Consider the following 57671-nt stretch of genomic DNA (forward strand, 5'->3'; position numbering starts at 1 on the left):
ATAAACTACTTAATTCCATCCAATTATCTAAACCGTGTTTATCTGTAAACTCTACATATTTAAATAGATTTCGATTCATAAAACGGCGACATAAATCGCTTAAAATTGGATCTTCTTCTTCCTGCCATACTTGGAAGTAGTAATACATAACGTTCTCGTCTAACTTTAAATAATCCTCTACTGTTACTTCTTCTTCAAATAAAGAATAGAAATGAACAGGATGATTTTTAAATGTATAATACTTCTCGTGCAGTGATTTCGCACGGTGTAAAATCTTCGTTAAAATAACTTCTGCACTTCGCGTTACCGGGTGGAAATATACTTGCCAATACATTTGATAACGACTCATAATGTAATGCTCAACAGCATGCATACCACTATTTTTAATGACTACTTGATTCCCATACGGACGCATTACACGCAGTATACGTTCCATATCGAAGTTTCCGTACTTTACGCCTGTAAAATAAGCATCTCTTAATAAATAATCCATACGATCCGCATCAATTTGACTCGAAATCATACTAATCGCTAATTTATTAGTAGACGTTTTTGCAATTACATCTGCTACCTTTTGTGGAAACTCCTTATCAACACGACTTAATACATCATTAATCTCCGTATCGCCAACGATAATCTTTTGCGTAAATTTCTCATGATCTAATGAAAATACTTTTTCAAACGAGTGAGAAAATGGGCCGTGGCCGACATCATGAAGTAATGCCGCACATAAACATAACAATCTATCTTCAGCATTCCAATTTGGTCTGCCATCAAACACATCATCAATCATACGACGAATAATTTCGTATACACCTAACGAATGAGTAAAGCGACTATGCTCTGCACCGTGAAATGTAAAAAATGTCGTTCCAAGCTGCTTAATACGGCGCAAGCGTTGAAATTCTTTCGTTCCGATTAAATCCCAAATAACACGATCACGCACGTGCACATATTTATGTACTGGGTCTTTAAACACTTTTGTTTCGCTGAGTTTGTCGTTTAAATATACCACTTTCCGACATCCCCCTTTCTTTACTACATTCTTACTTTATATTATAAACGAAATGAGAAACAGAAAGAAATGAAAGACTGTATTAATTCCCTTTATAAAAAGAAAAAATCACCTTTACCGAAGTAAAAGTGATTTCCTTTATACATTATTTACCTAAAACGAATTCAGCAACTTCGTCTAAGATCATATCTTTCCCAAGTGGGAAGTAACCTTTGTTTAAGTCTTCATTTTTAATTGTAAATACGTGGTTGTTTTTAACAGCGTTCATGTTTTTCCAAATTGATTCTTCTTGGAATTCTTTCAAGCGCTGAGAACCGTCACCAGTTGTAAACACGAATAAGTAATCTGGGTTGTAATCGATTAAAGCTTCTTTTTGTACTTGTACTAACGGTTTATCAGTTGGTGTACCTTTAACTGCTGGTAGTTTTAAATCATTAAAGATTACGCTACCGTAACCGTAGTCACCGTATACGCGGAAAGCATTTGGATATGCAGCCATTTTCATAAATGTTGCTTCACCAGTTTTAGCAACGATTTTGTCATGTAATTTGCTTGCTTTTTCATCATACTTTTTGAACCATTCTTTTGTTTCTTTTTCTTTACCGAAGATTTGACCTACTTCTTCAAATTTTGGACGCCATTGATCTAATGGAGTATTTAACATAACTGTTGGTGCAATTTTAGATAATTGATCATAAATCTTTTCTTGACGATTATTTACAAGAATTAAATCTGGTTTTGCAGCAGCTACTGCTTCGATGTTAATTTTATCGCCCCAAGCAGAACCAACTGGTTTAACGTCTTTTAGTTTCTTTTCAATATGTGCATCAATTTTTTCTTGAGATGTATTAGCAGTAATAACCGGTTTCATACCGAAAATTAATAATTCTTCTGTTGAACCACTAAGGTCAGCAATTTTCTTTGGGTTTGCAGGAATTTTAATTTCCCCTTTTGCATGTTTTACAGTGCGCTCTTCAGTCTTTGCATCTGCTTTCTTTTCTTCTTCTTTGTTAGAACAAGCTGCAAATAGTACAGAAGTCACAACTAGTACCATTGCTAATAGTGCCATTTTAAAATTCTTCATGTTCCCACTCCTTCTAGCTGTATTTATCTTATAAGTTACAACGAACTATAAGAAACAAAGATAACAATTAATTAATATATATTTATTAATTGTTGTTAATAACCCATTCTAACGGGCGTTCAACTTCCCATTCTTATATAAGAAGCTCAACGTCCATTAGAAGTCCCCCTCTTCACGAGGGGGTTCTACTTATGCTTTTTTACGCAATTGATTACTAATCATCGCTAAATCATATGTTAAACAAATTGGCTTACAGTTTACTGGACATGGAACGATTTGAGCTTCAATCTCAAATACGTTACGAAGTGTTTCACTTGTCATAACTTCATCTGGCGTTCCTTGTTTCATTAACTTACCTGCTTTTAATGCAATCATATGATCTGAGAAACGAGAAGCGTGATTTAAGTCATGGATAACCATAACAATCGTTCTACCTTCTTCTTCATTTAACTTTTTCAATAAGTTTAATACTTCTAATTGATGAGCCATATCTAAGTACGTCGTTGGTTCATCCAATACAAGTAATTCTGTTCCTTGTGCAAGAGCCATTGCAATCCAAACACGTTGACGTTGACCGCCTGATAGCGCTTCTGCTGGACGATTCGCAAATTCTTTCATTCCTGTCACTTCAAGTGCCCAGTTAATGTAGCGATAATCCTCTTCTTTCAACGTGCCAAACCCTTTTTGATGAGGGAATCTTCCATATGACACAAGCTCAAATACAGTAAGACCCGTTGGCACTTCTGCAGTTTGTGGTAAAATCGCCATTTTCTTTGCAATTTCTTTCGTTGGCTGTTTCTCAATTGCTTTTCCGTCAAGATAAACAGTACCTTGCTTTGCCTTCAAAATACGAGACGCCGTTTTTAATAATGTGGACTTCCCACAACCATTTGGTCCAATAATTGTTGTAATTTTCCCTTCCGGAATTTCAACTGTTAACCCATCAATAATTAAACCTTCATTATAGCCAACAGATACCGCATCCACCGCTAAAGTTGCCATACGAAAAGCCTCCCTTTATTTTGTCCTCATAAGTAAATAAATGAAATACGGTGCACCAATTACAGAAATAACAAGACCGACTGGTATTTCTGAAGTTGTTAGTACACTTCTTGAAATTACGTCTGCGAATAAAAGTAAAAACGTTCCTATTAGCGCAGCTGTGGGCAACATAATTTGATGTTTACCACCAACAAGGCGCCTTGCTAAATGCGGGGCCATTAAACCGATAAAGCCAATTCCGCCAGCAACAGATGCACCTGCTAAACAAACTGCAATAAATAATAATTTACGTCTTTCTTTTTCTACGTTTACACCAAGGCCAACTGCTGTAGAATCGCCTAGGTTCATTACATTTAATATGTGTGCTTTACTTATAGCAAGCGGTAAGAAAATAACCATCCATGGAAGTACACTTAATACGAATTTCCAATCTGTCCCCCATAGACTTCCCGCCAGCCAAATCGTAGCAAAACGAAAATCGTTAGATGTCATCTTCATAGAGAAAATTAAACTAACAGCTCCAAATCCAGCTGCAACGGCAATACCGACTAGTATTAATCGAGTCGATGAAACGCCGTCTTTCCATGCTAGTAAATAAATAATTACCGCTGCTAATATCGCTCCAACTAGTGCGAAGAATGGAAGAATGAATACAGATAAAAATGTACCAGTCCCTACTTTTCCGAAGAAGAAGTAGACGAATATAACAACTGTTAATCCCGCTCCAGCATTAATACCTATAATACCTGGATCAGCAAGCGGATTTCGTGATAAACCTTGCAAAATCGCGCCTGACATAGCTAAAGCAGATCCGACTAGTATAGCAATTACCATACGCGGCATACGGAATTCAAATAAAATAACAGACTGATCTTCAGCCCCTAGTCCAACCAATGACTTTAATACGTCCATTGGCGGGATTTTAAAAGTTCCTGTATTTAAACTAATAAGAAATATAGAAACGATTAGTCCTACTAAAATCGTTAATATAGAAATGTTCTTTTTTGTTAAGACACTCGTCCTCACATCTTTCCTCTCCCTTCATTACGTGCTAAGTAGAGGAAGAATGGAACCCCAATTAGCGCTGTAATTGCTCCAATTGGCGTTTCAAATGGCGGGTTAATAACGCGAGATAACATATCTGCACATTCAATTAACAGCCCACCTAAGACCGCAGAACATGGAATAACCCATCTATAGTCCGAGCCTACGAGGAAACGAGTCATATGCGGAATTACAAGACCAACAAATCCAACTGATCCTGCCATGGAAACTGCGGAACCCGTTAAAACAAGAACAAGTACTGTTCCGATAAATTTAATCAATGTCGTATTTTGACCAAGTCCAATTGCAATTTCTTCACCGAAGCTCAAAATTGTAATATATCTCGACATCATAATTGCGATAAAAAGACAAACAAGGCCAATTGGCACTAACATATTAATACTTTGCCATTTCACTCCAGCGACTCCGCCTGCATTCCACATACTCACCTCTTGGGCAAGATTGAAATACAATGCGATTCCAGATGAAATTGCCCCTAATAAAGCACTAATAGCTGCACCTGCTAAAGCTAATTTCACAGGTGTTAATCCACCTGGTGAAGAAGATCCAATTCCATATACAATGCTTGCACCAAACGCAGCTCCAATAAAAGATGCGATAACAAACATTAAATAAGGTGAATTAGGGAAAAATGCATACATAATTGCAATTCCAAATACAGCTCCATCTGTAATCCCCATTAACGATGGTGAAGCAAGTGGATTTCGCGTCATACCTTGCATAATTGCTCCTGATACCGCTAAAAAGGCACCTGCAACTACGCCCCCTATTGCTCTAGGCATGCGAAGCTCTTGAATTACGTTATGATGTGTAATAGATCCATCAAACTGAAATACAGCTTGCCATACAGTCTTTAAACTAATATCTGCAGCCCCAAAAGAAATAGAAACTGCCATGCTTAAAGCTAACAAAATTGTACCCGCTACTAAAATAATAGAAGCGATGAGCGGTCTGCTCTTAATCTCTTTAACATTCTCTTCTTGCTGTTCTATACTGCTTGCGCTCGCTTCCATCCCTCAACCATCCTAACCAACAACATATATTTATTGAAATGAAATTTATTCTCAAATAGTAATAAAAAAATTAGGTGAATTGCTATTTCCCTGATAATGATTCTCAGAATCAGACACTTCTATTCTACCTATCGCTTTAAAAGACTGTCAACCATTATTTTGAAATATAAATTTATATAAATTGGAATTTTAATACAAAAGTTATGTCCATCCTTTAGAAAACGTTCATCCACACAAGATTACTTTCGCAGAATAAACCATTCCTCTTATGGGCATAAAAAAAGAAGAGGAATCTTTTCACTCTTCTTTTTCTTACTTATTTAACTTTGCTTCAATTTTCACGATTAACTCATCTTCTGTTGGAGCCGCAACTGGACGGTTATTTACAAATGCGAATGATTTTTTACGACCAGGACCACAGTAAGACTGACATCCAACTTCAATCGTTGCACATGAATCTACTTTTTTTAGCTTCGGAACTAACGTTTTAACGTTCGTTGCCTGACAGTCATCGCACACGCGAAACTCGTTTCCCATTATATAACACTTCCTCTATTTTAAACTTTTCTCAAGTACATTTAAAAATAAACACTAAATGGTATTTTACCGCTCTTTGAAGCTCGTTGCAAGTTTCCCTACAAAGCCTATTCTCTACATATTGCTACATATTTATATGCTCTCCTACAGAAGCGCTCACCATTCATGGGAAAATTTTTACCTTTCATCGAAATCTACCATATTTTTAAAAGCTTTGTATAAAAGTTTATTTTTTTGCCCATTATAAAAATAGGAAGTTCATAAAAAGAAAGGGAGTTGAATCTATGAAAGTAAGACAAGACGCTTGGACAGATGAGGATGATTTATTACTTGCTGAAACGGTACTTCGTCATGTTAGAGAAGGAAGTACGCAATTAAATGCATTTGAGGAAGTAGGGGATCAGTTAAATCGTACATCTGCTGCTTGTGGTTTCCGCTGGAATGCTGTTGTTCGCTATAGCTATGAACAAGCTCTTCAACTAGCAAAAAAACATCGTAAAGATAAAATGCGTGCTGCAAGCGGTGAACAAGCGAAAAAACGTTTACTTTATACACCACCAGCTTCAGATTCGATAACTGATTATGAAGAATTAGTACAAGAAGAATCAATCGTACAATATAAAGAAGCTATTCCATATCAAGAATCTACTGCTCCTGCTGCAAGAAGCTCTATGACAATGCAAGATGTTATTTATTTTTTACAAACAGTCGGATCTTCAAATATAAAAGTGACAGCTCTTGAAAACGAGAATACGAGATTGAAACAAGAAATTAAAGCACAAATCCTTCGGAATGAGGAACTAGAAAAGAAACTAGAAAAATTAGAAAAGCAATCTCATACTGTACAAGAAGATTACGAAACACTTATGAACATTATGAACCGTGCTCGTAAATTGGCAGTCATGGATGACGAAGAACGTTCTCAAACATCTTTCCGAATGGACCGAAACGGTAATTTAGAAAAAATTGCAGAATAAGAAGGATGCATGTAATGCATCCTTTTTATTATTTCACCTCTAAGCTCCCCCTTTATATGTGAGAAAACTCCATTCTTCATTTTTTGCTATAATAGAGATTGTCATTTTAAAGATAAGGGGTTAGTTATATGAGCAATTCCCGTTCCATTTTATCTCAGCCAGAGTGGCGCATTGTAGATCAATCTAGTTTAGGACCAACATTCCATGCACTTCAGTCATTCGCAATGGATGACACATTATGCACAAGCATTGGAAATGGCAAGTCAGCCGCAACAATGCGTTCTTGGGTTCATCACAATACAATTGTCCTTGGCATTCAAGATTCACGCCTTCCGCATTTAGAAGAAGGTATTTCTTTTTTAAAACAAAACAACTTCAATGTCATTGTTCGTAATTCTGGCGGGCTTGCGGTCGGGCTTGATGAAGGTGTTTTAAATGTATCACTTTTATTTCAAGAAACAGAAAAAGGTATCGATATCGATCTTGGATACGATACAATGTGGCATTTGATTAAGGAGATGTTAAAGGATTACGACGTTACTATCGAGGCAAAAGAAATTGTTGGCTCTTACTGTCCTGGTAGTTATGACTTAAGTATTCGCGATCAAAAATTCGCTGGTATTTCACAACGTCGTATTCGCGGGGGTGTCGCTGTCCAAATTTACCTCTGTGCTACCGGAAGTGGCTCTGAGCGTGCCGCACTCGTTCGTGATTTCTACAACCTAGCAATTCAAGGGGAAGAAACACGCTTTACGTACCCTGAAATTGTACCAAGTACGATGGCCTCACTCTCAGAATTACTTGGCGAAACCATTACAGTACAAGATTTAATGATGCGTCTTTTAAAAACATTGCAGCAATTCGCTCCAAAGTTAACAACATCTCAATTAACAATAGACGAGATTCCTTTATATGAGACGAATTTACAACGTATTATTGATCGTAATAATAAAGCACTTGGCTTAGAAAAATAAAGACCGTCGCTATAATAGCGACGGTCTTTATTTCAATTCATTATAGAATTAAAGTGCTTGAGCTGCTGTAATTAAAGCTAACTTGTACACTTCTTCTTCGTTACATCCACGAGACAGATCATTTACAGGCATGTTTAAGCCTTGTAAGATTGGTCCTACTGCTTCGAAGTTACCTAAACGTTGAGCGATTTTGTAGCCGATATTGCCAGCTTCTAAGCTTGGGAATACGAATACGTTAGCATCACCTTTAATTGTAGAACCTGGAGCTTTTTTCTCAGCTACAGATGGTACGAATGCAGCATCGAATTGGAATTCTCCATCTAAAGTTAACTCAGGAGCCATTTCTTTTGCAATGCGAGTTGCTTCTACAACTTTTTCTGTTTCTGGAGATTTCGCAGAACCTTTTGTAGAGAAGCTTAACATAGCAACACGTGGATCAATGCCGAATAACTCAGCAGTTTTCGCACTTTCGATACCGATTTCAGCTAAATCTTGGCTGTTTGGTGCAATGTTAATTGCGCAATCAGCGAATACATATTTCTCTTCTTCACGTACCATGATGAATACGCCAGAAGTTTTTGTAACGCCTGGTTTTGTTTTAATAATTTGAAGTGCTGGACGAACTGTATCAGCTGTAGAGTGAGCTGCACCACTTACTAAACCGTGTGCTTTGCCCATGTATACAAGCATTGTACCGAAGTAGTTTTCGTCTTTAAGGATTTTGCGAGCGTCTTCTTCAGTCGCTTTACCTTTACGGCGTTCAACGAAAGATGCTACCATTGCATCCATTTCTTCGTATGTAGCTGGGTCGTAAATATCAACGCCTGCTAATGTTAAATTCATGCTAGCAGCTTTTGCGCTAATTTCTTCCTTATTACCAACTAAGATTGGTTTTACTAACTCTTCTTTTGCTAAACGCTCTGCAGCGCCTAAAATTCTTTCATCAGTTCCTTCAGGAAGTACGATAGAAATGCCTTTTCCTTGAACTTTTTCTTTTACTGTTGTAAATAAGTTGCTCACGAATAAACCCTCCTACATATGTTAAAAAAACTCTATCTTTAAGAATACTGCTTTTCTTCTATATTTTAAACTTATAGCTCCCAAAAAATAGATAAAATAAAAATGATTATATTTTCATAAAATTCAGCCGTTAAATTCACCTTGCTTAAACACTTAAATGTGACAATTTTATGCGCCAAGGTTTTATATAGATGATTTTAAAACTATATATGCTATAGTTAACGTGTAAAACTATCATTAACTGAGGTGAATAGAATGAGTGAAGCAACAACAACGTTAGATGGCTGGTATTGTTTACATGATTTACGTTCTATTGATTGGGCTGCATGGAAAACATTATCTAGCGACGAACGCGGACAAGCAGTGTCTGAATTTTTAAATGTCGTTGAAAAATGGAACGAAGTAGCTACTGCGAAAAAAGGTAGTCACGCAATGTATACAGTTGTTGGCCAAAAAGCTGATATTATGCTTATGATTTTACGTCCAACAATGGAAGAGTTAAATGAAATTGAGACAGAATTGAATAAAACAACTTTAGCTGAATATATGGTTCCTGCATATTCTTACGTATCTGTTGTTGAATTAAGCAACTACCTTCCAGCTGATGAGGATCCATACCAAAACCCGCAAATTTTAGCTCGTTTATATCCTGAATTACCGAAAGCAAATCATATTTGCTTCTATCCAATGGATAAGCGTCGCCAAGGTGATGACAACTGGTACATGCTTCCTATGGAAGAACGTAAAAAAATGATGTACAACCATAGTAAAATTGGTCGTCAATACGCAGGTAAAGTACGCCAAGTGATTTCAGGATCTGTTGGATTCGATGATTTCGAATGGGGCGTAACATTATTCGCTGACGATGTTCTTCAATTTAAGAAACTTATATACGAAATGCGCTTCGATGAAGTAAGTGCTCGTTATGGTGAATTTGGAACATTCTTCGTTGGAAACATTTTACAAGACGAAAAAGTAGAGAAATTTTTACACATATAAATGGTGAAAAGGAACGAAATTCGTTCCTTTTTTTATTCTTCTCTATATTTATCCTCAAAAATCTCCTTTTTTCTGCACTTTTGAAGAAAAACCAACATTTTTTCAAATTTCTTGTAAAATTGTAACCTTTTTATATGTAAAGATATGCTAAAATGATACGAGCTATATGCTAAATAACGATGCGAAGGTGATAATCTATATGAAAAAAATCTTGTCTATTTTACTATTGCTTGTATTGTCAATTTCTTCCTTAGGAGTAACAACATCCCATGCGGAAGAAAAAATACATATTGAGGCGGCGGCTGCACTTTTATTTGATGCAGATACAGGAAAAATACTTCACGAGCAAAATCCAGATGAATTGCTAGCTATTGCTAGTATGTCAAAATTAATTGTTGTTTACGCTGTTTTAGAAGAAATTAAAGAAGGAAAAATCACATGGGATACGAAAGTAAATATTTCTGATTACGCTTATGAAGTCTCTCGTAATAATGAATTCTCTAATGTACCGTTCGAAAAAGGACGTCAATATACTGTAAAAGAATTATATCATTCTATTGTTATATTCTCTGCAAATGGATCTAGTATTGCTTTAGCAGAACTTCTTGCAGGAAGTGAGAAAAACTTCTTAAATCTTGCAAATGAACATGCTAAAAAGCTAGGATTAAAGAAATATAAATTTGTAAACGCTACTGGCTTAAATAACGCTGACTTAAAAGGAAAACATCCTGAGGATACTGATCCAAATGCAGAAAACTCTATGTCAGCTCGTGATATGGGTATGCTTTCAAAAGCAATGATTACAAAGTATCCAGAAATGCTAGAGGATACAAAACAAAGATTTAGAAACTTCCCAGACAATCACCCAAAACCAATTCGTATGGAAAACTGGAATTGGATGTTACCAGGAGCTGCTTTCGCTTATGAAGGTACTGATGGTTTAAAAACCGGAAGTTCTGATACAGCTGGATACGGATTTACCATTACTGCTAAACGTGGTGATGTACGTCTTATCTCGGTTATTATTAAAACAAAATCAATGGATGAACGTTTCACGGAATCTCGTGAATTAATCGAATATGGATTTAATAACTTTGAAAAACAAAAACTAAAAGTTAATAAAAACAATACAATCTCTGTAGTAAAAGGGAAAGAAGACCAAGTAACTGTTGCACCCGAAAAAGAAATAACAGTAATTGCGAAAAAAGGTAGCAAAGAGCCTTATAAAATTGGAACTGAATTAGATAAATCTCTTTCTGAAGATGGACATTTAGTTGCTCCTATTAAGAAAGATACCAAAGTAGGCTCAATTACTTTAGAATCAACTGATAAATATGGTTTCTTAGACGGTAGTAAAAGTATGAAAGTTACTGCAAAAACGACAGAGGAAGTTGAAAAAGCAAATTGGTTTGTGTTAACAATGCGCTCTATTGGTGATTTCTTCTCAAACTTATGGTCTAAAGTTTTTTAATAAAAAAGCTGGCTCACGCTAGCTTTTTTTATTTTCCACTCTCAATGTAAAACTTCGTTTGGTTGTCATATCTGAGTCCTTTTCCTCATACGTATGAACTAGTAATTGTTACACACTTCATCTAGAGATAAAGTGAAACTTTAATCAGTGGGGGAATCACCCGCTGATTATTAGTTGAACTAATCGGGCGTTTACGGGCAGTTTGATCTCCCATCTAATTTCTTTACTTCAACCAAATTTTAGGGCAGGAGTCTCACTGCCCGTTAATGCGGGATAAACCTCTTTCCAAAAGGTATTACAAAAAGAGAGGTGACACATAATGGGCGTTATTGCTTATAACGAAGAAGATGTAAAGTTGTTGGCTAGACTGATGCGTGCTGAAGCCGAAGGAGAAGGGCAACAAGGAATGTTAATGGTCGGAAACGTTGGGGTAAATCGTGTCCGCGGAAATTGTTTAGACTTTAAAAGCATTCGTAATTTACGTCAAATGGTTTATCAAAACCCCGGCGGTTTTGAAGCAACGCAAAAAGGATATTTTTATCAACGGGCACGCGAACAAGATATTGCCCTAGCGAGACGGACCATTCAAGGGCAACGTTTTTGGCCTGCCAACTTTGCCTTATGGTTCTTTAGACCTGAAGGTGCATGTCCACCAACTTGGTATAACCAACAAAACTCTGGTCGCTTTAAAAAGCACTGCTTCTTCCAGCCATCTGCTGGAGACTGCCCTAGCGTATATTAAGGAATAAAAATGAGGAGGGATTTTTGAATGGCACAGCAACAAAATCCGTACTATGGAACAGGTTTTTATCAACCATCTGGAACTTATGTACAACCGCAACAAATGACTCAACAACAGCAGCAAGCGATGCAACAACAAACAGCTCAAGCTGCGCAAGCTCAATATGCAATTTCTCAAGGCATGTTACCTCTAGAGCAATCCTATATTGAAAATATCCTTCGTTTAAACAAAGGTAAGCAAGCTACGGTTGTAATGACCTATGAACGTGGCAGTTCCCTTGGCACACAATCTTATACAGGTATTATTGAAGCAGCTGGCCGTGACCATATCGTTATTAGTGAACCGCAATCAGGAAAACGCTATTTACTACTAATGATCTACTTAGATTACGTAGAATTTCCAGAAGAAATTACGTATTTACCTAGTCAACAAGCAACTTATACTCCAAGACCATAAAAAAAGCTGGCAAATGCCAGCTTTTGTTTTTTATAATCCTTTTACAACTGCAGTCCCTACTAGAATCCACGCCACAATAAACGCTACACCACCAAGAGGTGTAATTGGACCAAAGAACTTAATACCTGTCGTACTTAATGCATACAAACTACCTGAGAACATAATAATTCCAGCTACCATTAGCCAACCAGCAGTAGTTAAAAGTGATGATTGAACCTTATCCATCAATAAAGCAACTACGAATAGTCCACCTGCATGAAACATTTGATATGTAACGCCTGTTTTCCACACTTCTAACATTTTTGCAGAAATTTTATTTTCTAAACCGTGTGCTCCAAAGGCCCCTAATGCAACAGATAGCCCCGCTGCAATACAACCTAGTAAAAAGAAAATTTTCATCTTAATTCCCCTTTTTTACCTTTATCATAAGCAATTTTTGCATATAAGCCAAACGATTTATCTTCTAAAAATCAAATAAAGAATTACCGTTTGCATCACTTTCTTTTATATATACCGGCTCCCCAGAAACAGGTGCAATTGGTTGCATAGTTGTTACTGGTTGTGATCCAATTACTTGCGATGGAATTTGCGGTTCTCTATATGTAGATGTTTCAACTTGTTCATCTAATAATAAATCACATAAAGCACGCACAACTAATAAATGTTCTTTTGACTTTTGTCCTTCACTACTTTTTGCCTTCGCAATTTCATTCGCCATTTTATTTAAAATCTTGTCGCTAGATATTTGCATTCCTTCTCACCTCGTACTTTGTAATTCTTTCTCGAATTGCCCCAATTTCTCTACTGAACCAAATACTATTATCATATCACGTTCTTTCAATTTTTCCTGCCCTGCTGGATTATGTATAATATCCCCATTTCTTGAAATCGCTAATATTGTTACATCAAACTGATTCCTTACATTACTCTCTAGTAACGATTTACCAACTAATATTGAATCTTTTCCAACTAGAATTTCTTCAATGACAAATGACTGTTCTATTCCATACAACACTGTATCAATATAATGAACGGTTAATGGATTTGCAATACCTTTTGCGATATGAATACCCGCCATACTAGATGGATTAATAACCTTATTTGCACCGGCACGCCTTAATTTCTCTTCAGTTTCTGGCTTTTCAGATCTCGCCACAATTTTAATCGTATCGTTTAACCCTCTTGCTGTTAATGTAATAAATACATTTTCGGCATCATTTGCAACAATAGCAACTAAACCAGCTGCTTTTAAAATTCCGGCATTATGTAATACTTGATCTTCCGTTGCATCTCCATGTACAAATAAAAGCTTTTCCTGCTCCAATATACTTTCATCTTTATCAACAACGACAAATGGAATATTCTTTTCTTGCAATTCATGTACAACTTGAAGCCCCACTCTACCGCAACCACATACTATAATATGATTTTTCAACTGCGCTATTTGTTTATCCATCTTCTTCCTCCGTACTGCATGAAATAAATTCCCTTCAATAATCATAGCGGCCACTACCCCAATTGCATACGTAACAATACCTACGCCAACAGGAATAATAAGAAGCGCAAATACTTTCCCCGCTTGCGTTACAGGAACAGCATCTCCGTATCCAACAGTCAATACAGTAATCATTGTCATCCAAAATGCTTGAAACAAACTAATCTCTTCAATCGTCATAAATCCTATCGTTCCTAGAATTACAACAAAAGTCATACATATAACTGCTATCCATAATTGCTTACGTGCATTCATACCGTGTTTCAACTCTTTTCTCTATCTACAATCTTTGCCAGTGGAAATAAAATACGTATATACTAGATACGGAATCTATGAAAGAGGTTGATATAATGAAGACATTTCTTTCCGCCTTACAATGGGCACTATTTATTTTAGCTGGAAGCCTTATTGTACCAATTAGTGTCGCAACTAGTTATGGTCTTAATGGCGCTGAAGCTATCGCATTCGTACAAAGAACGTTATTTGTTCTAGGCTTTGCTGGTCTCTTGCAAGCTATATTTGGGCATAAACTTCCTATTCAAGAAGGTCCTGCTGGCCTTTGGTGGGGAATTTTCTCCCTTTACGCAAGTTTAGGCGTCGTATTATTTGGATCAAGCAATGAGACACTTAAAGTTCTTCAATATGCTTTCTTATTAAGCGGTATTATTTGTATTATTCTTAGCGTTTTTGGACTTATTGATAAACTCGTTCGCTATTTTACACCGACAGTCATTGGAACGTATTTATTTCTTCTTGTCGCGCAGCTTAGTGGCTCCTTCTTAAAGGGAATGTTTGGCCTTGATGGAAAACATACAGAAGTACAACCTAACGTATTTATTCTTTCACTCATTGTTATTTTACTATCCTTTTTCATCATGAAGCTACCTATTATTGGACAATATTCCGTTCTTTTCAGTATCGTATGCGGCTGGATATTATTCGCATGTTTCGGATTATCTAATCCAATAACACCAGTGACAGACATAATCCGTTTTCCATCCTTATTTGTTTTCGGAATGCCTCGTGTTGAATGGAACATGGTAATTACGGTCATTTTCGTTACACTCTTACTTCTAACAAATATGTTAGCAAGTATTCGCGTTGTACAAAAGGTTGTCTCTAAATATGAAGAAAACGCTGCATCAGATCGTTTTAAACAAGCTGGCATTATAACAGGAATCAACCAATTGCTAGGCGGCCTATTTTCAGCTATTGGGCCTGTCGCTATTTCTGGATCAGCAGGTTTTATTGCAACGACTAATATTTATAAACGTCTCCCGTTTATATTAGGGTCAAGCTTTATTATTGTCGTTAGTATATTTCCAAAGATTACTTCATTCTTTGCAGCAATCCCTGTTGCAGTTGGTTATGCCGCTATTTATCCTGTATTCGCAAGCATGATTGGTCTCGCCTTTCGAGAATACGAAACTGTCCAGGATAAAGAACGATTATTTAAAGTAGCTGGTCTTTCAATCTTTACAGGAGTCGGAGTTATGTTTGTTCCAGCAGGAGCATATTCCACACTTCCACCATTTCTAGCATCGTTTTTAAGTAATGGTCTCGTTCTTGGATCTGTAATGGCAATCTTGCTAGAAATACTATTTTCTCGTTCCGCTGCAAAACAAATATCTTAAATTGGAAAACTTCCATTATTGCACTCTACCTTTAGAGTTGTTACGATAAAATCAAACTTTAATCATTGGGGTTTTATTCTTCCCCAATGATTATTAACCAATATTATGAGCAACAACTCATAATAATTTATCTACTTCTTTTCAAAGAGGTTTGATGTCTTACTATTATTCCTCAACATCTTCATGAACATGTATTTTGATTTCAATTAAAGAAAGGAATTTTCTATATGACTTATAAAATGATTGTTTTAGATTTAGATGATACTTTATTACGTGATGACCATACTATTTCACCTCGTACGAAAGAAGCGTTAATGACTGCACAAGAGCAAGGTGTAAAGGTTGTACTTGCTTCTGGACGTCCAACGTTTGGTATGCGCAATGTAGCCAAAGAACTTCGTTTAGAAGAATACGGCAGTTTCATTCTATCTTTTAATGGTGCAAAAATTATTAACTGTAAAACAAACGAAGAAATCTTTAGTAGTACGCTATCTCCTGAAATCGTTCACAACCTATTTGAAATTAGTCAAACTGAAGATGTATGGATTCATACTTATATGGGCGATGATATCGTAACGGAAGAAAATAATCCTTATACTGAAATTGAGGGCGATATTACCGGTATGCCAATTGTTGTAGTAGATGACTTTAAAGCCGCAGTTAAAGAGCCTGTAGTAAAAGTATTAATGAATAAAGAGGCTGAACGCCTTGTTGAAGTTGAAAAGAAACTACAAAAACAACTAGAAGGCCAATTAAGCGTGATGCGTTCGAAACCATTCTTCTTAGAATTTACAGAAGCCGGTGTTACAAAAGGAACGAGCTTAAACAAACTGATTCAAAAGCTTGGCATTAAGCGTGAAGAAGTTATCGCAATGGGCGATAGCTATAACGACCAAGCAATGATTGAATTTGCTGGTCTTGGCGTTGCAATGGGAAATGCACCTGATGATATTAAAGAAATTGCAAACTACGTAACAGATACAAATATGAACGATGGTGTTGCAAAAGTTGTAGAGAAATTCGTTTTAAAAACGGATGTACTTGTTTAATATTTTCATTCACAAAACCTATTTGAAGTCAAATACTTCAAATAGGTTTTTATTTAAATTCTCATGCTTTTGTGACTATATTTTGAACTTTGCACTATTCTCGTAGTGTAAACTTTCTTTTTGTATATAATGAAACAAAATAGACTATTTTATTTTGAAAAAGAATACAAATTTACTATATACAAGCATACGTTAAAGGAGGCTACTTTATGTTATCTACACCAATCGGACGATTAAGAGCAATTGGACTAGTTGAAGGTATTTCTTTCCTATTACTATTATTTGTAGCAATGCCATTGAAATATTTCGCAGGATTTGCAACAGCTGTTAAAATTACAGGCATGGCTCATGGTGTTCTATTTATTCTATTCATCTTTGCAGTAATTCAAGTAACAATCGTACACCGTAAATCAATTTTATGGGCACTTGGAGCATTCGTTTCATCAGTTATCCCATTTGGTACTTTTGTACTAGATGCAAAATTAAAGAACGAGCAACAATGATAATAAAAAGGTAGTTAACAACTGTTAACTACCTTTTCTATTTATAAATTTGGAATTTCCCAATCAATTTCTCTTTCGCCCATATTAGCTAAAATCGTATTTATTTTAGAATATGGCTTACTACCAAAGAAACCACGTCTTGCCGATAATGGGCTTGGATGTACAGATTCGATAATATGATGATTCGGATTCGTAATTAATTTCTTCTTCGCCTGCGCATGGCGCCCCCACAATATGAAAATAACTGGCTTTTCACGTTCGTTCAACAGTTCAATTACACGATCTGTGAAGTGCTCCCATCCTTTTCCCTTATGAGAATTTGCTTCGCCTTGACGAACTGTTAATACGGTATTTAGTAATAATACTCCTTGTTCCGCCCATTTTACTAAATAACCGTTATTCGGGATTTCATAACCATATTCATCTCGAAGTTCTTTATACATATTTAACAATGACGGTGGTGTTTTAACACCAGGTTGCACAGAAAAGCTTAAACCATGCGCTTGATTCGGTCCATGATATGGATCTTGCCCTAAAATGACAACCTTTGTATTTTCATAACTTGTATACTGAAGAGCGTTAAAAATATCTTCTACCTTCGGATAAACAACATGCGTGCTGTATTCTTCTGTCAAAAAACTGGATAGAGTAAGATAATACTCTTTCTCGAATTCTGGTGCCAATAGTGGCTCCCAATCATTCTTTAAAACATTTTCCATACTGTCACTTCCTGTCTAATTAATTCACCATATCCTGTCTTGTAAATACTACGAACGAAATAACAAGAGAAACAACTGCCCAAACAGTTAAATTCATCAAAGAAAATCCCATCGATAAACCTTGTAATGCAGGTAATTTTCCTGATAAATAATCCGTTAATGATAAATTCACACTAAAAATATATTTGGCGCCTTCCCAAGATGTTGCGAACGAGCTTAAAATACCGCCTGCAATTAATGCAGCTAGCATAACGCCCATACCAGCTGGTGTATTACGAATTAAAACAGAGACCATAAATGATATAGTTCCGACAACGATAGCAACAAACCAGGCTAGTCCATACGCCATTAAGATGTATTGCCACTGCGGAATAAGATGTACAAAGTTCGTATTTAACGTTTCCTTATCAATGACGAATCCTGTTAAAACAGGTAAATTCCATCCCGAGTACCCAAATACAAGCCCTGATAATATGTAAGCAAACAAACCTACAAGAAACAGTATGAGCGAAATGAAAAATAACATCGTCACGTATTTACTAAGGAGTATTTTCCAGCGCCGAATCGGCCGCGTAAGTAACATCTTCATCGTCCCATCACTTCGTTCTCCTGAAACGATATCAATGGCGACAATCATTACGAGAAGCGGAATAAATAATGTAATTCCTTGTTCAATAAATGCTCTGACAAAAGTCGGTGCACCCGGTGCCATCGGATTAATATCATGATCTAAATAATATTGTTGTTGCTCAACTCTTACCTTTAACCAATCACGCCATTCTTCTGGCAACCTAGAATTGTTCAACCGGTTCTGAGAATCAACAATTTGCTGTTGCAATGAAACCTTCCAATCAGTTGTACCGAGTCTTTTTTGTGTCGTTTCTATTTCACGATACTGCGCATACACAAAAAGCGGGATCAAGATTGCTAAAATAAGCATGACAACAAAAATACGTTTCTTGCGGTAAATCTTTTCTGATTCATTTAAAACTAGATTCGCAAATTCACGCATGCTGCTCACCCCTTGTGAGTTCAATAAATAAATCTTCTAGCGTAAATACAAGCTCCTTAACGCTATGTACATCTATTTCATTTGCGACAAAGTGTTTATTCCAACTACTTATAGATGCAATATCCATGCGGCATAGTAATCGATCGCCTTCTACACTCACTTCCCTTACTTCTTCGGCCGCTTCTAGCATATCTTTCGCCTTAGAAATCGGTGTAACAATCCATTCTACACGATCACTTGCTGTTTTAATTAATTCTTCAACCTTGGCAACTGTTATCATCTTTCCTTTATGAATAATAGCAACGCGATCGCATATCATTTGCACTTCACTTAGCAAGTGGCTTGAAATAAACACGCTCATATTTTCTTCTTTTACAAGCTTATGTATAAATTCCCTAAGTTCTCTAATCCCTGCTGGATCTAAACCATTCGTTGGTTCATCTAATATGAGCAATTTCGGATTTCCAAGGAGCGCCTGCGCAATTCCAAGACGTTGTTTCATACCAAGTGAGTACGTTTTTACCTTGTCATGAATTCTTTCATCTAAATGAACCATTTCAGCAATTTCAATAATACGTTCATCTGATATATCACCTAACATACGAGCAAATTGCTTTAAATTTTCCCATCCCGTTAAATATGTATACAACTCTGGGTTTTCAACGATACTCCCAATTTGACGCATCGCTTCTCTGAAATTTTCCTTAATCGAATAACCACCGATAGAAATCGTACCTTCTGTCGCCTTAATCAATCCGACTAACATTCGAATGGTAGTCGTCTTTCCAGCACCATTTGGTCCTAAGAACCCGAACACTTCTCCTTGCTTTACATCAAAGGAAATATTCTCTACAAGAGTCTTCTTTCCAATTACCTTCTTCAAGTCTCGTACGGAAAGTATCGTCGTCATTTTACCCCTCCTTGTTCTAGTTTTAATTTACTTACAACATTTTGAACTAAACGTTCTGCCATATACGTATAACCTACTTCGTTCGGATGAAAATGATCAGAGTATAATAAATCTTTCCCGCGGTTTTGGAATAAATCAAATGTCGGTGTAATATACACATTTTTATCGTTTAGCGCTAATTTCTCTAAAGATGCATTCCAGTCCACAACAATGTTTGAAGACCCTTTTAAATCTTCTACATCTTCAAAAGGATTGTATAAACCAAGCCAAAAAATCGGACTATCTGTATTTAATTTACGAATTTCTTCTATAATTTTCTTTGCTTCATTTTGAAACGTCTCTGTGTCAGGACGATACGTCTCTAAATCTATTTTCCCAAGTGATTCCCAGCCTGGGAACAAATCATTTCCACCAATCGTTAACACAATTACATCTGCTTGCTTAATTGAATATTGAGCGCCATTACTTTCAATTTGTTTTAATAAATCGGGCATTTTTGCACCACTAACTGCTAAATTTGTTAATGCAATTTTTTGCTTATAATCTTTTTGTAAATCCTCTTTCATTCGCCCAACATAGCCAATTCCTTCTTTATCACCAACGCCACGCGTTAATGAATCACCTAAACTAACGATTTGTAACGTTCCCGTTTTCTTTTTCTCTTTTGCCACTACATCGGTCTTTTTAATTAAATTTGAAGCTTTCGGATTTAATACATCATTTACACCTGAAACAAAGCCATATGCAAATAAACAGAAAGATGCAATTGTAATGAGTAGAATTACTTTTACTACTTTTGATCTCATATCAAAACCCCTTTTAGCCCTCATAGATTGTCCATAATTATACCAAACGAAATTTTGAAAAGCGATTTTCACACCTTCTCAATTATGTCGTTTCTCTATCTATTAACTCTGGTAATAACTCTATATGCTTCACATCTAATTTCTCTTCATTAATCTTTTCATATAATAATTCAAACGCTTTTACTCCAACGTTTTTACTAGAATGCGAAATCGTCGTTATACCCAATATATCTGCCACCTCTTGATCATCACACCCGATAATCGTAATATCCTCTGGAATACGAATTCCTTGTTTTTTTGCTTCTGTAACCATCCCCGCTGCAATATGGTTACAAGATACAAGGAACGCTGTCGGTTTTACTGACATATGAGCCCATTCTCTAATTACATTGCGTCCATCTTCCACTGTAAAACAACCTTCAAATTTCCAGGTCTCTAACGGTGTTACGATACTCTGTTGAAGCGAATCTTCATACGCCTTCTTTCGTCTTTGGCTATTAACACTATTACTTCTTCCAATACAATATCCAATACGTGTATGACCGGCATCTATTAAGCTTTTCATCCCACGTGAAAATACTTTGTAGTAATCGATATGTACACTTGAAATGCATTTTGAATCTATTTCTTCACACATAACAATCGGGCCGAATTTCGTATATTCTTCAAGCTTCTCCTTACTATTTGTCCGAGAACAAATAATAACCCCATCAAGCTTTTTCATTTTTAACATATTCAAAATTTCCAGTTCTCTTTCTTCACTATAATTCGTCTGACAAAGCATCATATTATAATTATTCTTTGCTGTCTCTTTTGATATCCCCTCGATAATAGCGCTATAATATTGATCATTTACGTGTGGCAATAAAACGCCAATTACATTCGTTTTTCCTTTCACTAAATAAATTGCATTCACGTTTTGCGTGTAATTTAATTCTTCTATAATCGCTAAAATTTCTTTTCGTTTCTGTTCATTTACGTACGGATGATTATTTAGTACACGTGAAACAGTTGAAACAGATACTCCAGCAAGTTCAGCAATCTTTCTTATATTTGTCATCTCATTTTCCCCTTCTCACAAAAATTCTCCCTTGACCTGGTAAGCTTTCCACAATATATCCTTTCCTAGCAAATACATTTAGAAAGGATATACAACTATGCTTCGATTCAAATTAGAATATATATTTTTCATTGGCGGTTTACTCATTCTTGCCATCGGTATTAATATGATGACGACAATTACTTCCTTTGGACTTAGCCCTTATGATTCCTTCTTTATTGCACTATATCAAAATTTTGGGATAAGCATTGGTTTTTGGATTTTCATGATTAACTTTGCCTTTACACTTATCGTACTCTTTTGGAATAAAAAACAAATTACAATCGGTACAATTGTAACGATGGTTCTTATTTCTCTTTTTGTTGATTGGATTGGTTCCATTACAACTATTATGGACGCTATCCGCTCTCTTCCAAAATATATAACACTTATTTGCGGAAATCTATTCGTTGGAGCTGGAATTGGTCTTTACGTCTCTACAAACCTTTGTGCAGCGCCTCAAGAAGCTTTCGTTTTAACGGTTGCCGAGAAGAAAAAATGGACGTTTAGAAGAACAGAGATTTCATTAGCCTTTTTATTTTTAACGTTAAGCTTTTTATTAGATGGACCTATCTATTTTGGAACAATCATCTTATCCTTTACAACAGGCTGGATTATCCAAGCATTTATTCAAGTTGGTACGCAGATTTTAAATAGAAAAGAGCCTATTAAGCAAGCTGCTTAATAGGCTCTTTCTGTTTTATGGTAAGAGATACTACTTAGCATCCCCTTCAATTCGATAGTTCGCTTTCAAACAATCTATTTCTTCATACCCTTGCAACGTATGTAGAATATAATCATAATCAGCAAGAGACGCACGATGCGTTACAATTACAATTTCAGCCTTTCCTTTCTCTTCAAGCGGCATTTGAATAATTTTCTCAAAGCTAACTCCGCGCTCAGAGAACAATGAAGTAATTTTTGCAAATACACCAATTTCGTCTTTTACATGCAGTCTTAAAAACTTTTTCACGACAATTTCGTCTGGCTCTTTTAATACTTTTTGATATTGTGGGACTACAGCACTATTTCCTGTTACCCCTAATCTAATATTTTGCATTACAGCAACTAAATCCGAAACAACAGCTGTAGCTGTCGGTAAACTTCCTGCGCCTGGTCCATAAAACATCGTTTCCCCAACTGCTTCACCGTACACATACACAGCGTTATATTCATTTTGTACTGCTGCAAGAGGATGTGTATTTGGAAGTAAAGTTGGTTCAACTGTAACCTCCAATTTTTCACCATCTCGTTTTGCAAGACCGATTAATTTAATTGTATAACCTAAGCTCTTACTGTATTCAATATCTTCCTCTGTAATAGAGGTAATACCTTTTACTTTCACATCTCCAAGCTCTACATTTGTAGAGAAACCGAGGGTAGCTAAAATCGTCATTTTTCTTGCTGCATCTAAACCTTCTACATCTGATGTTGGATCTGCTTCTGCAAATCCAAGTTGTTGGGCTTCTTTTAACACGTCGTTATATGCTCTCCCTTCGTCTGACATTTTCGTCAAAATAAAATTTGTTGTTCCATTTACAATTCCCATTACTTTCGTAATAAGATCTGAAGAAAGTCCTTCTACGATACTGCGTAAAATTGGAATTCCCCCTGCCACACTCGCCTCATAGAATAAATCAGCCTTATTATCTTTTGCTGTCGCTAATAATTCAGCTCCATGTAATGCCATTAAGTCTTTATTTGCAGTTACAACATGCTTTCCGCTTTTTAAAGCTTGTAAAATATATGATTTTGCATCATCAATGCCACCCATCACTTCAATAACAACATCAATATTTGGATTATCTAAAATTTCATTTGCATCTTGTGTTAATAGAGTAGAAGGTACCTCTACCTCTCTCTCTTTCTCAATGTTTTGCACTAATACTTTCGTTACCTTCACTGGACAACCTACTTGGTGTATGAGTCGTTCTTGATGATCCGTAATAATACGAACCACACCACTGCCAACTGTCCCAAGACCTAATAACCCAACTTGAATTTCTTTCATAGTACTGTCCACCCCTCAAAAATTGTGTTTAGATGAAATTATATGAGTAAAAAATCTGAAAAACAATGTATTTTGAACATTCGGAAAAATAAAGGTTAATCTTTACAAGGAAAACGTTGCCACGTGTTACACAATCTTTCTTTACAATATATAAGGGGTTTCTTGATACACGTAATAATTCAACCAATTAGAAAACAATAAATTACCATGACTCCTCCACCTAACAAGCGGCTTTTCATCTGGATTATTATGTTTAAAATAGTTTTTTGGCACATCAATATTTAATCCCTTGTCACGATCTCGTTCGTATTCTTGTTTTAACGTCTCACAACTATATTCGCTATGTCCAAGGGCAAACACTTGCCTTCCTTCTGACCCAATAACAAGGTGAACACCTGCTTCTTCAGAGTTTGCTAACAATGTTAATTCTTTCACTCCTCTAATATCATTCTCTCGTACTTCTGTATGACGAGAATGCGGAGCAAAAAACAATTCATCAAATCCTTGTAATAATTTCACATGTTGCTCGCAAACTTCATGTTCAAATACACCGAACACTTTTTCCTTAAGGGGATACTTTGGAACACCATAATGATAGTACAAGCCAGCCTGTGCTCCCCAGCAAATATGGAGCGTAGATGTTACATTCGTTTTTGAATACTCCATAATATGTTTAAGCTCTTCCCAATAATCTACCTCTTCAAAAGCAAGGGTCTCCACTGGCGCTCCTGTAATAATGAGCCCATCAAACTTTTCATTTTCAATATCACGAAACGTTTTATAAAAGCTTGTTAAATGTTCTTGCGTTACATTACGCGATAGATGTGATTCCATATGAAGCAAATGAACATCTAATTGTAACGGTGTGTTTCCAATTAAGCGAAGTAATTGCGCCTCTGTATCTTGTTTCGTTGGCATTAAATTTAATATAGCAATTTTTAAAGCACGTATATCTTGTGTTTCTGCCCGCTCCTTCGTCATTACAAAAATATTTTCTTTTTGCAACACTTTGCGAGCCGGTAAATCTTTATCAATTATGATCGGCATGTGTTTTGCCTCCAACTAGAGCTGCTTCCAAATCTGCAATAATATCAGAAACATCTTCTATACCAACCGATAAACGAATTAAATCAGATGTAACACCCGCTAAACGCTGATCTTCAGCATTTAATTGTCTATGCGTCGTACTAGCAGGATGTATAACGCAAGTTCGTGCATCAGCTACGTGCGTTACAAGAGTTGCTAGTTTTACATTTGCGATCAATTCTTTTGCTGCTTCTAATCCGCCTTTAATACCGAAAGTTAAAACACCACTAGCACCTTTTTTCAAGTACTGTTGTGCTAATGAGTAATTTTCATTACTATCTAACCCTGGATAATTCACCCATTCAATACGTTCATGATTAGCAAGCCACTTAGCAACTGCAAGAGCATTTTCACTATGACGTTCCATTCGTAAATGCAATGTTTCTAAGCCAATATTGCTAATATATGCATTGAATGGGCTCATACAATTTCCATAATCTCTTAATAGCTGAACACGTGCTTTCACGATATACGCTGCTGCACCAAAGTTTTGAACGTAACTTACACCGTGATAACTTGGATCTGGTTCAACAAGTTCAGGATACTTTCCATTTGTCCAATCAAAGTTTCCACCGTCAATTACAATACCACCTAAGGAGCTCGCATGCCCATCGATATACTTCGTCGTAGAATGAACAATAATATTTGCCCCATGTTCAAACGCCTGGCATAAATAAGGAGTTGCTAATGTATTATCAACGATAAAAGGTACCTCTAATTCTTTAGCGGCAGCTGAAAATTCTTTAAAATTTAAAACATTCATCGCTGGATTTCCTAACGATTCTGCATAGATAAGTTTCGTCTTGTCATTAGCAAGCGCCGTGATTTCATCTGCCGTTAAATTTGGATTAAAGAACGTAACATCAATGCCAAGCTTACGTAAACTCACCCCAAATAAATTAAACGTTCCCCCGTAAACAGTTGAAGAGCAAAGTAAATGGTCTCCACTACTACAAATATTTAAAACTGCGAGCATAATAGCTGCTTGCCCAGAAGCCGTTGCAACAGCTCCTACACCGCCTTCTAAATCTGATAACTTCTGCTCAAATGCTGCTAGAGTAGGGTTTCCAATACGTGTATAAATATATCCTTCTGCCTCTAAGTTAAATAGAGCTGCTAAATCATCCGAAGTATCGTATTTATACGTTGTGCTTTGATAAAGTGGTAAAACACGTGGTTCACCATTCTTTGGCGTATAGCCACCTTGCACACAAATTGTTCCTTTTCCCCATGATTCTCCCATCTCTCATTCTCCTTTCTTTTATACAAAATAAAAAACTGCCCCTTTCCTGAAAACAAGAAAGGAGCAGTTTGAAAACACGCTCTAAAGGCTCTTTCTTATCTCTCAGGATTACTACCTGCAGGATTTGGCACAATTCCGTTATACGGCTGTTGCCAAGGTTTCATCGGGCCTGTCCCTCCACCTTTTCTTGATAAGACTATGCAATTACCGTTGATTTTATAGCAATAATTTCCTAATGTCAAACAGTTTTTCTGAATGTTCTAAAATAAATGTTAACAGTTTCATATAAAGCAACAAAAGAAATATATTCTAGTCTATTTCAAAAAAGACCTTTAAAAACCTCAAATCAGTCTATAAAATTAAATAAGTAATTTAACCTATAAATTCAAATTCCCCAAAAGTTAGCCTATATATTGAATAGGCCATCTTCTCAAAAAGATACTATATATATTCAATCCATTTTTCACTAGTATATTTCACTTTTTTCCCTACTAAGAACCTGTCTAGAATCTTTTCAATAAAATTGCCACACCTGCCAATAAGCAACTTTGTCTACTGTTTTCAAGTGTTCGTTCACAGTTTTTCCACAGTCTGCGGTAATTTTCCAACCAAGCAAAAGTTCGCTCTACGATCCAGCGTTTGGGTAACACAACAAACTTGTGAAGTTCCGAGCGTTTGATAATTTCAACTGAACAATGAATCGTTTCTTTTATCGATTGTGCAAATGATGGGCCCGTATATCCACCATCACAAAGTATATTTGTCACTTTGTCCAATGATTTTTTATGCTTTTCACACATTTGGATAGCACCTTCTCGATCTGTTATATTCGCAGTTGTTACTTCAATCGCATGAATGAGACCATTGGTGTCTACAGCGATATGTCGTTTGATTCCTGATACTTTCTTTCCCGCATCGTAGCCTTTTTCACTCGCTATCCATGTGTTTTTTACACTTTGTGCATCTACGATGCAGAAGCTTGTCTGTTTTTTTCGCCCCTCTTGTTCACGATAGGTTTCGATCAATTTTTTTATGCACTTTTTCAAGAAGACTTATGCCATTCTCGTCTACTTTCCGCCAAATCTGGTAGTAGGAATAGACGGTTTTCCAGTTTGGAAAGTCCCTTGGCAGATTACGCCATTGACAACCTGTCGTAAGCAAATATAGTACACCGCAGAATACCTCGTACAAATCAACTGTGCGTGGGCGCGTCGTTTTCCGTGCATTTTCTAAATCTTCACGAATCAGTTCAAACTGTTTACGAGTAATATTACTGGTATAATCATGTATCATTAGGAAACATCCTTTTTTGTATAGATTATATCATAGATTTCAGACAGGTTCTAAGATTTACATAACGGAGGTATAACATGACAAATAAAAAAGATATGCATTACATACTTGCTCTATATGGCATTCTTCTAGGATCTATAGTAGGAGCTACAGTCTGGTTATTTTTAGTCACAATAAATATTGGAATCCACTTTATTTGGGGATACTTGCCTGAAGTTCTCTCTTATCCCTCTTATTACACCCTTTGCGTAACAATAATTGGCGGGGTCCTCGTTGGTCTATCACAAAAATATTTCGGTATATATCCACGCCTTATGCCTGAAGTAATGGCTGAATATAAAAAAACTGGTCGAATCGAATATCGCTTTGTCCATCAGGCTACTTTAACAGCGATTATTGTTTTAATTTTCGGAGCTAGTCTTGGTCCAGAAGCCGCACTAGTTGGAATTATAGGCGGACTGTGCACATGGGTAGGGGATCGCTTTAAATTTGCCTTAAAGGGTATGAATGAGCTAACCGAGATCGGAATTGGCGCTACTTTAAGTGTCATTTTTAACGCACCATTATTCGGTTATTTAGCACCGAATGAAAATGAGGGGGAACAAATTGCTGCTTTTTCTAAAGGAAAAAAGGCAATTGTATACTTAGCTACTACTTTCGCAGGTTTTTCTGTTTATTTACTACTGAGTAAACTTGATAATCGTGGATCCTTTATTGTTGATTTCGGGGAAGGTGCACTTTCTTTCAATGAATGGATTGCATTTCTTCCACTTGCTAGTATCGGCGCTATAGTTGGTTTCTTTTATTTCAAGTTAGAATTCACATTAGAAAAGTTCATTCACCCTTTTAGAGAATACAAGCTGACACTCGGAATTATCGGTGGCATTTTATTAGGAATTGCAGGAACTTTTCTTCCGTACACATTATTTTCAGGGGAACATCAATTAAAAGAGTTAGTTGTTGAATGGAGCCATTTATCTTTTTGGATACTACTTCTTTCAGGGATTTTAAAGTTGTGTATTACTGCCGTTTGTTTGAACACAGGGTGGCGGGGTGGACATATATTCCCAATTATATTTTCCGGATCAAGTATTGGATACGCTATAGCATCTATTCTTCCTATAGATCCAGTAGCATCCGTTGCTATCGTAACGACAGCAATTTCGAGCTATGCGTTACGAAAGCCAATAGCTATTACATTGCTATTACTTATGTTTTTCCCGCTTAATTTACTATTGCCAATGCTTGGTGCAGCTGCTATTGGGAATGCCTTTCCACTCCCAAAACATAACGAAAATACAAATTAACAAAAATAGACAGTGTAGACGAAAGCTCCACTGTCTATTTTTTTATTACACATGCTGCTTTAATAACGCTTCTAACTCCTCAAAATTATGCACTTCATATGTCGGTATAATCCCACTATCATTTAACTTCCTTTCTGGATTAAACCAACAAGTATCAATTCCCGCTACATATCCACCTTTAATATCTGCGCTTAATGAATCCCCAATAATCAGCCCTTCTTCAGGTGCAAAGTTAGGAATCCGTTCAAAAACATAATCAAAATACTCTTTCATCGGCTTTTGAAAACCTGTATCTTCCGAAACAAAAACATCTTTAAACAATGAATGTAACCCTGCATTACGCAAACGTTTATCTTGCGTCTTAGAAACACCATTTGTCACTATATACAACTCATACTCCCCTTGAATTTGATTTATAAATTCAAATGCACCTTGCATGAGTTGATTTCCTTCTTCTAAGTAGTTACGATAATTATTTTCGAATAATATTCCATTTACTTCTTCTCCATACTCTTTAAACAACAGAGAGAATCGTGTATTTACAACTTCATTGCGTGATAGTTCACCTTTTTCAAAAGCATCCCAAAGACCTTTATTTATTTTTTTATAACGAGCCTCTATCTCATCTGTTAAAGGGATTCCCTTCTCTTCAAAAAGTACCCGTAAAGCCACTTTTTCAGCCTTTTGGAAGTCTAGTAATGTATCATCTACATCAAATAACAATGTTTTATATTTTTTCATAAATTCATCACACTCTCTTTTCTACAAAAACAAATTTACATAAATCGTATCATTCCTTCTTGTAAAGATAATAGGAGATATCTCATACTATACATAGGGGTGAAAATATGAAAATCAGCAAAAATGAGGAAGAAATTTATCAATACATGCGAATCCATCAATTCCATACCCTATTTTCATTTCATGTCTTGCCATATGTAGAGCTGCATTCTTTTCAAACGAAAGAGATGATATGTAGTGAAGGAAATGCTCTCCCTTATCTCTATTACTTAATTTCTGGGAGAGCCAAAATATATATGAGTCATAAAAACGGGAAGGTTTCATTAATTAATTTTATTCAAGCACCATCTTTTATCGGGGAATTAGGATTAATAGGAGTAGAAAATATTACTAATCCGTTGAAGTACTAGAAGATTGTGTGTGTTTGGCACTTCCTCTTAAAGATTGTCAGCAACTTTTATTACAAGATGCAACGTTTTTACAGCACTTATGTAAATTTATTGGAGAAAAGACAATTACTCGCACTGAAAATTACGCAAAAAACTATAGTTATCCTTTTGAAAATCGATTAGCTGCTTTTATTTTATTAACAGAGCAAAATAATTGTTATATAGAAAAGCATACCGAGGCCTCGGAATATTTAAATGTCAGCTACCGTCATCTTTTATATGTATTAAATCAGTTTTGCCAACAAAATTATTTAAGAAAAGAAGGCCGAACATATTATATAAAAGATCGAAATACATTAGAAAAACTTGCTGATGAACTAAAAATATAAAAAAACAGCATTAACATATAAACGTTAATGCTGTTTTTTCGAGTGACGAGTATAATTTTAATTAAAATTTACTTGCTACTTTAGCTGCTTCTTCAAGACCTGCAGCAATAATTTCTTCTGCTTTATCTGGGAATTGGTTATGTCCTTCAATAACTACTGTTTCCATGTTTGTTGCGCCGAAGAAGCCCATCATACTTGCTACATATTTAACAGCCATTTCTACCTCAGCTGCTGGCCCTTCTGAATATACGCCGCCTCGTGCATTTAATAATGCAATCTTCTTATCTCCGATTAGGCCAACTGGACCCTCTGGCGTATATTTGAACGTTTTACCAGCACGGTTTAAATAATCAATATATGTGTGCAATACTGCTGGAATCGTTAAGTTCCATAATGGGAAGCCGAAAACAACTTTATCAGCTTCTAGGAATTGATTTAAATACTTATCAGCAACTGCTACTGCTTTTGCTTCTTCTTCTGTTAAATCAAATCCTTTACCTACCTTGAATGTACCATTGATCATGTCTACGCCTACGTATGGTAATTCTTCTTTATATAAATCAAGTTCTACTACTGTATCATTTGGGTGTGCTTCTTTATAGTTCACTAAAAATGCCTCATATAATTTTACACTAACTGCTTGTTCCGCTGGACGGTTATTTGCTTTAACGAATAAAACTGTTGCCATTATTTATTCCTCCTAGTACTCACTCTTATGTTGTTATATGCTTTCAAAAAAGGTATCCCTTGTAATTGTTGTTTTGTTGCTTACAAACATATTTTATCTTTATATAAAGACAATTTCGTCCTCACATAGACGTATTTTTCCATAAAAAAAGTCCACCTTCTAAAGGCGAACTTGGTCTTACGACTTTCGTCTTATACAATTCCATTTTTAACTGCATATAATGCCGCTTGCGTACGATCAGATAAATTCAACTTACTCAAAATGCTACTTACATGCGCCTTAACCGTCTTTTCTGTAATAACTAAAACAGATGCAATTTCCTTATTGCTCATCCCTTTCGCTAATAGCTGCAATACTTCATTTTCTCTCGCTGTTAGCACATCCACTTGAATAGAAGGTTCTTCTTCCTTTTCTTCTACAGGTAATGTTTGAGAGAGAAGAGCATTTGCTATATCCGGATGTAATTGAATATTACCTTTATATGCACTTCGAATAGCCTCAACAAGCTGATCTGGTTCTACATCTTTTAAAATATACCCACTTGCTCCAGCCCTTAATGCAGGTAACACATGCGCCTGATCAGAAAAGCTAGTTAATACAATTACTTTCACATTTGGATACTCTTTTTTTATATATGCCGTCGCCTCAACACCATCCATTTCAGGCATATATAAATCCATTAATATAACATCGGGATTTGTTTCTCCTACTTTCACTAACGCTTCTTTCCCATTATTCGCTTCTCCAACTAACTCTAAATCTTCCTGTGTACTTAAGAAAAATGCTAATCCTTTTAAAACGACTGTATGATCATCAACTAACAATACTTTTATTTTCACAAACTTCCCTCATTTTCACATCATAATGGTACATTTACTTTTACGCTCGTTCGTTTATTACTACTTACAATTTTAATTGTTCCACCAACTAATTCTACTCTTTCACGCATCGTAGTCATACCTAGTGATTTCTTTTCTTTTATATTCTTTTCCACAAAGCCCTTCCCTTGATCAACTATTTCTAATGATACATTTTTCTCATTCACTGTAAAATAAATCGTCGCTTCTTTTACACCTGCATGCTTACTTACATTGTTCAGTGCTTCTTGGCCTATGCGCCACAAAGCTTCTTCTACTACACGAGGTAAATCACGAACACCCGTAACTTGCTCCCTAATTTTCAGTCCCAAATTTTCACCGTACTGCTTTAGAGCTGGCAATAATCCTTTTTCTAATCCTGCCGGACGAAGCTGCCAAATTAATGTCCTCATTTCTTTCAAAGCTCCTTGCGCAAGTTCACGCATCTCATGCAAAGATTGATCTACCTTTTCATTTTTACCTTTTAAAACTGCCTCGGCGCCTTTTGTCATGAAGGTTAATGAAAATAATTTTTGCGAAACAGAATCATGTAAATCTCTTGCTAACCGATTTCTTTCTTCCATTCGTACAAGTTCACGGCGCTGCTCGTTTAACCTCAAATTCTCTATTATTAACGAAACATGGTTCGATAATGCTTGAATTACATCTATTGTATTAGCATCAAACTCTCCATTATTCAAACTAACACATAAAACACCAAATATATGGCTTTGAATATGTATTGGTGTAGCAATAACAGCTCGATTTAGATGTACATTATGTCCTATTTGATGTTTTATTAGAACTGGTTCATCTTGTTCTAACGCCTTCTTGGCCGCCTCTTTTACATCCTCTTGTAACTCTTCCTGAACGTAAGACGCTCGCAGAGATAATTCTTTTTCCTCCCTAATAAAAAGCGCTACTTGATTCCATTGAAATACTTCACCTACGTGATTTACCACCTTTTCAGGTAGTACATTAAACTTATGAATCATTTTTAAATCTTGAATGAAACGCTCTAATTTCACATAATAATGTGCTCTTCTCTTTTCATTTTCATATAATTTTGTTCGCTTTAAAGCCGTACCAATTTGGAAGGCAACCGATTGGAGTAATACTAATTCTTCTTCTGAAAAATGTGTTTTACCCGGACTTGCAACATTTAACACCCCAAATTTTTCTCCCCCAGCTTTTAAAGGAACCGTAGCATGATGAAGAATGCCCTCCGTATCCCCCCAATTATATTCAATTGCATTATTAATTCTTTTACATTCAATAATATTAACGGCTCTCTCTAATTTTCCATCTACAAAACCTCGTAAACACCAACATTCACCTTCGCACATCGGGCGTTTATTTTTATATGTAAGTGCCTCTGGTAATTGATAATCAATTAACTTCGTATACTTCCCATTTTCATCCGCAAGAAAAATCCATCCTGTCGTTAAACCTGTTACACTTAGCAATTTCTCGAGGACAGCTTGCAATACATGATATGTATCATTTGATGTATTTAATGTTTCTGCAATTTCCTTTAATATAACTAATTCATTCGTACGATTATCTCGAAACATACTCATTCTCCTGCATACAAGATTTTAAATAGCTCTTAAAATAAATCATCTACTTTTCACTTTGTACTTATTCGTAACATTGATATAATGGTGAAAACATAGTTTTCATTATATCACTCGAGGGGGCTTTCATAATGACATTAAATAAAGCACTTACTATCGCTGGTTCTGACACAAGTGGCGGTGCTGGTATACAAGCAGATTTAAAAACATTCCAAGAACTGGGCGTATACGGAATGACATCTCTTACAACAATCGTAACGATGGATCCACATAACGGTTGGGCACATAACGTATTTCCAATCCCAGCTTCTACATTAAAACCACAATTAGAAACAACAATTGAAGGTGTTGGCGTAGACGCTTTAAAAACAGGTATGCTTGGATCAGTAGAAATTATTGAAATGGTTGCAGAAACAATCGAAAAGCACAATTTCAAAAATGTAGTAGTTGACCCTGTTATGGTATGTAAAGGTGCAGATGAAGCATTACACCCTGAAACGAACGATTGCTTACGTGACGTTCTTGTGCCAAAGGCATTAGTTGTAACGCCAAACTTATTTGAAGCTTACCAATTAAGCGGTGTGAAAATTAATTCTCTTGAGGACATGAAAGAAGCAGCGAAGAAAATCCACGCTTTAGGTGCCAAATACGTACTAATTAAAGGCGGAAGCAAACTTGGTACGGAAACTGCAATCGACGTCCTATATGATGGAGAAACATTCGATCTTTTAGAATCAGAAAAAATTGATACTACAAATACACACGGCGCAGGTTGCACATATTCTGCTGCAATTACAGCAGAACTTGCAAAAGGAAAACCTGTGAAAGAAGCAGTAAAAACTGCTAAAGAATTCATCACAGCTGCTATTCGTTACTCATTCAAAATTAACGAATACGTAGGTCCAACTCACCATGGTGCATATCGTAAATTCGTTGTATCAAAAGAACTTGTCTAATATATAAATAAAAACACTCACAAGGTTCATACATTGCCTCTGTGAGTGTTTTTTATAAGCTTTATGTCTTCCGGTCATCTTATCTTTAAGATGCAGAGCTGACCTTATTTCTACCATTTCGTTTCGAGTAGTATAACGCATCATCCGCCGCTTGAATAAATTGCTCTGATGCCCCTTCATACTCTGAAACCCCTACCGAAACTGTAATTTTTATTTTTGTTCCATCTAACAATTCAAATGAATGTTTTTCAACAGCTATACGAGTTTGTTCCCCAACATGAATTCCATAAGCTATTCCTTTCCTTGGTATCAAAAGCGCAAACTCCTCTCCACCCTTTCGAAAAACCAAATCCGGAAATGCTGACATTTCTCGCAAAATATGCCCTACTTGTTTTAACACTTCGTCTCCCGCTGGGTGCCCATACGTATCATTTACATGCTTAAAATGGTCAATATCTATAAGTAGTAAACAAAGAGAATCATTTTTCAAGTGTTTATTACTAATATGACGATTCATCTCTAAATCAAACTGTCTTACGTTTCCTAGACCTGTCAATGCATCTATCGTTGCGTATTGCTTCATCGTTTGAAATAGCTCATTGGATTGTAAAACATAATTTGCACTTATGAATGTTATGTAACCTGTAATAATACTAGAAATTAAATATAATCCCACTATGTGGATCTCTTTAATTAACCATATATATAACGCTGGGATTAGAATAGATAAAATATATGCGTGTAACCATACCCACTTTTCCCCTAAAGAAAGCTTCATACGCGAAATAAAGATACTCCCTATTCCTATCGCAATGATTGTATAAAAGGCCACTTGAGAAGCTAATGAATAATCCATAAACAACAGTCTAGTTACTAAAATCATAATAATTGTTATGGTACTCGCTATCGGCCCTCCAATAATAACAGCTAGAATAACAGCTAAGTAGCGTAAATCCAATAGGATGGTACCAACACGAACACCGAAATACATTAGTAATATACCTAGTATCCCAGTAAAAATGCCTACTACACATTTCTGCCCAAAAGAGAATCCTTCTTTTAACGGCTTATCTCTTAAAAGCTGACCTCCAACAAAAATAAAGGAAAGAATAATTGTTGTATTTACAAATAAGTCCTTTAACATAAAATGATCTCCTTACTTTTCTATCTATCCCTTTCCTTACTTTATTGTATACGAAATCCCTATAATTCCCAAAGTTTTTATTTATTTTTTGCTGTTCCACGTGAAACAGCAAAAAAATAAAAAGGGCGAAAACTCGCCCTTTTTCATTAACAACAGCGTGATATTTTTCCACCCTTTGCGTTAAATCTTGCTTCTTGTGCCTCAGCAAAAAATTGCTTTTGACATAAAACCTCTTCTTCAGGATGATGCTTTTTCATATGCTCCACATATACTTCATAACTTGGTACCCCAACGAGCAAACTAATAAAGCGTTTTCTTTCCCTCCATACTTGCCACAGCTTTTTAAGCATAGTTCCTCGACTCACTTTCATCTCTCGGAATATATGGTGCCTCCTTTAACGGCATTGGCTTATTTCTTAATACTTGTATCCAAATTCGAAGTGCTGAAATTAACACAGCGATTACAACTATCATAAAAATCCCACAAAGCGCTGCATCAATATAATCATTGAAAATAATTTGCTTCATTTGAGCGACATTTTTAGCTGGCGCTAACACTTTTCCCTCATCTAATGCTCTCTGAAATACCTTTGCATGCGATAGAAATCCAATTTTAGGATTTTCATGAAATAGCTTTTGATACCCCGCCGTCATTGTTACAATCAGTAACCCGACAGTTGGAATAAGTGTTACCCAAACGTACGCCTTTTTTCCCATTTTGAACAAAATTGTCGTTCCAAGTAATAATGCAATACCTGCTAGCATTTGATTTGCAATACCGAAAAGTGGCCATAATGTATTAATTCCACCGAGCGGATCTATTACCCCTTGGTATAAGAAATATCCCCACCCTAATACACATAATGTTGTAGCGATTACATTCGCTAATGTAGAATCCGTTTTCCCAAATGGCTTATATACATGCCCTAAAATATCTTGAATCATAAATCGGCCGACACGCGTTCCGGCATCAATCGTTGTTAAAATAAATAGGGCTTCAAAGAGAATCGCAAAATGATACCAAAATGCCATCATGGCCGTTCCACCTATTACTTGTGAGAAAATATATGCCATACCTATCGCTAATGTTGGCGCACCACCTGTACGTGATAAAATCGTTTGCTCTCCAACATTTACAGCGAGATCTTTTAGTTCATTTGGTGTAATAGCAAATCCCCATGAGGAAATAACTTGAGCTGCCTGCGAGACATCTGTACCGATAAGTGCTGCGGGACTATTAATTGCAAAATACGTTCCCGGTGTTAATACACAAGCTGCAATCATCGCCATCGCTGCTACAAACGACTCCATTAACATTGCTCCATAACCGATTGGCTGTGCGTGTCCCTCTTGCTCAATCATCTTCGGCGTCGTACCTGATGAAACAAGAGCATGGAATCCAGACACTGCACCGCAAGCAATAGTAATAAATAAGAATGGGAATAAGTTTCCAGAGAACACAGGACCAGTTCCATCAATAAATTTCGAAACTGCTGGCATTTGTAAATCTGGTGCTACAATTAAGATACCGATTGCTAACCCTACAATTGTTCCAACTTTTAAAAATGTACTTAAATAATCACGTGGTGCTAAAAGCATCCAAACTGGTAATGCAGATGCAATAAATCCATATACAATAAGCATAATAGCAATTGTTTCACCACTAAATGTGAACATACTTGCAAGTGTTGGATTTTCTGCTACATACTGTCCTCCAACAAGAGATAAAATAAGTAGGATAATACCGATTACTGATCCTTCTCCAACACGACCAGGCCTAATATAGCGCATATAAACTCCCATTAAAATAGCGATAGGAATCGTTGCTGCTATCGTAAACATTCCCCAAGGACTTCCGATTAGTGCCTTTACTACGACCAACGCTAATACTGCTAATAAAATAATCATAATTCCTAAAATACCTATCATTGCAATTAGTCCTGTAACAGGTCCAATCTCATCTTTAATCATTTCTCCTAACGATTTACCATTACGTCTCATTGAAGCAAATAAAATAACAAAATCTTGGACAGCCCCCGCAACAACTACCCCAACAATAATCCAAATGGTCCCTGGTAAATACCCCATTTGTGCCGCTAAAATCGGTCCTACTAAAGGTCCCGCTCCAGCAATCGCTGCAAAGTGATGTCCAAACAATACCCACTTATTTGTTGGAACATAGTCTTTCCCATCATTTAATGTATGGGCTGGTGTTTGCCGATTATCATCTAAATTAAAAACCTTTCTCGCTATAAATCTACTATAAAAGCGATAAGCAACTGCATATACACATACGGCAGCTACTAAGAGCCATACAGCATTAATGGTTTCACCTTGTGATAAAGCTATTACCCCAAAAGCACCTGCTCCTACTGCTGTAATAACGCCCCAAAGTAAGATCGATTTCAATGTCTTCACATACAATTCCCCCAATACTATTTCTTAGTGGAGATTGTACTAAATTTTCTGAATATTTAACTTGAATCCTCCCTATCATGAAGGTTTTTCAGTTTATCATGTTAAAATACTCTCATTATCTACTATAATTCAATGTTATTTCGAAGGCGTTTTACATAATTACGACTGACTGGAATCGGTTGCTCATCATACCTATCTAAATACAAATTATACGTGCCATTATAATAAGGTTTCAGTTCTTTTACATATGACATATTAATTAAATAGCTTTTATGTACACGTAAAAAATCATATGCATTTAGCTTATTTTCTAATTCCTGAAGTGTATATGTTGAAATATACTGATTATTCGTTGTGTAAATTGAAACAGTTTTATTTTCTTTATTTTTACTTACATATACGATATCTTCTGGAAGAATATATCGTATGCCCTCTTGACTTTCTATCGGTAGTTTTCGCAAATAACTCTTTGCTTTCTCACCTTGTTCTTTACCTATTTTATATAAAAGAAATTGTAAATCTTCTTCACGAAATGGTCGCAATAAATAATAAAATGCTTGGAAACGAAAAGCTGTAATAGATTCTTCTATGTTTTCACCTACAAAAATAAATTTTGTATAGCAATTTATTTCTCGTAATAAACTTGCATATTCAAAACCAGTACCATCTAGTAATTTGGAACTTAAAAAAACAAAGTCTGGTATATGTTTTTTCATCATAAATAAAGATTCTGTTCCTGTCTTTGCTTCAAAACATTCTACATTTCTCATATTTTCAGTGAAATTTTCAGCTAACTCTCTTCTCTCTTCTGCCTCTTCCATAATCAGTAAAATTTTCATTTCTTCAACCACCTAATTCTTTGTCCATATGTCCTGTTGTATACATTCGCTTTTATAAGAAATAATCCCTTTTTCTTACTATACCATTATTTATCTAAAAAAACAGAAAAAAGGAAACCACTTCGGTTTCCTCTCCCCCTTTATCCCGTACTAACTGCCTATAAAGAGCCGAGTAATGTAGGATGATAAACGATCCAGGATACGTTTAAATTTTCACTTTATACTAATTCTCGTTGCTTCGTTTCCTGTCCAAGTATTATTACAGCGAATACACCAATTAAAATTGATCCACAGAAAATCGTAAATATTAATGATAGTGAAGCTTCTGAGGCAACTAAATATCCCACTAATAGTGGCCCAAGAATACCACCAATACGACCAAATGCTGCTGCCATTCCTGCACCTGTACCACGAATAACCGTTGGATACTGCTCAGGTGTATAGGCGTATAATGCTCCCCAAGCACCTAAGTTAAAGAAGGATAGTAACATACCTGCCACGATTAATACTGTTAATGAATCCGCAACCCCAAACAAATAAGCACTGCAAGCTGTCCCGATTAAATACGTAACCAAAACAAATTTACGACCGAGACGTTCAATAAACCAAGCAGCTGTGAAATATCCTGGAAGTTGAGCTAATGTCATAATAAGTACGTATTGGAAACTTTTTATTAAACTAAATCCTTTTAGCACCATTACACTCGGTAACCAAAGGAACATTCCATAATAGGAAAAAACAACACAAAACCATAGAATCCATAGCATAATTGTTGCTTTACGATATTCCCCAGACCAAACTGATTTTATATTTTCAATAACAGATGGCCTTTTTTCAACTTTTTGGAACCTTGGGGAATCCGGTAAATTCCATCTTAAATATAAAGCATATAATGCTGGAACTGCACTCAATACCATCGCAACTTCCCAACCATATTTAGGAATAACAAAATACGAGATAAGAGCTGCAATTAGCCATCCACCTGCCCAAAAACTTTCTAATAAAACAACAATTTTCCCACGCTCATGCGCTTCAACACTCTCTGATACTAGTGTAGAGGCAACCGGAAGCTCTCCGCCAAGCCCCATACCAATTAAAAAGCGTAAAACGAAAAACATCGCAAGTGTTGTTGTTAATGCAGTTAAACCACTACCGATAGAAAATAATAATAATGTAATAATAAAGACTGATTTTCGCCCTATTTTATCTGATAGTATCCCAAAAATAAGCGCTCCTACTGCCATACCGATTGAGTTAATACTGCCTATCCAGCCCATTTCTTGCGTACTTAATCCCCAATCCTTTTGCAAGGCTACCATTACAAATGAAAGCATTCCAACATCCATTGCATCAAATAGCCATCCAAGCCCAGCTATACCAAGTAGTTTGCGCTTCGAAATTTCTTTTACCTTGCCCACTAGAAGTCCTCCTCACACAGGTGTCTTTACACATAATTTTACACGTGTGAATTGTATAAGTAAAATACTTTTGTGTAAAAAATTCTCCTTCATCATTCCCAAAAAGTAAAACGTCTATCCCGATTGGTGAGAGCTAATAATCAGTGGGGATGCCTCACTGATTAAAGTTTCAATTTATTAAAAATGAACAAATAAAAAAAGCAGCGATATTTCGCTACTTTTTCGAACGCATTACTTCTTTTAAAAATTCCGCTAATACTAACTGACGACGCCAGCGTGTTGGATTACTGCATAATCTATAAAACCACTCTAAATGAATCGCTTGAATCCATTTTGGTGCACGTTTTACCTCTCCAGCCCATACGTCTAAACTTCCACCCACTCCAACAGCCATTTTCGTTTCTAAACGATGCTTATTGTTTTGGATAAAGTTCTCTTGTCTCGGGAAACCAAGTGCAACAAGTAATAAATCTGGTTTTGCTTCTTGAATGCGAGAAATAATATTCTCTTCGTCTTCTTGTTTAAAATAACCATCTTGTATACCGGCGATGGATACAGCTGAATATGTCTTTGTTAAATGATCTGCTGCAGCTTGTACAACATGCGGCTTTGCACCTAATAAGAAAACAGATACCGGCTTACTATCTTCTGATAACTTCGCAAGTAAATTACACATTAAATCAAAACCTGCTACACGTTCTTTTAAAGGTGTACCAAGCATCCCGCTTGCCTTTACAACCCCAATACCATCAGGTGTAATTAAATCTGTATTCAATAATGTTTGATAGAACTTTTCATCCTTTTTTGCGCACATAACAATTTCAGGGTTTGCTGTTACTACCTGAAACGTATGAGTTCGCTCCGCTTCTAGTTGTTCTTTTAAATATTGGACCGTTTCATCCATTGTCATTGTAGAAAAAGGAACGCCTAGAATATCAACTGTTTGTACTGCCATAGTTAACTATCCTCTCTATCATTACAAGTTTTTCGCTATTAATTGCTTATATGTTTCCTTTGTATCTTCATATAGTTTTTGAAGTGAGAAGTTCATAGTAGCATGCTCATAAATATGTTTACCCATTGCTGCTAACTCTCCAGTTTTCCACTTATCATACGCTTCTTCTAAAGCTAATGCTAATGCCTTTCCATCACCTGTTGGCACAATCCATCCGTAAGTTTCATCTACGATTAATGGTTCAATTTCTCCAGCCCTAGTCACAATTGATGGTACGCGTTGATTTGCCGCTTCTAATAAAACTAGTGGGAACCCTTCACTATGGGAAGTTAATAAATTTACATGTGACGACGCAAATAATTGTTTTACATCTTGACGATGTCCTAAAAACTCTACTTTATCGTTAATCCCTTTTTCAGTAGCTAATGACTTTAGATTTTCTTCTAATGGGCCATCGCCAACTAATAATACTTTAATTTTCTCTAATTTTGTTTGTTGTAACGCATCGAATAAAACTTCATGCCCTTTGACAGGATGTAATCGTGCTACTTGGATTGCCGTAAATACATCTTCATCAATATTGAACATTTCTTTTTTATTATAGCCTTCTGCTTTTTCCTTATCGTATTCAATTCCATTATAAATAACATGCATCTTTTCATTTGAAATACCTAATGCTGCCAGGCTTTTTTTCAATCTATTTGTTACAACGAAAAATAAGTCTATATTTTTTAAGGCTTTCAAATTTAATTTCGTAAAAATCCAACCTTTTAAGCCCTGTTTAGTAAAGTCTTGAAATGGATCACTATGAATAGTCGTTACCCATTTTGCCTTTATTCTCTTTTTCATTAAAGAAACATAGAAATTAGCCCTAGGGCCATGTGTATGAACTACATCAAATTTTTCTTTATTAATAAATTCACTTATATTCTTTAAAATGGATAAATCATAGCGCGATTTTTGTGAAAACACATGGACTTTTATCCCTAACTCCCTTGCTTCCTTCGCAACAATTCCATCTTCAAATACTGCTAATTCTACTTCACCAGTTGGAAACTGATCGAGAAGTGAAATAATATGTGTTTTCCCTCCCCCATCTTCTGCTCCTGCATTCATATGCAATATTCTCATATTTTTTCCTCCTTTAAATCCTCGCTACGTTTCCATCTATTTTTATTTTACTGTACTAAAAAATAAAAGCTAACAAAAGTTAGCTTTTATTTTTATCATTCAATTTCTAGGTCTACTATTAGATAAGCTAACACCACTACAAAGTAAATCCCAACTCCTGGTGCTGTTAAAATATGTCCTGCAATATAAGCAATACCTAACGCTAACAATAAGCTTGCTGAAATCATTCCATATTTTATATTGAATATGTCCTTAAATCTCGTAGCAAATGCTAGTAAAATTCTTAGCCCGTAATAAATAAATGGAATCATTAGTAATACAAAGCCAATAATCCCGAAATCATAAAACCAATCATGGAAGTCCATTTCAATTAGTTTTGGATCTGGCTGCTTTTGTTCATTGTATTTAAAGTTACCTGCATAACCCATTCCTAATAACTTTTGTGACATTGGCGCTTCTTTAAAGAACTGCTTATGTCTTTCTTCATATACTTGACGTCCACTGAAAATAAGATTTTCTTGATTTTCTTTCTTTTGCTCTTTCTCAAGCTCTTTCTTAACTTCCTCTTCTATCTTCGCCTTTTCTTCTGGCTTTTCAACTTTATGATGATTTTCTTCTTTTGCTTTAAGTTCTTGCTCTTTTTTCAGCTTCTCTTTAATTTCTTTTTCTTTTTGACCTTGCTGTGCCACATTTTGCTCTGATAAATAATTATTGTGAATACCCATATTTTGTGCTAATGGTGTTTGTTTAAACGTCCCAACTACACCAGCTAATAGGACCATAGCAATTACTGCATTAAGCGCAAGGGATTTTTTGTTCGGATTTTTTCTATCAAATAATAATTGTAGTACAATGATTCCGATTGCTGCCCCTAACGTAGCACCAATTGAGCCCATTCCAACTTTTGTACCGACTTGAATTAGCGAATAAATCATTAAAAGTGATGGAATCCAATATAAAATGTGTTTCCAGCTCTTTGTTTTTTGAATAGAATATAGTACCACAATAGGGAAAATAATAGCTAAGATTGAACCTAGTTCATTCCCTGCATAGAACCAACCTCGAGAACCAACCTTCATCCATTCATAACTACCAAAGTCAGTAGATGTTGAAATAGAAATAACCATAATTGCGTTAATGATTAATGTAGAATATACAATACTATTTCGAACCTTATCACTAATATTAACTGTCTTTTTCAATGATTTTAAAGCTAAAATGTATGATCCCAGCATGATATATATATATAATGCTTTCGCAACAAATTTAACCTCTTCACCAAGTACAATAGGATTTTTAACTAGTTTGTTATTAATAAACCCTATCCCTAAAACTCCGGCTAATAATATAAGATAAATTAAAAACTTTCTATTTTCCTTCTCTTTTGCCTGAATTAAAATGTAAATACCACCAACAGCCATAATAAGGAATCTTACTAAAATTCCAACGGTAGCATTTGACTTTAATAAAGTGATGCTAAGAGACGTTAATAAATCTAAAACAGGCTGTAAAATAATAAAAAAGAGCAAAAAATGCTCAAATCTAACCCTAGCTTGATTTGCTAACATTCCAAGACCTCCATACAAAATCTTAACATTATCTTTTAATCATAATTTTTTATCATTCAAACACACCTAGCAATTATAACATAACTCATATTCAAATCGAGAACTATTTTTCCAGCTAAAACTAGCCAGGACAAGTATTAATAAGTAATAGAAATCATCGTCCTTTAGCTATACTCCCCTATTTTTACAAAATCTATCTAACAACCATCCCCTTATTTTTGTCAGTATATACATATTTTTTTATCATTTTATACAAATATAAACATCCCACCTCTAATTGTAACATTTTACCAAATGAACAACATCAAAAAATGTAAAATTAATCTTTTCATATCTTTTTCAGATTACTTTATGGTTATTTTCCAAACATTTTCAAACGCTTTCTTTATGAATTTTATCCGTTTTTCTACATGTAGCGAAAAGTAATTGTTATTTCCAATACTTTAGTGTATATTTTTTCTCTGGAACATCTTTAAGAGGAAGGGATTAAGGCCATGTTATTAATCGATATATTTACGTTTCTTGGCATTATCGCCGCTGCCATTTCTGGTACATTAGTTGGTTTAAAAAAAGATTTAGATTTATTTGGTGTCCTTTGTTTAGCTGTAGCCACTGCGCTCGGCGGCGGTATTATTCGTGATATCATGATTGGTAACCTGCCCCCTGTCGCATTTGTAAAACCCATTTACTTTTTCGTAAGTGTATTATCAGCATTATTTACTTGTATGTTTTTTGAGCGTATCAATAAACTTCAAGTCGTTATTATGCTTTCTGATGCTGTTGGCTTAGGCGTTTTTACAGCTATTGGTGCAAATGCGGCAATGTCACATCATGTTGACGCCTCATTTCTAGTTGTTTCAATGGGAGTCATTACAGGTATTGGAGGCGGTATTTTGCGTGACATTTGTGCTCAAGATATCCCTTACGTATTCCGAAAAGAGATTTACGCAATCGCTTCTATCTTAGGAGCAATTAGCTTCCTAATCACACACGCTATGGGGGCGCACGTATTAGCTTTCTATGTTTGTTTATTAGTAACATTCGTTATTCGTGTCGTCACTGTAATATATAATGTGCATTTCCCTGTTTTCTTTAAAACACATGCTAAAATTAATAAAGGCCATTAAGAGAATTCTAGATAGAATTCTCTTAATTTATATACTATTCAACGAACTAATATAGAGTAATTATATATAAGCATATATAATTACTCTATATTAGTTTTAAAATTGAAAACGTTTTATATACAGGGGGAAGAATGATGCTTGGGGTTTTCAAAAAAAATATTAATAAAACAAATGCCAGTATAATCGAATTAAGTAAGAACCAACAAATAACTTTTAATGTACCTACTAATTCTGAATTAAAAATTCAAATGGATATGCTACATATTTCAAAAGAAGATTTACAAGTTGTAAAAGTACTACAGCCTTTTATTTATGCAGAAATTGATTGGATTACTGAAAAATTCTATACCAACATTACAAAACAACCTAATTTAATTACTATTATTGAGCGTTACAGCTCTATTCCAAAACTAAAACAAACTTTAAAAACACATATTAAAGAATTATTCAGCGGCAATATGCATGAAGATTTTATTGAACAGCGTGTTAGGATTGCCAAAAGGCATGTACAAATTGGTTTACATCGAAAATGGTATACTGCTGCTTATCAAGAATTATTCCGCTCTATCATGAAGATTTTGCAAACAAAAATAACGACAATCGATGATTTTTCATATTCTATAAATGTTATAAATAAATTATTCACTCTTGAACAAGAACTTGTTCTTGCAGCTTATGAATCTGAATATGAAAGAATGCAAAAAGAGCATGAGAAAGAAAAAGAATTAACTGCTATGACAATTACGCATATCGCAACAGAACTAGCTGCTGTATCTGAAAAAACAAGCTCTTCTATTCAAAAACTAACCGCCAAATCTGAAACTATTGTAGAGATTGCTAAAACAGGTACATCATTAGCTACAACATCTGAAGAAAAAGCGAATAAAGGGAAAGAACAATTAAACCAGCAAAACAAACGAATGGGATCTATTCAAATGAATATGGAAACGATTATTACAGATACTCATGAACTTCTCAATATTTCTAACAAAATTAATGAAATCATAGATATTGTTAAATCGATTGCGGAGCAAACAAATTTACTCGCACTAAATGCTGCTATTGAGTCGGCACGTGCTGGAGAATTTGGGAAAGGGTTTTCTGTTGTTGCTGGTGAAATCCGAAAATTATCAGAGCAAACGAAAGAATCTATATTTAACGTTACAAAGCTCGTCGAAAAAACAAATGAACAAATTACTCGTGTCTCGTCTTCTGTGAAACAAATTAGCTCTCTCGTATCGGAAGGAACAGATAGTATGTCGGCAACAGATCGATACTTCCAAGAAATCGTAAAAGATATGTCTAACTCAAAAGAACAGAATAAGAAAATTGAACACGAACTACAAGCTATTTCACAAGTAATGAAAGGAATTCAAGATGATTCCTCACAAATGGCTCTAACAGCCGATAATTTGCAACTAGAACTAAATCGATAAGATGAAATTTAGTAGTCAAGCATACTTTTCATCTGTACTAACTACTAAATTTCATCTTCCATCAAAAAAAGAATCCAGAATGGATTCTTTTTATTTTCTGAAAAATATTTTTTGACAATACACATAACTCATATAAACACCAAAGCTCTGCAAAATAAACAATGCTGGCATAATTACATTGTAATATGCCATATCTACTTGGAAGAGCTTTAACAATACGTATCCACTAATTAAAAATAAGAACAACATATATCCCTCATTTTGTTGTTTCTTAATAAGGAAGTGTAATAGAGCTATAGTCATAAACAATGTTACGGCTATATATATCAGTTTTTCATATTTGAAAAGAATAGAATTTATCCCCTCATCTGAAAACTGATTTATCATCGGTTCTAAAAGTTTAAATCTTTCTCCCTCAATCTCTTTTAACTTTTGATCAATATGCTCTGTTACACTTTGATTTTTCGATATTTTTTCTTCATGTTGCGTTTTTCCAATTAAAACAGATTGAACATACGTCTCATTCGCAATCGTATATTGTGACATTCCCATTGTCTTAATTCCATAATTCACACCAAAATGGGCACTATAAAATAGAATAAGTATCCCCATCATCTTTAGTAACACCTTTTGTTTCGTTGCTGATTGAAATACTTCGATTAATAATACATATAACGTGATAAAAATAGGAAGAAATAATCCCATTGGGAAAATCATATTACTAAATGCAAATAAAATCGCTGAAAACACCCACATATAAGGATGATCTAATCCTTTATATAAAAGTATGTAACAAGCAAAATAAAATAAAAATATTGCAAGTGACTCAGGAGTTAATACGGAACTCATGAATATATTTGGAATATACAGAGCATAAAAGATAGAAGCAATACGACCGCATTCTTCTCCAAAAACCATTGCTGCAATACGATAAATAAAAAATGCGGTTCCTGCGCAAAATAACACATTAAATAGTTGTAAAGCGAATAATGTATCACCAAATATACGAATAATTACTGACTCATATATAATAAAAGGCAAATGAGTTACAGTCTCTATATTATTACCAATTGCAATCTGCTTTGCAGACTCATACATCACTTTCATATCACCAATTATTGGAGCATCTACAAATAACAGCATACTAAGTCTCACAACTATAGATATACTTATAAGAAAAATAAGAAATTGTTTATCTGTAAAACGATATTGTAGAATTGATGCCACTAACAAAATGAGTATGATAAAAATTGCTAATATGATTGTTACACTTGTTGTACTTCCTCCAAAAAATTGCTTACTTGTCTCAAATGCTGCCCAACAACTATAAACAAAAAATGCGAGCATCGCACCGATTGTAATTTTATTAAAGAAAGATGAAAAATTTGTTTGTATATGATTCATATGTCCATTGCACCTCTATTTCCATTCATAACAAAACGATTCTATCATGAATGAGTACACGGCTGATAGAGAATTTCTATGACAAATACATAGTCATTACTTTTTACTTGCAATGTAAGCGAATCCTCTTTTACACTACATTTTAGATAAAATAAATTTTCTTTCAGTTACATGAATACAAATACAGAAGTTTAAATAATCTTCTTTTGGAATACACTTTACTTCATTAAATATCTAATATGAGTAATCTGCTTACACATATTATTCTGATTGAAAACAGACTATAGGGGCTGAATATATGGACAAGAAATTCATGCGAGAATCTAAAGCAATTAAGACAACACGTGTTTTTCCTAACGATTTAAATAATCACCAAACACTTTTTGGAGGGAAATTATTAGCAGAAATTGATAGTATTGCTTCGATTGCGGCTGCAAGACATAGTCGTAAACATTGCGTAACAGCATCTATTGATTCAGTTGATTTTTTAACTCCAATTCACCAGGCTGATTCTGTTTGTTATGAAGCATTTGTATGTTATACAGGGAAATCTTCAATGGAAGTTTTCGTAAAAGTAATCGCAGAAAATTTATTAGCAGGCGAGCGTAGAATTGCTGCTACTTGCTTCATTACATTTGTAGCAATAAAAGATGGAAAACCTTCGTCGGTACCACAAGTACTACCTGAAACTGAGGAAGAACATTGGTTATACACAACCGGTTCAGAACGTGCGGAAAATAGAAAAAAAGGACGTTTAAAAAGCAAAGAAATGGCTGAGGTTTTAACTTTAAATAAACCTTGGAATATTTAATACAATACCCTCACTTCATACATGCACAGGTTTATTTCATCCTTGCATGTATTTTTTATTGTAAAAAATTCCACCTCTTATCTTTTATTTACTGTTTGTCTCCTAAAATAATCCACCAGTTTTTCCTTTATTTTGCTATACTATTAATGGTATATTAGATAAGGTTCGTTTAAAAATAACTATAATATAATTAAGTATATAAGGGATGGTGCGATAATGTCTATTGAGGTACCAATTTCAATACCAAAAACGTTAATTATTATTCCTGCGTATAACGAGGAAGAAGCAATTGCAGATATATTAACAAGATTATTAAAACTAAAACAACATTTTACAGAATTAAGCATTTGCGTTATTAATGATGGATCACATGATAAAACAGCTCAAATCGTAAATGATTTTCCTGTTCACCTTGTGAACTTACCATATAACCTAGGTATTGGCTCAGCTGTACAAACTGGTTATAAATACGCTTATGAGAATGGATATGATATTGCGATTCAGTTCGATGCTGATGGGCAACATAATCCTGATGATTTGTACAAAATTATAAAACCTATTGCTGAAGACCAATGCGATATGGTGCTAGGTTCACGTTTTACAGAGAAAACAGCCTATAAAGGTAGTATTTCCAGAAGAATTGGTATTTTTTATTTTACTGCTCTACTGAAAGTACTAACAAAACAAACCTTTATGGATCCAACTTCTGGGTATCGTGCTATCAATAGAGAAGTAATTAAGATTTTTGCACATAATTATCCAAAAGATTATCCAGAACCAGAAGTCCTTATTCATTTAAAAAAGAAAAAATTACGCATTAATGAAATATCCGTAAATATGCAAGAGCGTCAAGGGGGACAATCTTCTATCACACCTCTTAAATCTGCATATTACATGATTAAAGTAAGCCTTGCTATATTGATGCAAAAAATTGTGAAAGGTTGATAATAAATGCCTATAATTACCTTTTCATTTATCTTCATTCTATTATTATTTTTATTAATTATTAATTCCATTCGTCGTGGAGCTTTAGAAACTAAATATGCTATTTTATGGATTTTTGTTTGTGTTGCAATGGCTATTTTAAGTTCTACTGAAAAAATTATAAATTGGATTGGCCAATTATTACACGTAGAATATCCTCCATCTGTTTTATTCTTATTTGGACTATTATTCTGTTTCATATTAATTTTTGACTTAACAAGAAAAATTTCTAAATTACATCATCAACTTGTAACGTTAACGCAAGATTATGCGTTATTAAAGCAAAAATTAAAAGTAACACAAACACAAACTGAAACTGATAACAAATAGATTTCCATTCAAATATGAATATATACAAAAAATTAAGATGTTTTTTATTGCAAACTATTTTTTTCTAATTAATAATTTACTAATTTTCATAACAGTTGCCACGGTCCCAACTCCAATTATAATAAATAAGAATGGTATTAACGGTAATGCATATCGTTCATATGCAACATAAAAACATGTTAAAGCTGTTTGCAATAAAAGGATTGACCATAAAAATGTAGTCTCTCTCCACCTTTTTAAAAGGAAAATAAATGAAAGTACTGTACATATTAAAAACGTCGTCTTAATAAAATTATATATTTCATTCATATCCTTTGCAGAAACATTGAATACTTCAATATTATGTTCTATAGAATAATACGGTTTTTTCCAAAGAATTTCTGGCTTCAAAACTAAATAACTCTCTATCATAGATTCCTTATCAGTTTTCCACCATTCCTTCATTTTATCAATCGCTATTTTTTCTTCTAATTCCATAAATTCATGTGCTTCAAGATTAGGGTATTTTGCATGTAACTCTATTTCAAGTTCCCCCATATCCTTACCTTCTGGGTAACCTTTCCCTTGATACGTTCCAAGTAATAACGGATTCCCTGCCCCAGCAGTTAGTGGGATAAATTTATCAAATTGAATGTAATTGCGAGCCCACCATGGTCCAAGTACGATAAGTCCTATTCCTATGCTTATAATCGCTTGCTTCATCATAATACGGAATGGGTAGCGTTTCATTAAAAGATACCCAAATAGTAAGATTGGATATAAGGCAATTTGTACACGGAGGTACAGTGCTAAAAAGTAGAAAATTAATACAATCAGAAGATGTTTCGTTTTATGAGTATCAGCTAATTTTAAACTCCAATATACTAATCCTAATGAAAGGAATAGAAACGGCCCTTCTGTTAAAGTTAAATTTTCCATAACAATCTCTGGAGGATACACAGCTAATAAGAAAGCACCTATTAATCCTGCAGCAGAATTCAATAAATAAGTACCAATCTTATAAGTTAGCAAAATACTAAGTACCCCTAATAGGATAATAATTAATTTTGCTACAAAAAGACCTTCACTGCCATTTCCAAAAAAATAAAATACAACAGCTAATAAAGCTGGAAAACCCGGCATAATATGAATCGTTGGTTTATCTGGTTCATGATATGTTAACATCCCTGTTTCCAATAAAATATTTGCCGTTTTTTGATAACCTATATCATCGCTAGCTATAGATAGATCTGCACCATGTGTTTGTAAAGTTGCAAAACGAAGTGCAAAACCGACTATCATAATAATCCCTAAAAGGATTATATTAGATTTGCGAGTAAATCGCCCTAACATCTCATCTTCTCCCTTCAGATACATAATTTTCAAAATATATTTCTATATTTTTACAACACAATACGTTCTATAATAAATACTTTTTATACAAAGTACAACAATAGAAAGTTGATTTACAAAGTTTATATGCGTTAAACTTATACAGATGTTCTTGTAATCTTCTTCCTTCCAAAAGGCTTGTATATATGATGCAAGACATAAAAAACTTGAGGAGATAAAAATTCTATGATGGAACAAAAGCAACTTGTTTCTGTTGTCATACCCCTGTATAACACGGAAAAATATATTGAAGAAACGATGCAGTCAATACTAGATCAAACATATAAAAACATTGAAATTGTAATTGTAGATGATGGAAGTAAAGATCAATCACCTTCTATTGTGAAAAACCTTGCTGAAAAATACCCAGGGCAAGTAAAATACGTTCATCAAAAAAACCAAGGTGTTTCGGTAGCCCGTAATACAGGTATCGAAAATGCTAGCGGAGAATATATCGCTTTTCTTGATAGTGATGACTTATGGCATCCAACTAAAATTGAGAAGCAAGTCGAAAGTATGCATAAAAACGAAATGGACGCGTGCTATTGTGGTTATATGAATTTCTACGAAGAAACAGGCGAGAAGGTTGAACATACAACAAACTTTATTAAAGGTGATATGGCAAAAGCATTCCTAACACATCAAGTTGTTGCTCAAACAAGTACTTGGATTTTCAAACGATCCATCGTAATGAATCATAACATTCGTTTTACACCAGGATGTAGTTGGGGCGAAGATTTAGAGTTTTTATTTAAACTTATGAGTGTGACAAATGTATGTTATGTCGATGAATACTTAACTTATTATAGAATCTTATCAGAAGGAAATCTTTCTTCTAAGTATAAAGATTATGAATTAAAAACGACAAAAGAGCTAGAAGTATTCAATCGTATGAAAGATTGGGTACATAATAAATCTCAAGATTTCATTACAAAAGACCCTCAGTCACTGATTGAGATTCTTGAGACTTATTTATTCCCTTATACAGTCATCAATAACGCTTGTATATATATTAAAGAAAACTCTCGATTAGATAAATCACAAGTTCAATTAATCAAAAAAGATATAAGGAAATATTGCCGTAAAATCTATTCAAAGAATGGAAAGCGTAGTAAAAAACTATATGCAATGCTTTGGTTTGTACGAATTAAATTTCTGTTTTCTTAAACTGAAAATATAACGATACTCTCTCTTTCTGTGAACAAATCAAATTTACAAATAGGACAAGCTAACCAGGTCCTAAAGAATAGAAAGGTCTTTTCTCATGAAAACAAATAAAATTCTAAAAAACGCATCCTACCTCTTTGTAGGAAACATTACTGTCCGTTTTGTACTGGCTATTGCAACAATTCTCTTTGCACGATATGTTTCTCCAGAGGATTACGGTATGTTTACAACTGCATTAGCTGTTTCAGCTGTTATTTGTTACTTTACAGATGCAGGTTTAACACATACATTTATGCGTGAAGGAACAAGAAGCGATGCTAATATTAGCGTACTCATAAGTAGTTATTTGCGTATTCGTTTAATATTAGCTATCGTAATTTCTGTACTTTTCGCTATTTTTGCCCAGTTCTTCTATCCCGACGCTTACTTACGTGCGATGGTATATTGGGTTGTTCTACCAACGATGTTCGGAGCAACCTTACAAGGTGTTGGTATGGCTTACTTCCAAGTTACAGAGCGCATGCAATTTACAGCTATTATTTCTGTACTACAAGGTGTAACAGCTGCTGCTGCCCTATTATTAGGGATGTATTTTCAATGGTCACTTATGATGGTTGCTGCCATGTACGGGGTATCTAGTCTTGTAACAGGTGTTATTGCCTTTATAATGACAATACGCTATACGAAAGTACATAAGGGTTGGGATAAAGGTATTTTAGATCAACTACTTATTTTCACAATCAATGGAATCATCATTATGCTCTTACCACAATTAGGGCCTATTATATTAGAAAAAGTTTCAACATATAAGCAAGTTGGATTCTTTGGTGCTGCATATAAAATACCTGCCGTACTATATCAAATACCTGGAGTAATTGCAGCTGCCTTTTATCCAAGGCTTTTTGCTTTTGGTAATGAGCAAAATATTGAAGAACATAGAAAATTATCAAGCTTTGAACTAAAACTTATGTCTTTTTTAGGAATGGGAATTTCTATCCCCTTTATTGCTGATCCAAGTTTCTGGATTGTTAGTTTATTAGGAGAAAAATACGCTCCCGCTGGTGACGCTCTTGCTATTTTAGCGTTTATGGTTATTTTACAATCAATTAACTATCCACTAGCCGATAATTTAACAACGATTGGCCAGCAATGGAAACGTGCAACAACAATGACTATTGGATTGGTTGTTGCCATCATAGGTTATATTGTATTAGGTAGTAAATATGGAATGATGGGAGCAGCTGCCGCAGCTATCCTTACCGAAATTACACTATTAATCGGATTTACCCTCTTTATTCGTAAAGGCATGCAATTATTAGTTAAAGGAATTATATTTAATTCCTTAGCCTTTATTATTAGTTACGGTATATACCGAATTGCATTAATCAACTTACCGCCACTAATTGCTTTAACTCTTACTGGTATACTATACGGTATAATTGGAATTGGAATTGATCCTCAAATACGTGGATTTGTTTTAGGGTTTATAAAACAAAAGCTCATTCGCAAACATGCTTAAAAGCAAAAAGCTTTTCCTATTTAAAAATGGAAAAGCTTTTTGCTTTTTTTATATACCATCATTTTTCTTCAGTAAAAAAATGCTATATATTCCAGCTCAAATTGACTTACTTTCTGAAAATGCCTTATACTAAATTATATATAAACTATGAAATTCAACGCTTGTAAAAATATATATGCTTCAACAAAAATATATATTTTCTCATGTTAAAACTAAAGAACACACCTTTAAAAATTGGTGTGTTTTTATATGCTACCTAAAAACTAGTTGCTACATGTAACGACTTTCAAAGGAGGATTATCAATTTTTATGAGCATAAAGCCGAATAATAAATTCTTTTCCAAGAAAACAATGATAATTATACCAATATTATTATTGTGCGCTTTTGCTTTTCATTATTTCTTTTTAACATCTAATCAAGCCTTTTCTGGTACAGGGGATGCGTTACGTCAATTTGGCTTTTTTACGTTTCTTCTACAACATGCCTTTAAAGATGGCAACCTTTTTTGGTCTTTTGATTATGGATTAGGTGGAGATTTATTTGGAGAGTTTAGTTATTATTACAGCACATCACCGTTTTTCTGGATTACACTGTTACTACCTAAACTAAGTCTTGAGCAAGTATATGACGTGAAATTATACATGAGTATTTTAAAAAACTTTTTAGCTATGGTATTCATGTATGGTTCTTTACGTTACCATAATAAAACAGCATTCTCATCTTTTGTTGCTGCTATTATATATGGTGGCTGTATTACTTTCATCCGCCACTCTTTACTATGGGATTTCATGGCTGATGCCATTGTATTTTTACCATTAGTAATATGGGGACTTGATAAATATATTATTGAAAAGAAGCACGGCCTTTTCCTAATCGCTGCTACTTTAATGTTAGCATCAAACTTTTATTTTGCTTTTATCACAAGTATTTTCATATTTATTTATGCATTATTCCAATACTTTGCGACACAACAAAATAAAACGATTGTCTCTTTTCTAACTTATTATATTAGAATCGGTTTATTGTACGGATTATCACTCGGTTTAGCCGCCGTTTGCTTCCTCCCATCAGTTAATGCCGTATTTAGCGCTGATCGACTATCAAAAAAGTTTGAGATACCATTATTATTTGAAGATAAATTTTATAAAGATTTAATGGAAAATATTTTCTTCATGTATAATGCTGAAAATCATCAATTAGCTTTACCAGCTTTAATTTTATTCTTAATCGTATTTGGAATGTTTATACGTGATAAACTCGTTAAGAATAAAGTATTCTTTACGTTATTCATGTTCATTCTGTTTATGCTTCCATATACATATTCTATGTTTAATGGTTTTTCAGCAATGCAATCTAGATGGTTTTATTTATTTGCATTTGTAATTACCCAAACAATTGCATACATTCTAGATTGGATGATTATTCATAAGAAAGACTACAAATTACCTTATTTAATAAGTTTATTAGTGTCTATTGGATTATTCATTTATGCATTTTATAGAAAGGCAAATATAAATGTAACTGATAAACCTTTACAAGACGTTGATAACATTTTACTCGGAACTGTCGTTCTTTCTGTTATTACAGTATGTTTATGGCGTTATATTTCTAAACCTTTCATACAATTTTTAGTTGTATTGAACGTACTCATTAGCACAATTTCTATGAATTATATGTATGCGAATAATATACTTAGCACAGTTTACGGACAGAGCCAGATTTCAACTGAAAAGTTACACGAACCAGGCTATGATAATCAAGAAGAAATTGCTGCAATTCGCTACATACAAGAAAATGATAAAGACTTTTATCGTATTCTTAATCCATATAGCGAATATAACACACCAATGCTACAAGGATATCATGGCGTAAGTACGTATCAAAGCTTGGTTAATTATTATGTCCATGACTTTATGAAAAATAAATATGGCGTATTCCAAATGTACGATACACCTTCGATGTTTTATCAAGCTGATAGTCGACTACTACTCGAAAATATGCTAGGTATAAAATATCGCGTATTAAGTGCTGATACAGATTCAAAGAATGTACCTTATGGATATAAACTATTACAGCAAGTAGGACCATATAATATTTACAAAAATGACTATGCTTTACCGTTAGGATATGTATATGATTCGGCTATAAGTGAAGAAGAATTTTCTAAATTAAACTTCGCTCAGCGTGATCAATTATTATTACATGCTGTTGTCGTTAATAATACAAAAGAATTTTCATTAAACCATTTTAATAAACAAGACCTTAAATCAAAGGCAGTATCTATTAAAACGGAAAAAGCAAAATTCGAAAACATGAAAAAACAAGAAAATAAACTAATTGTTCATGGCTTTGGAAATATGATTGTACCTATCAATTATCCTGATACACCTGGTGATCTACTCATAGAATTAAAATTAAAAAATGCAGGCACATTCAATGCAACTGTTAATGGAAAAACGATAGGAAAAGGGGACGATGCTGGTGCATACTCTTATCCGTTAGAAAGGTTTGTTTACAATTTGGGCAATGAGCGTCCAGAAAACCTAACTATCTCTATTGATATGGCAGGTGAGTATGAATTAGGTGACTTGCAAGCAAATATTGTAAACTATGAAAGTATACAAAAAGAAACAAAAAAACTAACTGAAAATAGGCTTGAAAATATTTATTATAAGAACAATTATTTAAAAGGGGATATCAAATCAAATAAAGACGGGCTCTTATATCTATCTGTCCCATATAGTAAAGGCTGGACTATAAAAATTGATGGGAAAGAAACAGAATTTACGAAAGCGAATTCTGCCTTTATCGGTGTTCCAATTACAAAAGGTTCACATGTAATCGAAATGACTTACGTTACACCTTACTTCAAATTAGGTATGACTATATCAATCATCTCACTAATTATCTGTATAGCTTTACTAATTTTCAAAAATCCAAAAGCACGACGAAAATTTTCTTTTAAAAAGCAATAATGAGCACTTAATGAATCATGAAGCTATCTATTTAGATAGCTTCCTAAAATAATATCTAAATATTATTTTAATCCACTACAAACAAGGAGTGTCAAACATGACCCTTTCAATAGTTGTACCATGCTACAATGAAGAAAAGGTGCTTCGAGCCTTTTATTCAGAGACTTCCCTTGAAATTCATAAATTAACTACCGATTATGAATTTGTTTTTGTTAATGATGGTAGTAAAGATGATACTTTAAATATTTTACGTGATTTAGCTAGTGCAGATTCATCGGTACACTACATATCATTTAGTCGAAACTTCGGAAAAGAAGCTGCAATGTTAGCTGGTTTAAAATATGCTACAGGTGATGCAATTGTTATTATGGATGCTGACTTACAACACCCTCCTACGTTAATAAAAGAACTGTTAGAAGGATATAACGACGGCTACGACCAAGTCATTGCAAAAAGAACAAGAACTGGTGATTCACCCGTTCGCTCTTTCGTCTCTCGTCTTTACTATAAAGTGATGAATAAATTTGTAGATATTGAATTAGTAGACGGTATTGGTGACTTTAGACTTTTAAGTCGAAGAGCAGTAGATTCTTTATTATCTTTAAGTGAATACAACCGATTTTCAAAGGGCTTATTTTCTTGGATCGGTTATAACGAATTAATCATTGAATATGAAAATGTATTACGTTCTGATGGAGAAAGTAAATGGACCTTCTCGAAATTATTAAATTATGGAATTGATGGTGTAATTTCATTCAATAATAAACCGTTACGTCTATCTATATATCTTGGATTACTAACAACCATTTTAGGACTTTTATACGTAATCACTACGTTCGTTCAAATCATCCTCGGTGGTGTGGAAGTTCCTGGTTACTTTACTCTCATTTCCGCTATACTATTTATTGGCGGTATTCAACTCATATTCCTAGGTGTTATTGGTGAATATATCGG

Annotated in this window: 54 protein-coding genes, 2 pseudogenes and 1 riboswitch (2 of these 57 cut by a window edge); of the genes and pseudogenes, 23 read left to right on the forward strand and 33 right to left on the reverse strand. The window is 34.7% G+C overall.

Going from position 1 to position 57671, the window contains the following annotated elements:
* The 6 genes from V6946_RS28780 to V6946_RS28805 form a co-directional block, all read right to left on the reverse strand.
* On the reverse strand, positions 1-1015 hold the 5' portion of the coding sequence (locus V6946_RS28780; RefSeq protein ID WP_000262730.1) for an HD domain-containing protein. Its footprint begins 290 nt before the window's first position; the window shows 1015 of its 1305 coding nt (coding positions 1-1015); its start codon is at positions 1013-1015; its stop codon lies beyond the left edge, outside the window.
* A gap of 145 nt (positions 1016-1160) precedes the next feature.
* Entirely contained in the window at positions 1161-2099 is a 939-nt protein-coding gene (locus V6946_RS28785) for an ABC transporter substrate-binding protein (protein ID WP_000787724.1), read from the reverse strand.
* A gap of 189 nt (positions 2100-2288) precedes the next feature.
* On the reverse strand, positions 2289-3101 hold the full coding sequence (locus tag V6946_RS28790) for an ABC transporter ATP-binding protein (RefSeq protein ID WP_000212068.1): 813 nt from the start codon (positions 3099-3101) through the stop codon (positions 2289-2291).
* Positions 3102-3116: 15 nt separating this feature from the next.
* Positions 3117-4127, reverse strand: a complete 1011-nt coding sequence (locus V6946_RS28795) for an iron ABC transporter permease (protein ID WP_366981948.1) — start codon at positions 4125-4127, stop codon at positions 3117-3119.
* The gene (locus V6946_RS28800) at positions 4124-5179 is read right to left on the reverse strand and encodes an iron ABC transporter permease (RefSeq protein WP_000388294.1); all 1056 of its coding nucleotides are present in this window, start codon (positions 5177-5179) and stop codon (positions 4124-4126) included. The genes V6946_RS28795 and V6946_RS28800 overlap by 4 nt, the downstream gene beginning before the upstream one ends.
* Before the next feature lie 312 nt (positions 5180-5491).
* A complete protein-coding gene (locus V6946_RS28805) occupies positions 5492-5716 on the reverse strand; it encodes a DUF1450 domain-containing protein (protein ID WP_000526079.1) in 225 nt (74 codons plus the stop codon).
* Positions 5717-6000: 284 nt separating this feature from the next.
* On the opposite strand from V6946_RS28805, the gene V6946_RS28810 reads away from it, so the two are divergent.
* Together V6946_RS28810 and V6946_RS28815 are read left to right on the forward strand one after the other, a co-directional pair.
* Positions 6001-6693, forward strand: coding sequence for an RsfA family transcriptional regulator (locus tag V6946_RS28810; protein WP_000868358.1), 693 nt, complete (start codon positions 6001-6003; stop codon positions 6691-6693).
* A gap of 128 nt (positions 6694-6821) precedes the next feature.
* Positions 6822-7667, forward strand: a complete 846-nt coding sequence (locus V6946_RS28815) for a biotin/lipoate A/B protein ligase family protein (protein WP_366981947.1) — start codon at positions 6822-6824, stop codon at positions 7665-7667.
* Positions 7668-7715: 48 nt separating this feature from the next.
* Here the strand turns inward: V6946_RS28815 and pta are convergent, their stop codons facing one another.
* Positions 7716-8687, reverse strand: a complete 972-nt coding sequence (gene pta / locus V6946_RS28820; RefSeq protein WP_000067215.1) for a phosphate acetyltransferase — start codon at positions 8685-8687, stop codon at positions 7716-7718.
* A gap of 255 nt (positions 8688-8942) precedes the next feature.
* Between pta and hemQ the strand changes: the two genes are divergently transcribed.
* The 4 genes from hemQ (at position 8943) to gerQ (ending at position 12355) form a co-directional block, all read left to right on the forward strand.
* Positions 8943-9686: a hydrogen peroxide-dependent heme synthase gene (gene hemQ, locus V6946_RS28825; protein WP_006921999.1), complete on the forward strand. Its 744-nt coding sequence runs from the start codon at positions 8943-8945 to the stop codon at positions 9684-9686.
* Between the two features lie 199 nt (positions 9687-9885).
* Complete coding sequence (locus tag V6946_RS28830; protein WP_006921993.1) at positions 9886-11157, forward strand: serine hydrolase; 1272 nt, start codon at positions 9886-9888, stop codon at positions 11155-11157.
* A 319-nt stretch (positions 11158-11476) separates the two neighbouring features.
* Positions 11477-11899, forward strand: a complete 423-nt coding sequence (gene cwlJ, locus V6946_RS28835; protein ID WP_000538167.1) for a cell wall hydrolase CwlJ — start codon at positions 11477-11479, stop codon at positions 11897-11899.
* Positions 11900-11926: 27 nt separating this feature from the next.
* Positions 11927-12355, forward strand: a complete 429-nt coding sequence (gerQ, locus tag V6946_RS28840) for a spore coat protein GerQ (RefSeq protein ID WP_000068652.1) — start codon at positions 11927-11929, stop codon at positions 12353-12355.
* Between the two features lie 30 nt (positions 12356-12385).
* On the opposite strand, the gene V6946_RS28845 is transcribed toward gerQ, so the two are convergent.
* The 3 genes from V6946_RS28845 to V6946_RS28855 form a co-directional block, all read right to left on the reverse strand.
* Positions 12386-12754 carry a DUF423 domain-containing protein gene (locus V6946_RS28845; RefSeq protein ID WP_000688315.1) on the reverse strand — a complete coding sequence of 123 codons (369 nt, stop codon included), beginning with the start codon at positions 12752-12754 and terminating at the stop codon, positions 12386-12388.
* Positions 12755-12818: 64 nt separating this feature from the next.
* Positions 12819-13106: a YwdI family protein gene (locus V6946_RS28850; protein WP_001167352.1), complete on the reverse strand. Its 288-nt coding sequence runs from the start codon at positions 13104-13106 to the stop codon at positions 12819-12821.
* A 6-nt stretch (positions 13107-13112) separates the two neighbouring features.
* Positions 13113-14105 (reverse strand): TrkA family potassium uptake protein, encoded by a 993-nt coding sequence (locus tag V6946_RS28855; RefSeq protein ID WP_000993980.1) that lies wholly within the window; start codon positions 14103-14105, stop codon positions 13113-13115.
* Positions 14106-14200: 95 nt separating this feature from the next.
* Between V6946_RS28855 and V6946_RS28860 the strand changes: the two genes are divergently transcribed.
* From V6946_RS28860 to V6946_RS28870, 3 genes are all read left to right on the forward strand, one after another.
* The gene (locus V6946_RS28860) at positions 14201-15484 is read left to right on the forward strand and encodes a purine/pyrimidine permease (protein ID WP_000847046.1); all 1284 of its coding nucleotides are present in this window, start codon (positions 14201-14203) and stop codon (positions 15482-15484) included.
* A 227-nt stretch (positions 15485-15711) separates the two neighbouring features.
* The gene (locus V6946_RS28865; protein WP_000221395.1) at positions 15712-16533 is read left to right on the forward strand and encodes a Cof-type HAD-IIB family hydrolase; all 822 of its coding nucleotides are present in this window, start codon (positions 15712-15714) and stop codon (positions 16531-16533) included.
* A gap of 209 nt (positions 16534-16742) precedes the next feature.
* Positions 16743-17036, forward strand: coding sequence for a DUF3817 domain-containing protein (locus V6946_RS28870; RefSeq protein WP_000953396.1), 294 nt, complete (start codon positions 16743-16745; stop codon positions 17034-17036).
* 41 nt (positions 17037-17077) lie between these two features.
* Here V6946_RS28870 and V6946_RS28875 read toward each other — a convergent pair whose 3' ends face one another.
* Genes V6946_RS28875 through V6946_RS28895 form a run of 5 tightly spaced genes read right to left on the reverse strand, consistent with a single transcriptional unit; the run spans position 17078 to position 21543 of the window.
* Positions 17078-17755: a uracil-DNA glycosylase gene (locus tag V6946_RS28875; protein WP_000432519.1), complete on the reverse strand. Its 678-nt coding sequence runs from the start codon at positions 17753-17755 to the stop codon at positions 17078-17080.
* 19 nt (positions 17756-17774) lie between these two features.
* A complete protein-coding gene (locus tag V6946_RS28880) occupies positions 17775-18767 on the reverse strand; it encodes an ABC transporter permease subunit (RefSeq protein WP_001206477.1) in 993 nt (330 codons plus the stop codon).
* Positions 18760-19677, reverse strand: a complete 918-nt coding sequence (locus tag V6946_RS28885; RefSeq protein ID WP_000207717.1) for an ABC transporter ATP-binding protein — start codon at positions 19675-19677, stop codon at positions 18760-18762. The genes V6946_RS28880 and V6946_RS28885 overlap by 8 nt, the downstream gene beginning before the upstream one ends.
* Positions 19674-20555: an SGNH/GDSL hydrolase family protein gene (locus V6946_RS28890; protein ID WP_002022849.1), complete on the reverse strand. Its 882-nt coding sequence runs from the start codon at positions 20553-20555 to the stop codon at positions 19674-19676. The genes V6946_RS28885 and V6946_RS28890 overlap by 4 nt, the downstream gene beginning before the upstream one ends.
* 10 nt (positions 20556-20565) lie before the next feature.
* The gene (locus V6946_RS28895; RefSeq protein WP_006921977.1) at positions 20566-21543 is read right to left on the reverse strand and encodes a LacI family DNA-binding transcriptional regulator; all 978 of its coding nucleotides are present in this window, start codon (positions 21541-21543) and stop codon (positions 20566-20568) included.
* 97 nt (positions 21544-21640) lie between these two features.
* Here V6946_RS28895 and V6946_RS28900 point away from each other — a divergent pair, with 97 nt between their 5' ends.
* Positions 21641-22267 carry a YitT family protein gene (locus tag V6946_RS28900; RefSeq protein WP_000943411.1) on the forward strand — a complete coding sequence of 209 codons (627 nt, stop codon included), beginning with the start codon at positions 21641-21643 and terminating at the stop codon, positions 22265-22267.
* A 30-nt stretch (positions 22268-22297) separates the two neighbouring features.
* Here V6946_RS28900 and V6946_RS28905 read toward each other — a convergent pair whose 3' ends face one another.
* The 4 genes from V6946_RS28905 to V6946_RS28920 form a co-directional block, all read right to left on the reverse strand.
* A complete protein-coding gene (locus V6946_RS28905) occupies positions 22298-23593 on the reverse strand; it encodes a homoserine dehydrogenase (protein ID WP_000659109.1) in 1296 nt (431 codons plus the stop codon).
* A 141-nt stretch (positions 23594-23734) separates the two neighbouring features.
* Positions 23735-24640, reverse strand: a complete 906-nt coding sequence (gene metA, locus V6946_RS28910; protein ID WP_006921973.1) for a homoserine O-succinyltransferase — start codon at positions 24638-24640, stop codon at positions 23735-23737.
* Complete coding sequence (locus tag V6946_RS28915; RefSeq protein WP_006921972.1) at positions 24624-25922, reverse strand: bifunctional O-acetylhomoserine aminocarboxypropyltransferase/cysteine synthase; 1299 nt, start codon at positions 25920-25922, stop codon at positions 24624-24626. Before V6946_RS28915 ends, metA begins: the two co-directional genes overlap by 17 nt.
* A gap of 92 nt (positions 25923-26014) precedes the next feature.
* Positions 26015-26119: riboswitch (SAM riboswitch) on the reverse strand.
* Between the two features lie 306 nt (positions 26120-26425).
* Positions 26426-27215, reverse strand: a protein-coding gene (locus tag V6946_RS28920; protein WP_372584424.1) for an IS5 family transposase whose coding sequence is annotated in 2 segments (ribosomal slippage) — positions 26426-26956 and positions 26958-27215 — 789 coding nt in all. Because the reading frame shifts where the segments join, the coding sequence is not laid out codon by codon here.
* Positions 27216-27292: 77 nt separating this feature from the next.
* Between V6946_RS28920 and V6946_RS28925 the strand changes: the two genes are divergently transcribed.
* Positions 27293-28522 (forward strand): chloride channel protein, encoded by a 1230-nt coding sequence (locus tag V6946_RS28925; protein ID WP_006921971.1) that lies wholly within the window; start codon positions 27293-27295, stop codon positions 28520-28522.
* A 45-nt stretch (positions 28523-28567) separates the two neighbouring features.
* Here the strand turns inward: V6946_RS28925 and V6946_RS28930 are convergent, their stop codons facing one another.
* Positions 28568-29263, reverse strand: coding sequence for a YjjG family noncanonical pyrimidine nucleotidase (locus tag V6946_RS28930; RefSeq protein WP_000760196.1), 696 nt, complete (start codon positions 29261-29263; stop codon positions 28568-28570).
* A 107-nt stretch (positions 29264-29370) separates the two neighbouring features.
* Here V6946_RS28930 and V6946_RS28935 point away from each other — a divergent pair.
* Positions 29371-30041 (forward strand): annotated as a pseudogene (locus V6946_RS28935) (transcriptional regulator YeiL).
* 61 nt (positions 30042-30102) lie between these two features.
* Here V6946_RS28935 and V6946_RS28940 read toward each other — a convergent pair.
* From V6946_RS28940 to V6946_RS28950, 3 genes are all read right to left on the reverse strand, one after another.
* Positions 30103-30729, reverse strand: a complete 627-nt coding sequence (locus V6946_RS28940; RefSeq protein WP_000246744.1) for an FMN-dependent NADH-azoreductase — start codon at positions 30727-30729, stop codon at positions 30103-30105.
* Positions 30730-30920: 191 nt separating this feature from the next.
* Positions 30921-31568 (reverse strand): response regulator transcription factor, encoded by a 648-nt coding sequence (locus tag V6946_RS28945; RefSeq protein WP_000695799.1) that lies wholly within the window; start codon positions 31566-31568, stop codon positions 30921-30923.
* Between the two features lie 20 nt (positions 31569-31588).
* Positions 31589-33160 carry a GAF domain-containing sensor histidine kinase gene (locus V6946_RS28950; RefSeq protein WP_000488148.1) on the reverse strand — a complete coding sequence of 524 codons (1572 nt, stop codon included), beginning with the start codon at positions 33158-33160 and terminating at the stop codon, positions 31589-31591.
* 134 nt (positions 33161-33294) lie between these two features.
* Between V6946_RS28950 and pdxK the strand changes: the two genes are divergently transcribed.
* Positions 33295-34119, forward strand: a complete 825-nt coding sequence (gene pdxK / locus V6946_RS28955; protein WP_000174252.1) for a pyridoxine/pyridoxal/pyridoxamine kinase — start codon at positions 33295-33297, stop codon at positions 34117-34119.
* Positions 34120-34204: 85 nt separating this feature from the next.
* Here pdxK and V6946_RS28960 read toward each other — a convergent pair whose 3' ends face one another.
* The 8 genes from V6946_RS28960 to V6946_RS28995 all read right to left on the reverse strand — a co-directional run bounded on the left by V6946_RS28960 (position 34205) and on the right by V6946_RS28995 (position 43592).
* Complete coding sequence (locus V6946_RS28960; RefSeq protein WP_000910190.1) at positions 34205-35263, reverse strand: diguanylate cyclase; 1059 nt, start codon at positions 35261-35263, stop codon at positions 34205-34207.
* Positions 35264-35409: 146 nt separating this feature from the next.
* Complete coding sequence (locus V6946_RS28965; RefSeq protein ID WP_000914505.1) at positions 35410-35613, reverse strand: YbdD/YjiX family protein; 204 nt, start codon at positions 35611-35613, stop codon at positions 35410-35412.
* Entirely contained in the window at positions 35606-37681 is a 2076-nt protein-coding gene (gene cstA / locus V6946_RS28970) for a carbon starvation protein CstA (RefSeq protein ID WP_000854314.1), read from the reverse strand. The genes V6946_RS28965 and cstA overlap by 8 nt, the downstream gene beginning before the upstream one ends.
* Positions 37682-37803: 122 nt before the next feature.
* Positions 37804-38520 carry a LytTR family DNA-binding domain-containing protein gene (locus tag V6946_RS28975; RefSeq protein WP_000698256.1) on the reverse strand — a complete coding sequence of 239 codons (717 nt, stop codon included), beginning with the start codon at positions 38518-38520 and terminating at the stop codon, positions 37804-37806.
* 218 nt (positions 38521-38738) lie between these two features.
* Positions 38739-39938 (reverse strand): MFS transporter, encoded by a 1200-nt coding sequence (locus tag V6946_RS28980; protein ID WP_006921962.1) that lies wholly within the window; start codon positions 39936-39938, stop codon positions 38739-38741.
* Between the two features lie 214 nt (positions 39939-40152).
* The gene (locus V6946_RS28985; protein ID WP_000290748.1) at positions 40153-40893 is read right to left on the reverse strand and encodes a WecB/TagA/CpsF family glycosyltransferase; all 741 of its coding nucleotides are present in this window, start codon (positions 40891-40893) and stop codon (positions 40153-40155) included.
* 21 nt (positions 40894-40914) lie between these two features.
* On the reverse strand, positions 40915-42024 hold the full coding sequence (locus V6946_RS28990) for a glycosyltransferase family 4 protein (protein ID WP_001221227.1): 1110 nt from the start codon (positions 42022-42024) through the stop codon (positions 40915-40917).
* A 95-nt stretch (positions 42025-42119) separates the two neighbouring features.
* Positions 42120-43592, reverse strand: coding sequence for an O-antigen ligase family protein (locus V6946_RS28995; RefSeq protein WP_000880755.1), 1473 nt, complete (start codon positions 43590-43592; stop codon positions 42120-42122).
* Between the two features lie 494 nt (positions 43593-44086).
* Between V6946_RS28995 and V6946_RS29000 the strand changes: the two genes are divergently transcribed.
* The 3 genes and pseudogenes from V6946_RS29000 to V6946_RS29010 all read left to right on the forward strand — a co-directional run bounded on the left by V6946_RS29000 (position 44087) and on the right by V6946_RS29010 (position 46155).
* Entirely contained in the window at positions 44087-44719 is a 633-nt protein-coding gene (locus V6946_RS29000) for a trimeric intracellular cation channel family protein (protein ID WP_000924371.1), read from the forward strand.
* Positions 44720-44853: 134 nt separating this feature from the next.
* Positions 44854-45399 (forward strand): annotated as a pseudogene (locus V6946_RS29005) (protoglobin family protein); the annotation flags it as partial.
* Positions 45400-45453: 54 nt separating this feature from the next.
* Complete coding sequence (locus V6946_RS29010; protein ID WP_370658441.1) at positions 45454-46155, forward strand: methyl-accepting chemotaxis protein; 702 nt, start codon at positions 45454-45456, stop codon at positions 46153-46155.
* A gap of 90 nt (positions 46156-46245) precedes the next feature.
* On the opposite strand, the gene V6946_RS29015 is transcribed toward V6946_RS29010, so the two are convergent.
* The gene (locus tag V6946_RS29015; RefSeq protein WP_197323665.1) at positions 46246-47559 is read right to left on the reverse strand and encodes a glycosyltransferase family 39 protein; all 1314 of its coding nucleotides are present in this window, start codon (positions 47557-47559) and stop codon (positions 46246-46248) included.
* A 298-nt stretch (positions 47560-47857) separates the two neighbouring features.
* Here V6946_RS29015 and V6946_RS29020 point away from each other — a divergent pair, with 298 nt between their 5' ends.
* The 3 genes from V6946_RS29020 (at position 47858) to V6946_RS29030 (ending at position 49684) form a co-directional block, all read left to right on the forward strand.
* On the forward strand, positions 47858-48370 hold the full coding sequence (locus V6946_RS29020; protein WP_006919807.1) for an acyl-CoA thioesterase: 513 nt from the start codon (positions 47858-47860) through the stop codon (positions 48368-48370).
* A gap of 216 nt (positions 48371-48586) precedes the next feature.
* Positions 48587-49315 (forward strand): glycosyltransferase family 2 protein, encoded by a 729-nt coding sequence (locus V6946_RS29025; RefSeq protein ID WP_366982187.1) that lies wholly within the window; start codon positions 48587-48589, stop codon positions 49313-49315.
* Positions 49316-49321: 6 nt separating this feature from the next.
* Positions 49322-49684 (forward strand): DUF2304 domain-containing protein, encoded by a 363-nt coding sequence (locus V6946_RS29030; protein WP_006919810.1) that lies wholly within the window; start codon positions 49322-49324, stop codon positions 49682-49684.
* Between the two features lie 54 nt (positions 49685-49738).
* On the opposite strand, the gene V6946_RS29035 is transcribed toward V6946_RS29030, so the two are convergent.
* Positions 49739-51016 (reverse strand): glycosyltransferase family 39 protein, encoded by a 1278-nt coding sequence (locus V6946_RS29035; RefSeq protein ID WP_000901470.1) that lies wholly within the window; start codon positions 51014-51016, stop codon positions 49739-49741.
* Between the two features lie 225 nt (positions 51017-51241).
* Here V6946_RS29035 and V6946_RS29040 point away from each other — a divergent pair, with 225 nt between their 5' ends.
* From V6946_RS29040 to V6946_RS29055, 4 genes are all read left to right on the forward strand, one after another.
* A complete protein-coding gene (locus V6946_RS29040; protein ID WP_000970522.1) occupies positions 51242-52222 on the forward strand; it encodes a glycosyltransferase in 981 nt (326 codons plus the stop codon).
* Positions 52223-52319: 97 nt separating this feature from the next.
* Positions 52320-53741: an oligosaccharide flippase family protein gene (locus V6946_RS29045; RefSeq protein WP_006919811.1), complete on the forward strand. Its 1422-nt coding sequence runs from the start codon at positions 52320-52322 to the stop codon at positions 53739-53741.
* Between the two features lie 309 nt (positions 53742-54050).
* On the forward strand, positions 54051-56717 hold the full coding sequence (locus tag V6946_RS29050) for a YfhO family protein (RefSeq protein WP_006919812.1): 2667 nt from the start codon (positions 54051-54053) through the stop codon (positions 56715-56717).
* A gap of 97 nt (positions 56718-56814) precedes the next feature.
* Positions 56815-57671, forward strand: partial view of a glycosyltransferase family 2 protein gene (locus V6946_RS29055; protein WP_000175825.1) — the 5' portion only. It continues 82 nt past the right edge of the window; the window shows 857 of its 939 coding nt (coding positions 1-857); its start codon is at positions 56815-56817; the stop codon falls past the right edge of the window.

Origin of the sequence: Bacillus sp. PPSBB_2, from assembly GCF_045291115.1 — a bacterium.
Taxonomy (GTDB): Bacteria; Bacillota; Bacilli; order Bacillales; family Bacillaceae_G; genus Bacillus_A; species Bacillus_A cereus.

Bases quoted from the DNA above. Each gene is read 5' to 3' on its own strand.
- V6946_RS28785 (WP_000787724.1), bottom strand. From the start codon at position 2,099: ATGAAGAATTTTAAAATGGCACTATTAGCAATGGTACTAGTTGTGACT.
- V6946_RS28790 (WP_000212068.1), bottom strand. From the start codon at position 3,101: ATGGCAACTTTAGCGGTGGATGCGGTATCTGTTGGCTATAATGAAGGT.
- V6946_RS28800 (WP_000388294.1), bottom strand. From the start codon at position 5,179: ATGGAAGCGAGCGCAAGCAGTATAGAACAGCAAGAAGAGAATGTTAAA.
- V6946_RS28805 (WP_000526079.1), bottom strand. From the start codon at position 5,716: ATGGGAAACGAGTTTCGCGTGTGCGATGACTGTCAGGCAACGAACGTT.
- V6946_RS28810 (WP_000868358.1), top strand. From the start codon at position 6,001: ATGAAAGTAAGACAAGACGCTTGGACAGATGAGGATGATTTATTACTT.
- V6946_RS28815 (WP_366981947.1), top strand. From the start codon at position 6,822: ATGAGCAATTCCCGTTCCATTTTATCTCAGCCAGAGTGGCGCATTGTA.
- hemQ (WP_006921999.1), top strand. From the start codon at position 8,943: ATGAGTGAAGCAACAACAACGTTAGATGGCTGGTATTGTTTACATGAT.
- V6946_RS28830 (WP_006921993.1), top strand. From the start codon at position 9,886: ATGAAAAAAATCTTGTCTATTTTACTATTGCTTGTATTGTCAATTTCT.
- cwlJ (WP_000538167.1), top strand. From the start codon at position 11,477: ATGGGCGTTATTGCTTATAACGAAGAAGATGTAAAGTTGTTGGCTAGA.
- gerQ (WP_000068652.1), top strand. From the start codon at position 11,927: ATGGCACAGCAACAAAATCCGTACTATGGAACAGGTTTTTATCAACCA.
- V6946_RS28845 (WP_000688315.1), bottom strand. From the start codon at position 12,754: ATGAAAATTTTCTTTTTACTAGGTTGTATTGCAGCGGGGCTATCTGTT.
- V6946_RS28850 (WP_001167352.1), bottom strand. From the start codon at position 13,106: ATGCAAATATCTAGCGACAAGATTTTAAATAAAATGGCGAATGAAATT.
- V6946_RS28855 (WP_000993980.1), bottom strand. From the start codon at position 14,105: ATGAATGCACGTAAGCAATTATGGATAGCAGTTATATGTATGACTTTT.
- V6946_RS28860 (WP_000847046.1), top strand. From the start codon at position 14,201: ATGAAGACATTTCTTTCCGCCTTACAATGGGCACTATTTATTTTAGCT.
- V6946_RS28865 (WP_000221395.1), top strand. From the start codon at position 15,712: ATGACTTATAAAATGATTGTTTTAGATTTAGATGATACTTTATTACGT.
- V6946_RS28870 (WP_000953396.1), top strand. From the start codon at position 16,743: ATGTTATCTACACCAATCGGACGATTAAGAGCAATTGGACTAGTTGAA.
- V6946_RS28875 (WP_000432519.1), bottom strand. From the start codon at position 17,755: ATGGAAAATGTTTTAAAGAATGATTGGGAGCCACTATTGGCACCAGAA.
- V6946_RS28880 (WP_001206477.1), bottom strand. From the start codon at position 18,767: ATGCGTGAATTTGCGAATCTAGTTTTAAATGAATCAGAAAAGATTTAC.
- V6946_RS28885 (WP_000207717.1), bottom strand. From the start codon at position 19,677: ATGACGACGATACTTTCCGTACGAGACTTGAAGAAGGTAATTGGAAAG.
- V6946_RS28895 (WP_006921977.1), bottom strand. From the start codon at position 21,543: ATGACAAATATAAGAAAGATTGCTGAACTTGCTGGAGTATCTGTTTCA.
- V6946_RS28900 (WP_000943411.1), top strand. From the start codon at position 21,641: ATGCTTCGATTCAAATTAGAATATATATTTTTCATTGGCGGTTTACTC.
- V6946_RS28905 (WP_000659109.1), bottom strand. From the start codon at position 23,593: ATGAAAGAAATTCAAGTTGGGTTATTAGGTCTTGGGACAGTTGGCAGT.
- metA (WP_006921973.1), bottom strand. From the start codon at position 24,640: ATGCCGATCATAATTGATAAAGATTTACCGGCTCGCAAAGTGTTGCAA.
- V6946_RS28915 (WP_006921972.1), bottom strand. From the start codon at position 25,922: ATGGGAGAATCATGGGGAAAAGGAACAATTTGTGTGCAAGGTGGCTAT.
- V6946_RS28925 (WP_006921971.1), top strand. From the start codon at position 27,293: ATGACAAATAAAAAAGATATGCATTACATACTTGCTCTATATGGCATT.
- V6946_RS28930 (WP_000760196.1), bottom strand. From the start codon at position 29,263: ATGAAAAAATATAAAACATTGTTATTTGATGTAGATGATACATTACTA.
- V6946_RS28940 (WP_000246744.1), bottom strand. From the start codon at position 30,729: ATGGCAACAGTTTTATTCGTTAAAGCAAATAACCGTCCAGCGGAACAA.
- V6946_RS28950 (WP_000488148.1), bottom strand. From the start codon at position 33,160: ATGTTTCGAGATAATCGTACGAATGAATTAGTTATATTAAAGGAAATT.
- pdxK (WP_000174252.1), top strand. From the start codon at position 33,295: ATGACATTAAATAAAGCACTTACTATCGCTGGTTCTGACACAAGTGGC.
- V6946_RS28960 (WP_000910190.1), bottom strand. From the start codon at position 35,263: ATGTTAAAGGACTTATTTGTAAATACAACAATTATTCTTTCCTTTATT.
- V6946_RS28965 (WP_000914505.1), bottom strand. From the start codon at position 35,613: ATGCTTAAAAAGCTGTGGCAAGTATGGAGGGAAAGAAAACGCTTTATT.
- V6946_RS28975 (WP_000698256.1), bottom strand. From the start codon at position 38,520: ATGAAAATTTTACTGATTATGGAAGAGGCAGAAGAGAGAAGAGAGTTA.
- V6946_RS28985 (WP_000290748.1), bottom strand. From the start codon at position 40,893: ATGGCAGTACAAACAGTTGATATTCTAGGCGTTCCTTTTTCTACAATG.
- V6946_RS28990 (WP_001221227.1), bottom strand. From the start codon at position 42,024: ATGAGAATATTGCATATGAATGCAGGAGCAGAAGATGGGGGAGGGAAA.
- V6946_RS28995 (WP_000880755.1), bottom strand. From the start codon at position 43,592: ATGTTAGCAAATCAAGCTAGGGTTAGATTTGAGCATTTTTTGCTCTTT.
- V6946_RS29000 (WP_000924371.1), top strand. From the start codon at position 44,087: ATGTTATTAATCGATATATTTACGTTTCTTGGCATTATCGCCGCTGCC.
- V6946_RS29010 (WP_370658441.1), top strand. From the start codon at position 45,454: ATGACAATTACGCATATCGCAACAGAACTAGCTGCTGTATCTGAAAAA.
- V6946_RS29015 (WP_197323665.1), bottom strand. From the start codon at position 47,559: ATGAATCATATACAAACAAATTTTTCATCTTTCTTTAATAAAATTACA.
- V6946_RS29020 (WP_006919807.1), top strand. From the start codon at position 47,858: ATGGACAAGAAATTCATGCGAGAATCTAAAGCAATTAAGACAACACGT.
- V6946_RS29025 (WP_366982187.1), top strand. From the start codon at position 48,587: ATGTCTATTGAGGTACCAATTTCAATACCAAAAACGTTAATTATTATT.
- V6946_RS29030 (WP_006919810.1), top strand. From the start codon at position 49,322: ATGCCTATAATTACCTTTTCATTTATCTTCATTCTATTATTATTTTTA.
- V6946_RS29035 (WP_000901470.1), bottom strand. From the start codon at position 51,016: ATGTTAGGGCGATTTACTCGCAAATCTAATATAATCCTTTTAGGGATT.
- V6946_RS29040 (WP_000970522.1), top strand. From the start codon at position 51,242: ATGATGGAACAAAAGCAACTTGTTTCTGTTGTCATACCCCTGTATAAC.
- V6946_RS29045 (WP_006919811.1), top strand. From the start codon at position 52,320: ATGAAAACAAATAAAATTCTAAAAAACGCATCCTACCTCTTTGTAGGA.
- V6946_RS29050 (WP_006919812.1), top strand. From the start codon at position 54,051: ATGAGCATAAAGCCGAATAATAAATTCTTTTCCAAGAAAACAATGATA.